The sequence below is a fragment of the Cellulomonas aerilata genome (genome assembly GCF_007991755.1).
GTDB lineage: Bacteria > Actinomycetota > Actinomycetes > Actinomycetales > Cellulomonadaceae > Pengzhenrongella > Pengzhenrongella aerilata.
Genome location: NZ_BJYY01000001.1, coordinates 57,672 through 114,363, shown reverse-complemented (window position 1 = coordinate 114,363; position 56,692 = coordinate 57,672). Strand labels below are relative to the sequence as shown.

At 72.1% G+C, this 56,692-nt stretch carries 51 protein-coding genes and 3 tRNA genes (2 of these 54 only partly in view); 26 read left to right on the top strand and 28 right to left on the bottom strand.

The genetic code is table 11. From position 1 onward, the window contains the following. Together CAE01nite_RS00495 and CAE01nite_RS00490 are read right to left on the bottom strand one after the other, a co-directional pair. Positions 1-399, bottom strand: partial view of an NAD(P)/FAD-dependent oxidoreductase gene (locus CAE01nite_RS00495; RefSeq protein WP_146898470.1) — the 5' portion only. It extends 561 nt beyond the left edge of the window; only the first 399 of its 960 coding nucleotides appear in the window; the start codon lies at positions 397-399; its stop codon lies beyond the left edge, outside the window. Positions 400-528: 129 nt separating this feature from the next. Next, positions 529-1,485: an FKBP-type peptidyl-prolyl cis-trans isomerase gene (locus CAE01nite_RS00490; protein ID WP_146898468.1), complete on the bottom strand. Its 957-nt coding sequence runs from the start codon at positions 1,483-1,485 to the stop codon at positions 529-531. A 192-nt stretch (positions 1,486-1,677) separates the two neighbouring features. Here CAE01nite_RS00490 and CAE01nite_RS00485 point away from each other — a divergent pair, with 192 nt between their 5' ends. The 4 genes from CAE01nite_RS00485 (at position 1,678) to CAE01nite_RS00470 (ending at position 5,376) form a co-directional block, all read left to right on the top strand. Further along, on the top strand, positions 1,678-2,571 hold the full coding sequence (locus CAE01nite_RS00485) for an SDR family oxidoreductase (protein WP_146898467.1): 894 nt from the start codon (positions 1,678-1,680) through the stop codon (positions 2,569-2,571). Positions 2,572-2,860: 289 nt separating this feature from the next. Further along, on the top strand, positions 2,861-3,142 hold the full coding sequence (locus tag CAE01nite_RS18890; RefSeq protein WP_371862877.1) for a hypothetical protein: 282 nt from the start codon (positions 2,861-2,863) through the stop codon (positions 3,140-3,142). A 70-nt stretch (positions 3,143-3,212) separates the two neighbouring features. Then, complete coding sequence (locus tag CAE01nite_RS00475) at positions 3,213-4,298, top strand: Gfo/Idh/MocA family protein (protein WP_146898465.1); 1,086 nt, start codon at positions 3,213-3,215, stop codon at positions 4,296-4,298. Between the two features lie 85 nt (positions 4,299-4,383). After that, positions 4,384-5,376, top strand: coding sequence for a TIGR03557 family F420-dependent LLM class oxidoreductase (locus CAE01nite_RS00470; RefSeq protein WP_146898463.1), 993 nt, complete (start codon positions 4,384-4,386; stop codon positions 5,374-5,376). A 7-nt stretch (positions 5,377-5,383) separates the two neighbouring features. On the opposite strand, the gene CAE01nite_RS00465 is transcribed toward CAE01nite_RS00470, so the two are convergent. Together CAE01nite_RS00465 and CAE01nite_RS00460 are read right to left on the bottom strand one after the other, a co-directional pair. Beyond that, positions 5,384-5,563 carry a hypothetical protein gene (locus tag CAE01nite_RS00465; protein ID WP_146898461.1) on the bottom strand — a complete coding sequence of 60 codons (180 nt, stop codon included), beginning with the start codon at positions 5,561-5,563 and terminating at the stop codon, positions 5,384-5,386. Next, complete coding sequence (locus CAE01nite_RS00460) at positions 5,560-5,967, bottom strand: ATP-binding protein (RefSeq protein WP_146898459.1); 408 nt, start codon at positions 5,965-5,967, stop codon at positions 5,560-5,562. Before CAE01nite_RS00460 ends, CAE01nite_RS00465 begins: the two co-directional genes overlap by 4 nt. 192 nt (positions 5,968-6,159) lie before the next feature. Between CAE01nite_RS00460 and CAE01nite_RS00455 the strand changes: the two genes are divergently transcribed. Continuing rightward, positions 6,160-7,347: a VIT1/CCC1 transporter family protein gene (locus tag CAE01nite_RS00455; protein WP_146898457.1), complete on the top strand. Its 1,188-nt coding sequence runs from the start codon at positions 6,160-6,162 to the stop codon at positions 7,345-7,347. A 47-nt stretch (positions 7,348-7,394) separates the two neighbouring features. After that, complete coding sequence (locus tag CAE01nite_RS00450) at positions 7,395-8,147, top strand: HAD family hydrolase (RefSeq protein ID WP_146898455.1); 753 nt, start codon at positions 7,395-7,397, stop codon at positions 8,145-8,147. On the opposite strand, the gene CAE01nite_RS00445 is transcribed toward CAE01nite_RS00450, so the two are convergent. Continuing rightward, positions 8,122-9,507 (bottom strand): APC family permease, encoded by a 1,386-nt coding sequence (locus CAE01nite_RS00445; RefSeq protein ID WP_146898453.1) that lies wholly within the window; start codon positions 9,505-9,507, stop codon positions 8,122-8,124. The genes CAE01nite_RS00450 and CAE01nite_RS00445 overlap by 26 nt on opposite strands. A 137-nt stretch (positions 9,508-9,644) precedes the next feature. Here CAE01nite_RS00445 and CAE01nite_RS00440 point away from each other — a divergent pair, with 137 nt between their 5' ends. Both CAE01nite_RS00440 and CAE01nite_RS00435 read left to right on the top strand, forming a co-directional pair. Beyond that, entirely contained in the window at positions 9,645-10,607 is a 963-nt protein-coding gene (locus CAE01nite_RS00440) for a siderophore-interacting protein (RefSeq protein ID WP_246130910.1), read from the top strand. A gap of 130 nt (positions 10,608-10,737) precedes the next feature. Continuing rightward, positions 10,738-11,088: a YtxH domain-containing protein gene (locus CAE01nite_RS00435; protein WP_146898449.1), complete on the top strand. Its 351-nt coding sequence runs from the start codon at positions 10,738-10,740 to the stop codon at positions 11,086-11,088. Positions 11,089-11,146: 58 nt separating this feature from the next. On the opposite strand, the gene CAE01nite_RS00430 is transcribed toward CAE01nite_RS00435, so the two are convergent. Both CAE01nite_RS00430 and CAE01nite_RS00425 read right to left on the bottom strand, forming a co-directional pair. After that, on the bottom strand, positions 11,147-12,763 hold the full coding sequence (locus CAE01nite_RS00430) for a gluconokinase (protein ID WP_146898447.1): 1,617 nt from the start codon (positions 12,761-12,763) through the stop codon (positions 11,147-11,149). Between the two features lie 94 nt (positions 12,764-12,857). Next, complete coding sequence (locus CAE01nite_RS00425; RefSeq protein ID WP_146898445.1) at positions 12,858-14,216, bottom strand: MFS transporter; 1,359 nt, start codon at positions 14,214-14,216, stop codon at positions 12,858-12,860. Positions 14,217-14,291: 75 nt separating this feature from the next. Here CAE01nite_RS00425 and CAE01nite_RS00420 point away from each other — a divergent pair, with 75 nt between their 5' ends. Next, positions 14,292-14,627, top strand: a complete 336-nt coding sequence (locus tag CAE01nite_RS00420) for a GNAT family N-acetyltransferase (RefSeq protein ID WP_146898443.1) — start codon at positions 14,292-14,294, stop codon at positions 14,625-14,627. Positions 14,628-14,753: 126 nt separating this feature from the next. On the opposite strand, the gene pgm is transcribed toward CAE01nite_RS00420, so the two are convergent. Then, positions 14,754-16,436 (bottom strand): phosphoglucomutase (alpha-D-glucose-1,6-bisphosphate-dependent), encoded by a 1,683-nt coding sequence (gene pgm / locus CAE01nite_RS00415; RefSeq protein ID WP_146898441.1) that lies wholly within the window; start codon positions 16,434-16,436, stop codon positions 14,754-14,756. A gap of 82 nt (positions 16,437-16,518) precedes the next feature. Here pgm and CAE01nite_RS00410 point away from each other — a divergent pair, with 82 nt between their 5' ends. From CAE01nite_RS00410 to CAE01nite_RS00400, 3 genes are all read left to right on the top strand, one after another. Next, positions 16,519-16,839, top strand: coding sequence for a rhodanese-like domain-containing protein (locus CAE01nite_RS00410; RefSeq protein ID WP_146898440.1), 321 nt, complete (start codon positions 16,519-16,521; stop codon positions 16,837-16,839). Between the two features lie 77 nt (positions 16,840-16,916). Continuing rightward, entirely contained in the window at positions 16,917-17,744 is an 828-nt protein-coding gene (locus CAE01nite_RS00405; RefSeq protein WP_146898438.1) for a DUF5926 family protein, read from the top strand. Positions 17,745-17,801: 57 nt separating this feature from the next. After that, the gene (locus tag CAE01nite_RS00400; RefSeq protein WP_146898436.1) at positions 17,802-18,716 is read left to right on the top strand and encodes a glycosyltransferase family 2 protein; all 915 of its coding nucleotides are present in this window, start codon (positions 17,802-17,804) and stop codon (positions 18,714-18,716) included. A 96-nt stretch (positions 18,717-18,812) separates the two neighbouring features. Here CAE01nite_RS00400 and CAE01nite_RS00395 read toward each other — a convergent pair whose 3' ends face one another. Next, complete coding sequence (locus tag CAE01nite_RS00395) at positions 18,813-21,380, bottom strand: hypothetical protein (protein WP_146898434.1); 2,568 nt, start codon at positions 21,378-21,380, stop codon at positions 18,813-18,815. Positions 21,381-21,506: 126 nt separating this feature from the next. On the opposite strand from CAE01nite_RS00395, the gene pheA reads away from it, so the two are divergent. Next, complete coding sequence (pheA, locus tag CAE01nite_RS00390; RefSeq protein WP_146898432.1) at positions 21,507-22,469, top strand: prephenate dehydratase; 963 nt, start codon at positions 21,507-21,509, stop codon at positions 22,467-22,469. A 96-nt stretch (positions 22,470-22,565) separates the two neighbouring features. Here pheA and CAE01nite_RS00385 read toward each other — a convergent pair whose 3' ends face one another. Continuing rightward, positions 22,566-23,783 carry a diacylglycerol/lipid kinase family protein gene (locus CAE01nite_RS00385; RefSeq protein ID WP_146898430.1) on the bottom strand — a complete coding sequence of 406 codons (1,218 nt, stop codon included), beginning with the start codon at positions 23,781-23,783 and terminating at the stop codon, positions 22,566-22,568. Between the two features lie 249 nt (positions 23,784-24,032). Here CAE01nite_RS00385 and serS point away from each other — a divergent pair, with 249 nt between their 5' ends. The 6 genes from serS to CAE01nite_RS00355 all read left to right on the top strand — a co-directional run bounded on the left by serS (position 24,033) and on the right by CAE01nite_RS00355 (position 31,035). Further along, positions 24,033-25,310 carry a serine--tRNA ligase gene (gene serS / locus CAE01nite_RS00380; protein WP_146898429.1) on the top strand — a complete coding sequence of 426 codons (1,278 nt, stop codon included), beginning with the start codon at positions 24,033-24,035 and terminating at the stop codon, positions 25,308-25,310. Beyond that, a complete protein-coding gene (locus CAE01nite_RS00375; protein WP_146898427.1) occupies positions 25,307-26,248 on the top strand; it encodes an HAD family hydrolase in 942 nt (313 codons plus the stop codon). Before serS ends, CAE01nite_RS00375 begins: the two co-directional genes overlap by 4 nt. Positions 26,249-26,337: 89 nt before the next feature. After that, the gene (locus tag CAE01nite_RS00370) at positions 26,338-27,357 is read left to right on the top strand and encodes a LacI family DNA-binding transcriptional regulator (RefSeq protein ID WP_146898425.1); all 1,020 of its coding nucleotides are present in this window, start codon (positions 26,338-26,340) and stop codon (positions 27,355-27,357) included. Positions 27,358-27,485: 128 nt separating this feature from the next. Further along, the gene (locus CAE01nite_RS00365) at positions 27,486-28,883 is read left to right on the top strand and encodes an ABC transporter substrate-binding protein (RefSeq protein ID WP_146898423.1); all 1,398 of its coding nucleotides are present in this window, start codon (positions 27,486-27,488) and stop codon (positions 28,881-28,883) included. A gap of 266 nt (positions 28,884-29,149) precedes the next feature. After that, complete coding sequence (locus tag CAE01nite_RS00360) at positions 29,150-30,085, top strand: carbohydrate ABC transporter permease (protein WP_146899748.1); 936 nt, start codon at positions 29,150-29,152, stop codon at positions 30,083-30,085. Then, positions 30,082-31,035, top strand: a complete 954-nt coding sequence (locus CAE01nite_RS00355) for a carbohydrate ABC transporter permease (RefSeq protein WP_146898421.1) — start codon at positions 30,082-30,084, stop codon at positions 31,033-31,035. The genes CAE01nite_RS00360 and CAE01nite_RS00355 overlap by 4 nt, the downstream gene beginning before the upstream one ends. A gap of 166 nt (positions 31,036-31,201) precedes the next feature. Here CAE01nite_RS00355 and CAE01nite_RS00350 read toward each other — a convergent pair whose 3' ends face one another. Next, positions 31,202-31,684, bottom strand: a complete 483-nt coding sequence (locus tag CAE01nite_RS00350) for a hypothetical protein (RefSeq protein ID WP_186816350.1) — start codon at positions 31,682-31,684, stop codon at positions 31,202-31,204. Positions 31,685-31,940: 256 nt separating this feature from the next. On the opposite strand from CAE01nite_RS00350, the gene CAE01nite_RS00345 reads away from it, so the two are divergent. After that, positions 31,941-32,801, top strand: coding sequence for an EamA family transporter (locus tag CAE01nite_RS00345; RefSeq protein ID WP_146899745.1), 861 nt, complete (start codon positions 31,941-31,943; stop codon positions 32,799-32,801). A gap of 56 nt (positions 32,802-32,857) precedes the next feature. Here the strand turns inward: CAE01nite_RS00345 and CAE01nite_RS00340 are convergent, their stop codons facing one another. Beyond that, positions 32,858-33,487, bottom strand: coding sequence for a bacterial proteasome activator family protein (locus CAE01nite_RS00340; RefSeq protein WP_146898419.1), 630 nt, complete (start codon positions 33,485-33,487; stop codon positions 32,858-32,860). Positions 33,488-33,537: 50 nt separating this feature from the next. After that, positions 33,538-34,515 carry an NAD(P)H-quinone oxidoreductase gene (locus tag CAE01nite_RS00335; RefSeq protein WP_146898417.1) on the bottom strand — a complete coding sequence of 326 codons (978 nt, stop codon included), beginning with the start codon at positions 34,513-34,515 and terminating at the stop codon, positions 33,538-33,540. Positions 34,516-34,604: 89 nt separating this feature from the next. Here CAE01nite_RS00335 and CAE01nite_RS00330 point away from each other — a divergent pair. The 4 genes from CAE01nite_RS00330 to CAE01nite_RS00315 all read left to right on the top strand — a co-directional run bounded on the left by CAE01nite_RS00330 (position 34,605) and on the right by CAE01nite_RS00315 (position 37,889). Then, positions 34,605-34,696: transfer RNA gene (locus CAE01nite_RS00330), tRNA-Ser, on the top strand. Between the two features lie 76 nt (positions 34,697-34,772). Further along, complete coding sequence (locus CAE01nite_RS00325) at positions 34,773-36,386, top strand: methyl-accepting chemotaxis protein (RefSeq protein WP_146898416.1); 1,614 nt, start codon at positions 34,773-34,775, stop codon at positions 36,384-36,386. Positions 36,387-36,621: 235 nt separating this feature from the next. Next, complete coding sequence (locus CAE01nite_RS00320) at positions 36,622-37,131, top strand: sigma-70 family RNA polymerase sigma factor (RefSeq protein WP_146898414.1); 510 nt, start codon at positions 36,622-36,624, stop codon at positions 37,129-37,131. Beyond that, positions 37,128-37,889 carry an anti-sigma factor family protein gene (locus tag CAE01nite_RS00315; RefSeq protein ID WP_146898412.1) on the top strand — a complete coding sequence of 254 codons (762 nt, stop codon included), beginning with the start codon at positions 37,128-37,130 and terminating at the stop codon, positions 37,887-37,889. Before CAE01nite_RS00320 ends, CAE01nite_RS00315 begins: the two co-directional genes overlap by 4 nt. A 216-nt stretch (positions 37,890-38,105) precedes the next feature. Here the strand turns inward: CAE01nite_RS00315 and CAE01nite_RS00310 are convergent, their stop codons facing one another. Beyond that, on the bottom strand, positions 38,106-38,603 hold the full coding sequence (locus CAE01nite_RS00310; RefSeq protein WP_246130909.1) for a GNAT family N-acetyltransferase: 498 nt from the start codon (positions 38,601-38,603) through the stop codon (positions 38,106-38,108). Positions 38,604-38,719: 116 nt separating this feature from the next. Here CAE01nite_RS00310 and CAE01nite_RS00305 point away from each other — a divergent pair. Then, a tRNA-Ser gene (locus CAE01nite_RS00305) sits at positions 38,720-38,808 on the top strand. 181 nt (positions 38,809-38,989) lie between these two features. Further along, positions 38,990-39,062, top strand: a tRNA-Arg gene (locus CAE01nite_RS00300). A gap of 161 nt (positions 39,063-39,223) precedes the next feature. On the opposite strand, the gene CAE01nite_RS00295 is transcribed toward CAE01nite_RS00300, so the two are convergent. The 14 genes from CAE01nite_RS00295 to CAE01nite_RS00230 form a co-directional block, all read right to left on the bottom strand. After that, positions 39,224-40,360: a site-specific integrase gene (locus tag CAE01nite_RS00295; RefSeq protein ID WP_146898410.1), complete on the bottom strand. Its 1,137-nt coding sequence runs from the start codon at positions 40,358-40,360 to the stop codon at positions 39,224-39,226. Next, positions 40,357-40,548 (bottom strand): helix-turn-helix domain-containing protein, encoded by a 192-nt coding sequence (locus tag CAE01nite_RS00290; protein WP_146898408.1) that lies wholly within the window; start codon positions 40,546-40,548, stop codon positions 40,357-40,359. Before CAE01nite_RS00290 ends, CAE01nite_RS00295 begins: the two co-directional genes overlap by 4 nt. Positions 40,549-40,565: 17 nt before the next feature. Beyond that, the gene (locus CAE01nite_RS00285) at positions 40,566-41,990 is read right to left on the bottom strand and encodes a replication initiator (RefSeq protein ID WP_222595776.1); all 1,425 of its coding nucleotides are present in this window, start codon (positions 41,988-41,990) and stop codon (positions 40,566-40,568) included. 119 nt (positions 41,991-42,109) lie between these two features. Further along, a complete protein-coding gene (locus tag CAE01nite_RS18885; RefSeq protein ID WP_371862881.1) occupies positions 42,110-42,358 on the bottom strand; it encodes a WhiB family transcriptional regulator in 249 nt (82 codons plus the stop codon). Positions 42,359-42,414: 56 nt separating this feature from the next. Continuing rightward, a complete protein-coding gene (locus CAE01nite_RS00275) occupies positions 42,415-43,566 on the bottom strand; it encodes an FtsK/SpoIIIE domain-containing protein (protein ID WP_146898404.1) in 1,152 nt (383 codons plus the stop codon). Positions 43,567-43,757: 191 nt separating this feature from the next. Beyond that, positions 43,758-44,177: a hypothetical protein gene (locus CAE01nite_RS00270; RefSeq protein ID WP_222595775.1), complete on the bottom strand. Its 420-nt coding sequence runs from the start codon at positions 44,175-44,177 to the stop codon at positions 43,758-43,760. A gap of 86 nt (positions 44,178-44,263) precedes the next feature. Then, positions 44,264-44,764 carry a hypothetical protein gene (locus CAE01nite_RS17945; RefSeq protein WP_186816349.1) on the bottom strand — a complete coding sequence of 167 codons (501 nt, stop codon included), beginning with the start codon at positions 44,762-44,764 and terminating at the stop codon, positions 44,264-44,266. A 681-nt stretch (positions 44,765-45,445) separates the two neighbouring features. Next, positions 45,446-46,375, bottom strand: a complete 930-nt coding sequence (locus CAE01nite_RS00260) for a hypothetical protein (RefSeq protein ID WP_146898401.1) — start codon at positions 46,373-46,375, stop codon at positions 45,446-45,448. A gap of 1,020 nt (positions 46,376-47,395) precedes the next feature. After that, entirely contained in the window at positions 47,396-50,566 is a 3,171-nt protein-coding gene (locus CAE01nite_RS00255) for a type I restriction endonuclease subunit R (RefSeq protein WP_146898399.1), read from the bottom strand. Positions 50,567-50,574: 8 nt separating this feature from the next. Beyond that, on the bottom strand, positions 50,575-51,660 hold the full coding sequence (locus tag CAE01nite_RS00250) for a restriction endonuclease subunit S (RefSeq protein WP_146898397.1): 1,086 nt from the start codon (positions 51,658-51,660) through the stop codon (positions 50,575-50,577). After that, positions 51,657-53,243 (bottom strand): class I SAM-dependent DNA methyltransferase, encoded by a 1,587-nt coding sequence (locus tag CAE01nite_RS00245; protein ID WP_307724962.1) that lies wholly within the window; start codon positions 53,241-53,243, stop codon positions 51,657-51,659. The genes CAE01nite_RS00250 and CAE01nite_RS00245 overlap by 4 nt, the downstream gene beginning before the upstream one ends. Before the next feature lie 643 nt (positions 53,244-53,886). After that, a complete protein-coding gene (locus CAE01nite_RS00240; protein WP_146898395.1) occupies positions 53,887-54,855 on the bottom strand; it encodes a 2-hydroxyacid dehydrogenase in 969 nt (322 codons plus the stop codon). Positions 54,856-54,880: 25 nt separating this feature from the next. Continuing rightward, on the bottom strand, positions 54,881-56,368 hold the full coding sequence (locus tag CAE01nite_RS00235; RefSeq protein WP_146898393.1) for a xylulokinase: 1,488 nt from the start codon (positions 56,366-56,368) through the stop codon (positions 54,881-54,883). Between the two features lie 42 nt (positions 56,369-56,410). After that, positions 56,411-56,692: the 3' portion of a class I fructose-bisphosphate aldolase gene (locus CAE01nite_RS00230; protein ID WP_146898391.1), read on the bottom strand. Its footprint extends 555 nt past the window's final position; the window shows 282 of its 837 coding nt (coding positions 556-837); its start codon lies off the right edge, out of view; it ends in the stop codon at positions 56,411-56,413.

The following is a 56,692-nucleotide window of genomic DNA, read 5'->3' as shown; positions in this document are numbered from 1 at the left end:
CGGGCAGTGCAGGACGTCGCGGCCCCACCGCTCGGCGACCCCGTCGAGCGTGGGAGGCGCGTCGTGCAGCCCGGTCGCCAGCAGCACCCGCCGTGCCCGCAGGTCCCCGACGTCGGGGACCTCCGCGACGAGGTCCTCGCCGTCGCGCCGGACGCGCGCCACCTCCCCGGGTACCAGGCGCACGCCGTAGCGGGCTACCTCCTCGCGGCCGATCGCCAGCAGGTCCTCCGGCGGGAGCCCGTCCCGCGACAGGTAGCCGTACATGGTGGTGGCTGCGGCGTTGCGCGGCCGTCCCGAGTCGACGACGACGACGTCGCGTCGCGCCCGCCCGAGCACCAGGGCGGCGCTGAGCCCGGCCGGGCCGGCGCCGATGATGAGCACGTCCGCCGTCGTCGTCATGCCCTCCACAGTGCGGTCGGGCGACCCGGGCGACAACTCGGGGGACGACGGAGGCCGCCCGCACCTGGGGTCGGTGCGGGCGGCCTCGTGTCGGACCGGCGGTCGGGCCGGCGCTCGGCCGGCCCCGGCTCAGGAGGCGGCGAGGATGTCCACGACGAAGACGAGGGTCGAGTTGGCGGGGATGGAGCCCTGCTCCGCCTCGCCGTAGCCGAGCGCCGGCGGGATGACCAGCAGCACCTGGCTGCCGACCGGCTGCCCGACCAGGCCCTGGTCCCAGCCCGCGATGACGGCGCCGGTGCCGAGCGCCGTGGTGAACGCCGAGCCCTTGTCCCACGAGGAGTCGAACGGCGTGCCGTCCCACAGCCATCCGCTGTAGTGGAAGGTGACGTTCTGGCCCGACTGGACCGCCGGTCCGGTGCCGGTGATGAGCGGCTGCACGACGAGCTCGGTCGGCGCGTCACCGGCGACCGGCTCGATGCTCGGCGCCCCGTTCTCGGCGAGCGTCACCTTCGGCAGGCCCTCGGGCGGCGTGACCGCGGTGCCCTCGGCGCGGGTCGGCACGGACTTCGCGTCGACGATGTCGATCGCCATGAGCGTCGAGGCCTCCGCGCCGGGTGCCGCGAACAGCAGGCGCGCGCCGACGGACTGCCCGGTGAGGGCGTCGGTGAGGGCACCGAAGACCTGCGGGTCGCCGAGGGTCAGCGACGTCGGGGTCGCGCCGTACGTCGTGCCCAGCGTGCTCCCGTCGGCACCGTTGACCTGCAGGACGTTCATGGACAGCATCTGGCCGTCCTCGAGCGTGGCACCGGTCCCGGGCGTCACGACGCGCGCGACCGCGGCGGACACGCTGAACGGCTGGTCGAAGGTCAGCGTGGGCTCGGCCCCCTGCTCGCCCTCGACGGTGACGGCCTCGAGCGCGGCGACGTCCTCAGCGGTGGGTTCCGCCTCGGCGGAGGCGGCCGCGTCGCTCGCGCTCGGGGAGGGCGTGGACGCGGCACCGGAGTCACCGTCGGACCCGGCGCACCCGGCGAGGAGCAGCAGGGACGCCACGGCGGCGGAGGCGGTGACGGTGGCAAGTCGTCGCAAGATCGGGCCCTTCACGAGGTGGATCGGTCGGCGCGCGATGGCACGCGGAGGCGCAGAGAGCGCCCGGCTGTCGTCGACACGGTACGCCCCGAACCTGAGGGTCCGCCCGGAGCCCTGCGCCCGGAGCCCTGCGGCCTCACGGCCGGGACCGCTCCGGTGGTGGGTCCGGCGACCGCGCGGTCCACTGGAGGCATGAGCGATCAGACGACCCCCCAGGACCCGACCGAGCAGTTCAACCCGGGCGAGCACCCCGAGCAGAAGATCGCCCACCCCGGGCTGACCTCCGACATGCCCGAGCAGCCCGACCACGGCGAGGACAGCTACCGCGGGAACGGGCGTCTCGAGGGCAAGCGCGCCCTCATCACCGGTGGTGACTCCGGCATCGGCCGTGCCGTCGCCATCGCCTTCGCGCGCGAGGGTGCGGACGTCGCGATCTCCTACCTCCCGGACGAGGAGGAGGACGCGCAGACCACCGCGGCGCTGATCCGCGACGCCGGCCGCAAGGCCCTCACGCTCCCCGGGGACATCCGCGAGGAGTCGGTGTGCACCGGCCTGGTCGCGTCCACCGTCAGCGAGCTCGGCGGCCTGGACGTCCTGGTCAACAACGCGGCGTACCAGATGGGCCAGCCGGGCGGCCTGCTCGACATCTCCACCGAGCAGATGGACCGCGTCTTCAAGACGAACCTGTACGCGATTTTCTGGATCACCAAGGCGGCTCTGCCCCACTTGCAGCCCGGGTCCGCGATCATCAACACGACGTCCATCCAGGCGTACGACCCCAGCGTCGCGCTGCTCGACTACGCCAGCACCAAGGCCGCCATCCTCAACTTCACCCGCGGCCTGTCCCAGCAGGTGGCCGAGCAGGGCATCCGGGTCAACGCCGTCGCCCCGGGCCCGATCTGGACGCCGCTCATCCCGGCGACCATGCCCGAGGAGAAGGTCAAGTCCTTCGGCACGGACACGCCCATGGGCCGCGCCGGCCAGCCGGCCGAGCTCGCCCCGCTCTACGTGTTCTTCGCGTCGCAGGAGTCCAGCTACGTGACCGGTGACGTGCTCGGCGCCACCGGCGGTGAGCTCCTCTCCTGACCACCGCAGCCGTCCCGCCCGCCGCCGTCCCGCCCGACGCCGGCCCGGCAGCGCCCGGGCCGGCGTCCGGGTCGGCGACTGCGGACGCCGCCGGGCGGGCGACGACGGGGGCGACGTCCGCGACGACTCGCACGACGGTCGACGGCGACCACCTCGGGCACGGCCTTCAGGTCCGGCACCTGACGACGATGGGGCTCGGCTCGGCGATCGGGGCGCGCCTGTTCCTCGGCACCGGCGCCGGCATCGCGACCGCGGCCCGGCGATCCTCGTCTCCTACGCGGTCGCCGGGGTGCTCGTCGTCCTGGTCATGCGGATGCTCGCCGAGACGGCCGCCGCGATCCCGTCGAGCGGGTCGTCCTCCACCTACGCGGAGGACGGCATCGGCCGCTGGGCCGGGTTCACGGTCGGCCGGGTCCTCGGCCTGGTCGTCCTGATGGCGACCGACGACGCCGCGCGGGCGCAGCTCGCCGCGACGGCCGGTCTGGTGGCCGTCGTGGCGGGGATCCACCTGGTCCAGTCGCGGGCCGTGCGGCGTGCCCGCCCGCCCGTACGCTCACCGGGCCGTCCATGAGCGGCGCACGAGCACGCACCGCCGCCGCGCCGCCGCCCGCACCGCCGTCCTCCCCCTCGAAGGGAATCCCATGACCCCGTCCCGTCCGGCCCGCTTCGGCATGGTGGGCAGCGGCTTCCGTGCGCACTTCTTCCAGCGCCTGGCGCGGGACCTGCCGGACCGCTTCGCGCTGACCGGCGTGGTCAGCCGGACCGCGGAGCGCCGAGCCGAGGTGGAGCAGGACTGGGAGGTGCCGGCGGTCGGCTCCGTGGCCGAGCTGCTCGCCGGAGACCGGCCCGACTTCGTGCTGCTGTCCGTCCCGTGGGACGTGGCGCCGGTCGTGCTGGGCGAGCTCGTGGCCGCGGGCATGCCGTCGATCACCGAGACGCCGCCGGCCCCGGACGTCCCCGGCCTGCGGGCCCTGTGGGCGGACGTCGGCGCGTCCGGGCTCGTGCAGGTGGCCGAGCACAGCCCGTTCATGCCCGCCCACGCCGCGCGGATCGAGATGGTCCGGCGAGGTCACCTGGGACGGCCCACGTCCGTGCAGGTCTCCTCCACGCACCAGTACCACGCGGTCGGCCTCGTCCGGGCCCTGCTGGGGGTCGGGTTCGACGAGGTCGAGGTGTCCGCGAAGGAGTTCGTCGCGCCCCTGGTGAACCCGCTCTCGCGCGCCGGCTGGACCGACGACGACGAGCCGCACGACGCGACGACGACGCTCGCGACCCTGGACTTCGGCGACGGTCGCAGCGCGCTGTACGACCTCACCGACAACCAGTCCCGCAACCGGCTGCGCGGCAACCGGCTCGTGGTGCGCGGCAGCCACGGCGAGCTGATCGACGACCGCCTCATGCGGCTGACCGGCCCGCGCACCATCGTCGAGTCGCACCTGATCCGTCGCCAGACCGGCGTCGAGCAGGATCTGCCCGGCTTCGACCTCGAGCACCTGAGCCTGGACGGCCAGGTGCTGTACCGGAACCCGTTCGAGGGAGCACGGCTGGGGGACGACGACATCGCGGGCGCGTCGCTGCTGGCCGGGATGGCCGCGTGGGTCGGTGGCGGCGCGCCGCCGTACCCGCTCGCCGAGGGGTGCCAGGACCACCTGGTCGGGCGGGCGATCGTGGAGTCGGCGGCGACCGGCCGGACGGTCCGCACCGCCGTCGAGCCCTGGGGTCGCTGAGGAGGGCACCCGGCGCGGCCGGTGCCGCCACCCCCGAGAGGCGGGCCGAGATGCCGCGCCGCCGCACGGGTGCCACTGTGACGCCATGACGCGCTTCGGGTACACCCTGATGACCGAGCAGAGCAGCCCGCGGCGGCTGGTGGACTACGCGATCGACGCGGAGCGGCTGGGCTTCGACTTCGAGGTCTGCAGCGACCACTACTTCCCCTGGCTCGACAGCCAGGGGCACGCGGGCTACGCCTGGGCCACGCTCGGCGCCGTCGCCTACGCGACCTCGCGCGTCGAGCTCATGACGTACGTGACCTGCCCCACGCTCCGCTACCACCCGGCCGTCGTCGCGCAGAAGGCCGCGACGCTGGGCGTCCTGTCCGAGGGCCGCTTCCTGCTCGGCCTCGGCGCCGGCGAGAACCTCAACGAGCACGTCGTGGGCGAGCGGTGGCCCGCGGTCGGTGAGCGCCACGACATGCTCGAGGAGGCCGTGGAGATCATCCGCGAGCTGCTGTCCGGCGAGCGGCTGACCTACGACGGCGTCCACTTCCGGGTGGACTCCGCCCGGATCTGGGACCTGCCGCCGGAGAGGGTGCAGGTCGCGATGGCCGTCTCCGGCCCGCAGTCCATCTCCCGGTTCTCCCCGTGGGCCGACCACCTCGTCGCCGTGGAGCCCGACGCCGAGGCGATCGCGCACTGGGACAGCGAGCGGCGCCGGGCCGACCTGCCGGCCGGGCGGAAGATCGGCCAGGTGCCGATCTCCTGGGACACCGACGAGGCCGCCGCCGTCGCCCGGGCGCACGACCAGTTCCGCTGGTTCGCGGGCGGCTGGAAGGTCAACGCGGACCTGCCGACCACCGAGGCGTTCGCGTCCGCCAGCCAGTTCGTGCGTCCCGAGGACGTCGCCGAGCAGATCGCCTGCGGCCCGGACCTCGACGCGATCGTGGAGTCGGTCAAGCCCTACTGGGAGGCCGGGTTCACCGACATCGCGCTCGTCCAGGTCGGCGACGACAAGCAGCAGGAGTTCCTCGACACCGCTGCCGGTCCGCTGCTGGAGCGGCTGCGCGCCGCGGCTCCGTCGGGAGACTGACGGCGGCTCACCCGGGACGGTCGTCGACAGGCCCGTCGGGGGTGACGTGGGCCCCGCCGGACGGCTGCGTCGAACCGGCGGACGTCCACCACGCGCCGACGCCGGCGTCGCACAGCAGGCGCGCGATGGTCGGGGCGTCGGCCGTCCAGTGCCGGGACGTCAGGAGCGGCGGACCGCTGCCGGTCACCCCTCGGGGGTGCCGTCGCCGTCCGTCTGGTGCGACACCTCGAACCACACGGTCTTGAGGCCGTCGACCCCGCGGGCGGGCTCGGTGCCCCACCGCGTCGACAGGTCGTTGACGAACCGGATCCCGCGCCCGCCGGTCTCGGTGGGATCGGGGTCCTTGAGGATCGGCATCTTGCGCGCGCGGTCCTTGACCTCCACCCGGGTCACCTCCGGGGTGACGTCGATGCGGAGCAGCAGCGGCGGGGCGGCGTGCGCGACGGCGTTCGTGACCACCTCGCTGACCAGCAGGACGAGGAGGTCGCGCGTGTCCGGCTCGAGGCCGGCGGCCTCGAACTTCTCACGCGCCCAGCGGCGGGCGGGTGCCACGGAGGACAGCTCGGCCTCGATGGGCCTCTGGTCCTGCATGTGAGCCAGCCTCCGGGGGTCGCGGGTCGGGCACGGTTTGGTCGCGAATCGGTGGTGGTCGGTCCGCGGTGCTCGTCCACCGTCCGGCATGGGGCCGGGCTCGGCAACTCGGCGCCCGGGCCGGGCGGGGGTGCACGGCTGCGTGCCGGACGCCACCGGGCCGACGGCGGCAGGTCTGGGATGATCGGGATCATGCCCAGCTCGTCCACCCACTCCTCGACGTCCGCCCCGTCCCGCGGCACGCGCACGCCGAAGGACCTGCGCCGCTGGCGCCAGTACCTCGCCGACGAGCGGGCGGAGGCGGCCGTCTACCGGGACCTGGCGAGCCGGCGGACCGGGGAGGAGCGCGCGATCCTGCTCGCCCTGGCCGAGGCGGAGGGCCGGCACGCGACGCACTGGCTCGAGCTGCTCGGGCCGGACGTCGGACGACCGCGCCGCGGGGACTGGCGGACCCGGACGCTGGCGCTGCTCGCCCGGCGCTTCGGGTCGGTGTTCGTCCTGGCGCTGGCGCAGCGGGCGGAGGCGCGCTCGCAGTACGCGACCGAGGCCGACGCCACGCCCACGATGGCCGCGGACGAGCAGATCCACGAGGAGGTCGTGCGCGGGCTGGCCATCCGCGGGCGCAACCGCATCTCCGGCACCTTCCGGGCGGCGGTGTTCGGTGCCAACGACGGCCTGGTGAGCAATCTCGCGCTGGTGCTCGGGGTCGGTGCGAGCGGGGTCGCGGAGCGGACGGTGCTGGTCACCGGCATCGCCGGCCTGCTCGCCGGGGCGCTGTCGATGGCGGCCGGGGAGTTCGTCTCGGTGCGCTCCCAGCGCGAGCTGCTCGCCGCCTCGACGCCGGACCCCCGCGCCCGTGAGGCGCTGCCGCACCTCGACGTGGACGCCAACGAGCTCGCGCTGGTCTACCGGGCCCGTGGCATGACCGCCGAGGAGGCAGACCTGCATGCGCGGGAGGTGCTGGACGGCCTCGACGCCGGTCACGCCGCGGCGCACCTCGACCGGCTCCCCGGGTCTGCCGGTGCCGCCGGTGGCGTGCCCGTCGGCGCCGCGCCGGGTGCGGCCGGTGACCGCGGGGACGAGGTCGACGAGCACGAGGCGATCGGCTCCGCCGTCGGTGCCGCGGCGTCGAGCTTCTGCTTCTTCGCGTCCGGGGCGCTGGTCCCGGTGCTGCCGTACCTGCTCGGTCTGCACGGCCTGGCGGCCGTCGCGGTGGCGGCCGTGCTGGTGGGGCTGGCACTGCTGGCCACGGGCGCCACCGTCGGCATCCTGTCCGGCGGTCCGCCGCTGCGCCGGGCGCTGCGCCAGCTCGCCATCGGCTTCGGCGCGGCGGCCGTCACCTACGTCCTCGGCCTGCTGTTCGGCACCACGGTCGCCTGACCGGTCCTCGGCGCGCGTGGCGCCGGGGCGCGGGGTACACCTGTCGCATGACCAGCCCCGGCGCGACCCCGTCCACGCCCGCCTCGGGCGAGCCCTCGGACGACGGGTCCGGCGTGCACGCGGGCGCCGGTGCCGTCCTGTTCGACATCGACGGGACGCTGGTCGACTCCAACTTCCTGCACGTGCACGCGTGGACGCAGGCGTTCGCGGACGCCGGGCACCCGGTGGACGCCTGGCGCACGCAGCGGGCGATCGGGATGGGCTCGGCCCAGCTCCTCTCCGAGCTGCTCGGCGACGACGCCGACCGGCTGGAGGACGAGGTGAAGCAGGGGCACACCGATCGCTACGCGCAGATGACGCCGCTGCTGCGGGCGTTCGGCGGCGCGCGGGACCTGGTCCAGGCGGTCTCCGACCGGGGCGCCGTCGTCGTGCTGGCCACCTCCGCCCCGCCGGACGAGCTCGAGCGGCTGCGTGCGGTGCTGGACCTGGACGACACGCTCGACGCGATCACGGGCGCCGAGGACGTCGAGGCGGCCAAGCCCGAGCCGGACCTCGTGCAGGTCGCGCTGGAGAAGGCGGGGTGCCCGGCGGCGTCCTCGGTGTTCGTCGGGGACTCGCGCTGGGACGTCGTCGCCGCGGCGCGTGCCGGCGTGCCCTGCGTGGGGCTGCTCTCCGGCGGCACCAGCGCCGCGGACCTCACCGAGGCCGGCGCGGTCGCCGTCTACGACGACGTCGCGGCTCTCCTGGCGGACCTGGACGCGAGCCCGCTCGCCGTCACGTGGCGGGGGTCGACCGCGTGACCTCGCGGGGGCCCGCCCCGGAGCGCCGCACCAGCAGGCGGTTGACGACGTAGAGGCCGACCCCGATCGCCAGCAGCACCCCGGCGCGCAGGTACTCCGCGCCGTCGCGCCCGGTCAGCGGGCTGGCCAGGACGAGGGACGCCACGGCGCCGAGCACCGGGGCCCACGTCGGCGCCCGGAAGGAGGGCCGGTCCTCGCGCCGGGCGTCCGCGGGCTCGCGCCGCAGGACCAGGACGGACACGTTGACGCACGCGAAGACCAGCAGGAGCAGGAGCACCGTGGTGTCGGCGAGCCCGCTGAGGTCCCCGGTCGAGACCAGGGTGAACGCGAGGGCGACCGTGAACGCGATCGCCACGAACGGCGTCTGCCGCCCCCGGTGCACCCGTCCCAGCACGCGCGGGACGATGCCCTCCCGCGCCATCCCGTACACCAGGCGCGACGCCATGATCATGTTGATGAGCGCCGTGTTCGACACCGCCAGCAGCGCGATGAGCGCGAACAGCGACGGCGGGAACGCCAGCCCGGCGACCTTGACCACCTCGAGCAGCGGACCGGTCGACTCCTGCAGCACCTCGGTCTCGACGAGCATCGTGGACGTGAAGGCGACCGCCAGGTAGATCGCCGCGGCGATCGCCAGCCCGCCGAACAGCGCCCGCGGGAAGTCGCGCGCCGGCTCGTGGCACTCCTCGGCGAGGTTGACCGAGTCCTCGAACCCCAGCAGCGCGTAGAACGCGAGCGAGGTCCCGCCGAGCACCCCGACCCACCCTGTCGCCGGGTCGATCTCCAGCGCCCGGCCCGGCTCGCCGTCGCCGGTGATCACCGACCACACGCCGATGACGATGATGACGAGCAGCCCGGTCGCCTCGATCGCGGTCAGCACGACGTTGACCTTGACGGACTCGCTGATGCCGATGAGGTTCACCACCGTGACCAGGGCGAGGAAGACGTACGCCGCCAGCAGGGTCGGCACGCTGACGAACTCCGCCAGGTAGTCCCCGCCGAACGCGCGCGCGGCCGCGCTGGCGGACGTGATGCCGGACATCATCACGGTGAAGGCGACCATGAACGTGACGAAGGGCCGCTTGAACGCGCGGTTGGCGTAGAGCGCGGCGCCGGCCGCGAGCGGGTACCGCCCCACGAGCTCGGCGTAGGCGGTCGCGGTGAGGCCGGCCAGCACGAACGCGAGCAGGAACGGCAGCCACAGCGCACCGCCGACCTCGCCGGCCACCTTGCCGGTGAGGGAGTAGATGCCCGCCCCGAGGATGTCCCCGACGACGAAGAGCAGGAGCACCTTGCGCCCGATCGACCGCCGGAGGGTGCCGCCCTCCGCCGCGGGGCCGTGCTGCACGTCGGAGGTCATGGCACGCCCTTCGCCGGTGGGACCGTCGCTCGCAGTCTGGCGCTGCGGGACCACGGTCGCGCGGTGAGCGCGGGCCGACCTGTGAGATGCCGCACACCAAGTTAGGACAGCCTTCGCTTCCATGTCAGTATGGAGGGGTGACCCAGACCGTCGAGCGCACCGCCGGGACCCGGCCGTTCCGCGGCTTCGACGTGCGCGTCCGGCGGGTGACCCGCCTGAGCCCCAGCTTCGTCCGGGTGACGTTCACCGGTGACACGCTGGACCGGTTCGCCGACAACGGCTTCGACCAGCGCATCAAGCTCTTCTTCCCGCTCGCCGACGGCGGGCTGGTCCGCCTGCCGCACTCCGACGACTGGTACGAGCAGTGGCGCTCGCTGCCGGACGAGGAGCGCAACCCGATCCGCACCTACACCGTCCGGGCCGTCCGTCAGGCGGAGCGCGAGATCGACGTCGACATGGTCCTGCACGGCGACGGCGGTCCGGCGTCGCGGTGGGTCGCCGCGGCGGAGCCCGGTTCCCCGCTGACCGTCCTGGGCCCGGACGCCCACTTCGACGGGCCGCACGGCGGCGTGGACTTCGTCCCGCCCCGGCGCACCGGCTGCCTGCTGGTGGCCGGCGACGAGACCGCCGTCCCCGCCATCGCCTGCATCCTCGAGCGCCTGCCCGCCGGCGCGCGCGGCGAGGTCGTCCTGGAGGTCCCGACCGCCGACGACGTCCTGCCGCTCGCGGCGCCCGAAGGCGTCGTCGTGCGCTGGCTGGCCCGGGAGGGCGCCGAGCACGGCGCGCTGCTCGTCCCTGCCGTGCAGGAGGCCGCCGACCGTCTCCTCGCCGGCAGCGCGGGTCGCCTGTGCTCCGGGCTGTGCGTGGCGTCCCACCGGCTGGAGGACGCCGACGTCGACGTCGACACCCGGATGCTGTGGGAGGTCCCGGTCGACGACGCCGGTGCCCCGCTCGCCGCGTGCCAGGACCTGTACGCATGGCTCGCCGGGGAGGCCGGCGTCATCAAGACGCTGCGCCGGCACCTGGTCGCCGACCGCGGCGTCAGCCGCCGGGCCGTGGCCTTCATGGGCTACTGGCGGCGCGGGCGCGCCGAGGCCTGACGCACCGCCCCCCGGTCGCACCGCCGGTGACGGCCGGTCGCCGCCGGGGGACCCGGTGCCGGGAGGGCCGGGCCGGCCGCTAGCCTCGGGCCACGCGCGGACGTCCGCGCGTGGGACGAGAGGTGGGCGCATGCGCTCCAAGGCGGCATTCATCGTGGGCACCGGGGTCGGCTACGTCCTGGGCACGCGCGCGGGACGGCAGCGGTTCGAGAAGATTGCGGCGCTGAGCCGGCGCGCCTGGCAGGACCCGCGGGTCCAGTCCCGCGTCAGCGACCTGGAGGCCAAGGCGGCCGACCTGGCCAAGGCCGAGGCCTCGGCGCTGGTGGGCCGGGTCACCGGGTCCGTGCGGTCCGCGGTCGGGTCCGCGCGCGGCGGGTCGTCGGGCGACGCGCCGGAGTCCACGGACGCGTACACGACGGGCACCACCTACACGACCGGCACGACGGACGGCACGACGGACGGCTCGGCCGTCGGACGCTGACGCCGCCTCGCCGGGACACGCGGGCCCCGCCATCACCGGCGCGGGCCCGCGTGCGTGCTCACCGGACGTCGTCCGCCAGGTCGAGCGGCAGCGACGGGGCCAGTCGCCGCAGCGCCAGGAACGCCGGCACGAGCGACTCGTAGAGCTGGGTGAACGTCGGCTGCAGCGAGGCGTAGACGGCGGCCGCGGCGGGGTGCGGGCGGACGGTGCGCTCGATCTGCACCATGTCGGCGACGACGTCGATGGACTCGATCAGGCCGAGCGCCTCCATGCCGAGCAGCGCGGCCCCGAAGCCGGACCCCTCCTCGCCCAGGGCGAAGTCGACCGGCATGGCGAACACGTCCGCGAGCATCTGGCGCCACAGCGCGCTGCGCATCGCGCCGCCGGTCGCGCGGACCTGGGTGACCTCCAGCCCGGCGGACCGCAGCGAGTGCAGCACGATGGACAGCTGCAGGCAGACCCCCTCGAGCGCCGCACGCACGAGGTGCTCGCGCCGGTGCGCCCGGGTCAGCCCCACGTAGGCGCCGCGGGGGAGCGAGCTCCAGTGCGGGGCCCGCTCGCTCATCAGGTACGGGAGCATGAGAAGGCCGCCGGACCCGGCCGGCGCGCGGGCCGCCAGCTCGAGCAGCTCCTCCTGCGGGTGCTCGCCGAGGTCTGGCGCGAGCGCGTCCCCGGCCCAGCCGAGCACGAGCCCGCCGTTGTTGATGGCGCCGCCGACGACCCACCGTCCCGCAGTGAGCGCGTAGCAGAACACCCCGCCCAGCGGGTCGACGGCCGGGCGGTCCACGACGACCCGCAGGGCACCGCTCGTGCCGATCGAGCACGCCGCGACCCCGTGCCGGACGGCGCCGACCCCCAGGTTGGCCAGCGGGCCGTCGGCGGCACCCACCACGACGGGGGTGCTGGGCGGCAGCCCGGTGGCGGTGGCGCCCTCCTCGGTCAGCCCGGGCAGGACCGTCGTCGTGGGCACGAGCTCGGGCAGCTGCTCGGGCACGATCCCGGCGAGGGCCAGCGCCTCGTCGTCCCAGGTGAGCGTGCTCATCGCCAGCAGCCCCGTGGCGGACGCGACCGAGTGGTCCACGACCAGGGCGCCGCACAGGTGCAGCAGGACGAACTCCTTGATCCCGACCCAGAACGCGACCTGCTCGCACAGCTTGGGCTCCTGCTCGCGGAACCACACCAGCTTGGGCAGCGGGGACATCGGGTGCAGCGGGGTGCCGGTCCGCCGGTGCAGCGCGAGGCCGCCGGGTGCGGCGCGCAGCCGCTCGGCCTGCACCGCGGCTCGAGTGTCCGCCCAGGTCACGACGTCGGTCAGCGGCTCCAGGGTGGCGGAGAGCCCCAGGACGCTGTGCATGGCCGAGCTGAACGACAGCCCGGCGACCCGCTCGGCCCCGACCTCGCCGACGACGACACGGACCGCCTCCAGGGCCGCGGCGAGGATCTGCCGGGGGTCCTGGACGGCGTGCCCGGGGTGCGGCTCGTGCAGGGGGTAGCCCTCGGTGTGCGCGGCGAGCAGCCCGCCGCGGACGTCGAACGCCGTCGCCTTGGTGCTCGTCGTGCCCATGTCGACGCCGATGACGACCCGGTCGTCCGTGCCGGCGACCTCGGGGCCAGGCGCCTCGGGTGCGCTGGGCGTCGAGGCGGCGGTCTCCGGGGCGGTGCTGTCCTGCGTCATCGCGGCCTTGTCCTCTCGTGGGCCGGGAGCGGGGCGTGCCGGCCGCTGGGAGCGTAGCGGGGGCCGCTCACCGGCAGGTGGAGGCAGGCGCCCGTCAGCGTCGCAGGGCGTCGTCCGCGCGCCGGTCGGACTCGGTGTCGGCGATCTGCGCGCCGGCGACGGCTGCCCCGCACGTCGCGCTGCACGCCTCCGACTCCGCCGGGATGCTCCTGCGGGCCACGTCGGCGGTGGCGTCCGCCTCCGGGACGACGGCGCTGTCCGCCCGGAGCGCGCCGATCGACACGACGGTCACGACGACGGAGGAGGCTGCGGCGACGACCACGACGAGGTACCCGCCGTGCGCGCCCTGCCGGTCGATGAGCACGCCGGCGACGGAGGACCCGAGCGAGACGCCGACGCCGAGCGCCGTCACCACCCAGGTCAGGCCCTCGGTCAGCTGCTCCGGGCGGACGAAGTGCTGGACGAGCCCGTTGCCGCTGATCAGCGTCGGCGCGATCGCGAAGCCGGTGACGAACATGACCAGGGCGAGCGCCGGGATGGTGGTGACGAGCAGGAAGAAGCTGACGCCGACCGCCAGCGCCACGATCCCGACGACGAACCGCACCCACAGCGCCCCCGCCCACTGCCGCGCCCCGTAGCCCAGCCCCGAGACGAGCGACCCCAGGGCGAAGGCGGCGAGGACCGGTCCGGCGGCGGCGGTCGACCCGGCCTCCTCGGCGAAGGCGACGGTCGACACGTCCGTCGCCCCGAAGAGCGCGCCCATCCCGACGAAGACGAGCGCGAGGACCACCATCCCGCGCGACCGCATGACGGCACGGCCCCGCGGGCGCCCGCCGTCGGGCAGGAGGACGAGCGGACGGGCCGGCGGCTCGGTGTCGCGCAGGGCGAGGAACGCCAGACCGCCCACGAGCATGGCCGCGATGGGCACGAGCAGCCCGGCGGCCGGCGCGACCGACGTCGCCAGCACGGTGGCGAGCACCGGTCCGACGACGAACACGACCTCGTCGAGCGCGGACTCCAGGGAGTACGCGGTGTGGACCTGCCGCGGGTCGTCCAGCACGTACGACCAGCGGGCGCGGACCAGTGCGCCGAAGGACCCCGCCGGCGCCCCGGCGACGACGGCCGTGACGTACAGCAGCCACGTCGGCGCGTCCAGCACCGCGGCGAGGATGAGCGCGGCGAGGCCGACCGCGGCCACGGCCACGGCCGGGCGCATGACCCGGGCCTGGCCGTGCCGGTCCACCAGGCGCGCCAGCCGGGGCCCGAACGCGGCGTTCGCGATGACGTACACCGCCGACACGCGGCCCGCGAGCCCGTAGGACCCGCTCAGCGTGGAGATCATCAGGACGATGCCGATGCCGACCATCGAGATCGGCAGGCGGGCGAGCAGGCCGGTGAGGGAGAAGGCCAGGGCCCCGGGCTTCGTCAGGACGTCTCGGTAGGGGCGCAGCACCGCGACAGTCTCCCATCGCCGGACGACGGCGGACCACCGGGCGCGGCCGTGCCGCCGCCGGTGCAGGATCGGGGCATGGACGACTTCACGGTGGTCGACAACGCCGACCTGTCACGCTTCGAGGCACGCACCGACGACGGCACGGTCCTCGGGTTCATCGACTACCGCCCGGCCCGGCACACGGGGGAGGACTCCTCGCCGGCCGACGTCGTCATGACGCACGCCGAGGTGGACGACGAGGTCGAGGGCCAGGGCATCGGCACCCGTCTCGCCCGCGAGGCGCTGGACCAGGTGCGCGCGTCCGGCCGCGGCGTCATGCCGCTGTGCGCCTTCGTCCAGGCGTTCATCGCCGAGCACCCCGACTACCAGGACCTCGTGCGCACCGAGCAGGACCGCGGCCAGGGCGGCTGAGCCGCGCCGACGCCCCGGGCCGGACGTGGGCGGCCGGGTCACGTGAAGCGGGAGGCCGGGTCACGTGAAGCGGGAGGCCGCGGCAGCCGGACCCGGGCGTCCCGGGCCCGGCCGCCGTCGTGCGGGTCAGCCCAGCGCGCCGGAGACGACGTCCCGCGCCTCGGACTGCACGCGCGCGAGGTGCTCGGCGGAGACGAACGACTCCCCGTAGATCTTGTAGACGTTCTCGGTGCCGGACGGCCGCGCGGCGAACCAGGCGTTCTCCGTGGTGACCTTGAGCCCGCCGATCGACGCGCCGTTCCCCGGCGCCGCCGTGAGCCGCGCCGTGATCGGCTCGCCGGCGAGCTCGGTGGCGGTGACCTGCTCGGGGGCGAGCTTGCCCAGCGTCGCCTTCTCCTCGAGCGTCGCCGGGGCGTCGACCCGGGCGTACCAGGACTCGCCGAACTGCCCGACGAGGTCGGCGTGCAGCTGGGACGGCGACCTCCCGGTCCGGGCGGTGATCTCCGAGGCGAGCAGCGCGAGCAGGATGCCGTCCTTGTCCGTCGTCCAGACGGTGCCGTCGTGGCGCAGGAACGAGGCCCCCGCCGACTCCTCGCCGCCGAAGCCGACCGACCCGTCCAGCAGGCCGGGGACGAACCACTTGAACCCGACCGGCACCTCCAGCAGCGTCCGGCCCAGGGACCCGGCCACCCGGTCGATCAGCGCGGACGACACGAGCGTCTTGCCGATCGCCGCCCCGGCCGGCCAGCCCGGGCGGGCGCCGCCGTAGAGGTAGCTGATGGCGACGGCCAGGTAGTGGTTGGGGTTCATCAGGCCGGCGTCCGGCGTCACGATGCCGTGCCGGTCGGAGTCCGCGTCGTTGCCCGTGGCGATGTCGTAGGGGGAGGCACCGCCGTCCGCCGCCGCCATCGCGTGGACCAGCGAGGCCATCGCGTACGGGGACGAGCAGTCCATCCGGATCTTGCCGTCCCAGTCCAGCGTCATGAACGACCAGCGCGGGTCGACGGTCGGGTTGACCACCGTGAGGTCCAGGCCGTGCCGCTCGGCGATCGCGGCCCAGTACTCGACCGCGGCACCGCCCAGGGGGTCCGCGCCGATCCGCACGCCCGCGTCCCGGATCGCCCCGAGGTCGATCACCGAGGACAGGTCGTCGACGTACGCGGTCAGGAAGTCGTGCCTGCGGGTGGTGTCGGCGGCCAGGGCGCGCTCCGCGCTCACCCGCGGGACCGAGCCCACGCCGGACCGCATCAGCTCGTTCGCGCGTGCGGCGATCCAGCCGGTCGCCTCGGAGCCGGCCGGCCCACCGTGCGGCGGGTTGTACTTAAAGCCGCCGTCCCGCGGCGGGTTGTGGGACGGCGTGACGACGATGCCGTCGGCCAGCCCCGGTCCGGTCGTGCGCACGCCCTGCGACGTCCCGGCACCGTTGTGCAGCAGGATCGCGTGCGAGACGGCCGGGGTCGGGGTCCACGAGTCGCGGGCGTCCACCCGGACGTCGACGTCCGCCGCGGCCAGCACCTCCAGCGCGGTGCGCCACGCCGGCTCGGACAGCGCGTGGGTGTCACGGCCGATGAACAGGGGCCCGTCGGTGCCCTCCGCCCGTCGGTACTCGATGATCGCGGCCGTGATGGCGACGATGTGGGCTTCGTTGAAGGCGCCGTCGAGACTCGAGCCACGGTGGCCCGACGTGCCGAACACGACCTGCTGGGCGACGTCGTCCAGGTCAGGGGTGCGGTCGTAGTAGGCACCGACGACGGCGTCGGTGTCGATGAGGTCCTGGGGCTGTGCGGGTGTTCCGGCGCGCGGGTCCATGGGCGCGATCCTTGCACCGGGGGCCCCCGGCGGCACGCGAACCGGTCGGCCGGTGCCCACCCGCGCGACGTACCCTGACGTGATGTTCCCTCCCCAGGTGCCGTCCGTGCAGGTGACCGACCTCGACCCCGCCGCTCCCGTGCCGGCGGGGACCGTGCTCCTGGACGTGCGCGAGCACGACGAGTGGGACGCGGGCCACGCGCCCGACGCCGTGCACATCCCCCTCGGCGACCTGCCCGACCGGGTTGGGGAGCTCGACCCCGAGGCGCGGCTCCTCGTCGTGTGCCACTCCGGCGGTCGCTCGGCGCGGGCGACCGCATGGCTGGTCCAGGGCGGCCTCGACGCCGTGAACGTCGACGGCGGCATGGTCGACTGGGCGCGCGCGGGTCTGCCCGTCGTCTGACCTGCAACGACGGCGGTCCACCGCGCCCGGTGGAGGGCGTGCCGGGCCGCCGGACCCCGGCCGGTAGGCTCGGACGCATGGCCAAGAAACCCTCCGTCGCCTTCGTGCTGCGCCCGTTCGACGGTCTCCCCGGCGAGCCCGACTGGGTCGCGATGCGCGAGGTGGTCCCCGCCGCCACGGCGACCGTGCGCACGACCGCCGAGCACGGGTCGCGCGACGTCGTCGTGACGACCGTGCTGCCCGAGGGATGGCCGGCGCTGCACCGCGCCGACGGGCAGGTCATGGTCGCGCTGCAGACCAGCACCGGCTCGGGCGACGCCAGCCGGGACGTCGCGACCGCGCTGCTCGCGGCCCTCGAGCTGGAGCCCGGGACCCCGGTGACCTCCACCGGCCTGCCCACGCCGGGCCCGCGTCTGCAGGACGTGCTGGACCTGTCGGTGCCGTTCACCGTGACCGTGCACGAGAGCTACGACTACTGGCTCACCCCGGACACCGAGCGCACGACCGATGTCCAGGCGTCCCTCGACGAGGCGCGCGAGACGATCATCCCGACCCGCAAGCTGGCGTCGGTCGAGTCCGCGTACTGGTGCCGCATGGGTGAGCGCGAGTACCTGCGCTGGGCCATGCCGCACGACGAGCAGGCGATGGTCGACGCCCTCGCCCGGCTGCACGCCGCCCGGCAGTCGGCCATCGGCGACGCCCGGTTCATCGGGTACTTCCGGTCCAGCGGCGTCGTCGTCCCCGTGTGGGAGCTCGTGCCCGGGACCGGCGCCGACGCCCTGGAGCAGCCGGCCGAGGAGTTCGAGGCGCGGTTCGCCGAGGCGCTGGCGGACCCGTCCCCGCTGGACGCGAACGCACGCCGGGCCCGCGCCGGGCTGGTGTCCCGCCAGGTCACGCTGCGCTGACGCCGCCGGCCGGCGGCCCTGCGGCGGCCGACCGGCGTGGTTAGGGTGGTCGCCGTGATGTCGGAGCGGACGGGGCAGCCTGCCGGGCAGGAGGTGGCGCCCGAGGCCGCACCGGTCCCGACCTCGCCGGACCCGACCGCGCCGACCCCGCGCACCACGGACGGCGCCCGGCCCCCGGTCCCCTCGACCCGGTCCCCCCGGTCCTCCCCGGGCCGCACCCGCCAGCGGGTCGCGGTGATCGTCCCGGCCAAGGACGAGTCGCGACGGATCGCCGCCACCGTCCGGGCCGCCCGCGCCATCCCGTACGTCGACCTCGTGCTGGTCGTGGACGACGGCAGCGCCGACAACACCCAGCACGTCGCGCGGGAGGCCGGGGCCGTCGTCGTGCGGCACTCGCACAACCGCGGCAAGGCCGCCGCGATGGAGACCGGGGCCGCGATCGTCGCCATGCGGGACGTCGCCGACCGCCCTCCCCGGCTGCTGCTGTTCATCGACGGGGACCTGGGGGAGACCGCGGTGAACACCGCGCCGCTGGTGCCGCCGGTGTTCGAGAAGCATGCGGACGTGTCGATCGCCCTGCTGCCGCCGCAGCCGGGCGCGGGCGGCCGCGGGTTCGTGGTCGGCGCCGCACGGCGCGCCATCCAGCAGGCGACCGGGTGGACCCCGACGCAGCCGCTGTCCGGGATGCGCTGCCTGACCCGCGAGGCGTTCGAGGCGGCGACCCCGCTGGCACGCGGCTGGGGCGTGGAGACGGGGATGACCATCGACCTGCTGCGCAAGGGGTTCGTCGCGGTCGAGGTGCCCTGCGACCTGCGGCACCGCCCGTCCGGGACGGACCTGCGCGGGCAGCTGCACCGGGCCGCCCAGTACCGCGACGTCATGCTCGCCGTCAGCAGCCGCCGGGTGCGGTCCGCGGTCGGCGGCGCGAGGGACAAGGTGCTGCCGGCGCCGGGACCGCGCTCGCACCGGTAGTCCGGGGTCGCCCGCACGGCGGTTCCCGGCAGCGCGGGGGACCAGGCGCCGCTGCCCGCCGGTCAAGCCCGCGGTCGGCCCGCGGTCAGCCCGCGGTCAGCGCGCCGGCGGCGCCGGGGAGCGCTCCGGCGTCACGGGCGCCGGCGTGCGGGCCGGGTCGGGGCGGACCGACAGCATCCATCCCGCGCACGCGGCGGCCAGCAGCGGGACGGCCACCGAGATCCCGACGGCCGGGATGACGACGCCGGAGTCGTTCAGGGCGAACCCGATCCCGAGCGTGACGGCGAGGGCGATCAGACCGGGCCGCAGCATGGGCGCGTCCGTCCCCAGCCGCGTCAGCGGGGCGCCCGCCGACAGCCAGCCGAACGGGCCGCCGTCGGGTGCGCTCGCGGCCGTCCGCAGCGGCCGGCCCAGCACCAGCACCACGAGCGCGATGCCGGCGATGGCGAGAAGGGTCAGCCCGTTCCCGAACAGGATCTCCAGGTTCTGCGCCGCCTTGCGCGTCAGCACCGGCCACAGCCCGCCGTCCAGCACGGTCTGCACGAACCGGCCCAGGTGGGTGCGGGAGTCCGGGGGACGGGTCCAGTCGACGACGGCGAACCCGGTCACCACCACGGCCCCCGCCACGAGGACCGCCAGCGCCTTGGCCCAGCCGATCCGCACCCCGGCGGCCAGCAGCGCCAGGACCGCGAAGCCGGGGACGAGTGCGGGCGGGCCACCGAAGTCGCTGCCCAGGCCCGGCATGCCGTCCAGCACGGTGGCGACCACGCCCACGACCGCGACCAGTGCCGCCGCCTGGCGCCGTCGGCCCCGCTGCACGAGCGGGTTGGCCAGTGCGGCCGCGAGCAGCACGGTGGTGGCTGCGAACAGGGCGAACGCCTGGTTGTTGAACCCGTAGAAGCGCGCGCCGACCAGCGGCTGGACGCCCATGAGCGAGGAGATCTGCAGGCGCCCGCCGGTGACGACGTCGGCCGCGACGACCACCGCGGTGACCGCGGCGACGACGCCGAGCGGCCCGAGCAGCCAGCGCTTCCACCGCGGCAGCAGGGCCAGGCCGGTGACCGCGGCCACCCACGCCACCACCAGCGCGGCGAGCACGGTCGACGGCGGCTGCGCGCGCCACCAGGGCACCAGGTTGGCCAGGAACGTGGACACCGGCACGGAGGCGACCGCCACACCGGCCACCCGCAGGCCGGACAGCATGGGCCCCGGCCGGCTGCGCAGGGCGCCGGCGACCCCGCGGCCCGGCCGTCCCGGGAGCACGCGGTTCAGCCCGCTGCCCAGGCTCTCCAGCACCGCACCGTTGAGGCCGAGGGTCACCAGGGCGTACAGCACGAGGTTGGCCAGGATGAGCACGCCGAAGAAGGGCCCGACGAGGGGGCGCACCGCCCACGCGTGCCGGTCCTCGTCCACCATCGCCGCGACCCGCCCGTCCGCGGTCGCCGGCCCGGGGACGAGCGAGACCGGTGAGCCGACGAGCGCACCCTCGGGCGCGCGGTCCCGGGCACCCAGCGCCGTGAGGACCGTCGGGGCCAGGTCGGTGGTCATGACGAACCCGGGCTGCCGGGTCGAGCGCGAGGAGAGCAGGCCGCCGGCGAACGGCGCGGCGTCCTGCGTCGCGCCGGGGCCGAGCGCCGCGGCGAGCTGCAGGTGCGGGGACGGGCCGGAGTCGGCCAGGGAGGCGACCACGACGGTCGTGTCGTGGTCGGCGGCCGCCACGGCGGCCAGGACCGCCCCGAGGTGGGCGTCGACCGCGCGGACCTGGTCCAGGCGGCTCGGCTCGGTGACCGCGTCCGGTGCGGTGAGGTCCGCCTCCTCGCCGGCGGGCGGTTCGGGGACCGGCTCGGCGTCCGGGTCCGGCAGACCGTCGCCGTCCTCGTCGATCCCGGACGCCGCACGGTCGACCAGGGCGTGCCCGGGGTCGCGGACCGCACCGGCGTCGAGCACGACAAGCTCGGACGTCGTCAGGGCCTCGCCGACCCGGTCCCCGAGCGTCCCGGCGCCCGGCAGGGGGGCGAGGTCCCCCACGGGCAGCCCGTCCGGTCCGGCCAGGGCGATCGCCGCCCCGCCGCCGAACCCGGTCGCGGTCACGCCGGCGTCCCGCACCGCCTGCCCGAGCACACCCGGCCGGGCGTCGAAGTCCTCCTCGTCGGCGGACTGCAGGTAGTCGGCCCAGCCGGGCACCGGCTCGCCGACCGGGGGCAGCCGCAGCCGACGGCACTCGCCGGGCGCCTCGCCCGGCAGGTCCGCCGACCGGGCGCCCGCGGACAGCGCGAGCCAGCCGTCGGCCGGGCACGCCGACGAGCGGATGCTGCGGGCCGCGACCGTGCCGACCGTCCCGTCCTGCGCCAGCCCCCACAGCGCCGGGGTCGTCAGCGCGCCGACGTCGTCCCAGCGCAGCCCGGTGACCCCGACGACGACGACGCGGCGCTCGTCCGGCTCGGCCACGGTCACCGCACGGCCGGGGCCTGCCGCCTCCACCGAGGCGGCGTCACCCGGTGCCGGTCCGGCGGCCCCGGCGGCCGTCGCCGACCCCGCTGCCGGCACCACGGCGAGGGCAGCGGCGAGCGCCGCCGTGCGCACCAGGTCCCGCACCCTGGCCCGCACGCCGACCCGCGCCGGTCCGGCGCGCAGCGCACGGGTGAGCAGCGACCGACCAGGCATCCCACCAGCGTACGGGCGCCCCACGGGGCCCCGGCGGTGGCGCACTAGGCTCGGGGCCGCCTCGCGCCGTCCCCGGCCGCGGCCCCTCAGTGCGTCCCGCGCACCCCCGGCGAAGGAGCACCCGCAGTGTCCGCGACCCCACCGCCCCGCTACGCCTACCTGGGCCCCGCCGGGACGTTCACGGAGGCGGCGCTGCGCCAGGTCGCCGCACCCGGCGACGCGCAGTACCTGCCGCAGATCGACGTCGTGTCCGCCCTGGAGTCGGTGCGCGCCGAGCGGGCCGACTTCGCCGTCGTCCCGATCGAGAACTCGGTAGAGGGCGGGGTGACCGCCACCCTGGACACGCTCGCCACCGGGCTGTCGCTGGTGCTGCTGCGCGAGGTCCTGGTCCCGATCACGTTCGTGCTCGCCGGACGTCCCGGCACCCGCCTGACGGACGTCACCCGGATCTCCACGCACCCGCACGCGTGGGCGCAGTGCCGGCGCTGGATCAACGCGAACCTGCCCCGCGCGGTGCACGTGCCGGCCACGTCGACCGCGGCGGCCGGTGCGCTGCTGGCCGGCGGCGGCTCGGGGTCGCACCTGGAGCCCGGCTTCGACGCCGCGCTCGTCGCCCCGCTGACCGCCGAGCTCTACGGCCTGGAGGTGCTCGCCGAGCACGTCGCCGACAACGAGCGCGCGGTGACCCGGTTCGTCGTCGTCGGGCGCCCGGGCCAGGTGCCGGCGCCGACCGGGTCGGACAAGACGTCGCTGGTCGTGCACCTGCCGAGCAACGACGCCGGGGCGCTGCTGGAGATGCTCGAGCAGTTCGCCGCGCGCGGCGTGAACCTGTCCCGGATCGAGTCCCGGCCCATCGGGGACCTGCTGGGCCGGTACTCGTTCTCCATCGACGCCGAGGGGCACATCGCCGAGGAGCGGGTCGCGGAGGCGCTGATGGGTCTGCACCGGGTCTGCCCGCACGTGCGGTTCCTGGGGTCGTACCCGCGGGCCGACGGCACGGCGGCGGACGTGCGTCCGGGCACCGCCGACGCCGACTTCGCCGGTGCCCGCGACTGGGTCAGCGCCCTGCGGGAGGGGCGCGCGCACTGACGCGACGCCGGCCGGTGACCCCGCGCCCGGGCGGGCGGAGGTGCCCGGGGGCGGGGCAGGTCGGGCGAGCGGGGCGCGGCCCCGCCCGACGTCGGGTCAGGCTGCCGCGGTCGCCGGGACGGTCGCCGAGCGCACCTGGAGCGCGCCGGGATCCACGCGCGCGCTGACCTCGAACGCCTGGCCGATGTTGTCGCCGTCGACCTGGATCTGCTCCACGCCGTCGGCGACGACCCGGACCGTCCGGCAGCGGGAGTGGTCGATCCGGCCGATCTTGCCCGGCAGGTCGTTGCGCAGGCCGATGCCCTGCAGCGCGACCTCGCCGACGAGCTGCGTCCAGCCGGCGATCCCGCCGCGCGTGTCGATCGCCGCGAGGTCCAGGACGCCGTCGTCGATCACGGCGTCGGGCAGCAGTGTGATGCCGCCGGGGAGCTTGCCGCAGTTGCCGACCAGCAGGCTCCGCAGCCGCACCGGCTGCGCCGGGCCGCCGTCGACCGCGACCCGCAGCCTCATGCGGCGCCCGTTGAGGTGCCGGAACCCGGCGAACCAGTACGCGATCCAGCCCACCTTCGCCTTGAGGTCCTCGTCGGTGTCGCCCATGACCGCGGCGTCGAACCCGAGGCCGGCGATGACCAGGAAGATGTGGTCGCGCGTCGGCGCACCCGCCCCGCGCGAGGGTGCGGCCCCGACCCGGCCGCCGGACGCGCCCGGCACGTCGTCGGCGGCCTCCGCGATGTCGTCCGAGACCGTGTCCTCGTAACGCTCCACCCGCAGCCAGCCGACGTCGATCGCGCGGGCCGGTCCGGTGATCGCGATCCGCAGCAGGGCGTCGATGTCGGTCAGCGGCAGGTCGAGGTTGCGGGCCAGCAGGTTCCCCGTCCCCAGCGGGACGAGGCCCATGGAGACGTCGCTGCCGGCCAGCGCCTCGGCGACGGCGCGCACGGTCCCGTCGCCGCCGACCGCCACGACCGTCGTCGCCCCGCGTCGCACGGCCTCGCGGGCCTGCCCGACGCCCGGGTCGTCGACCGTGGTCTCGAACCACATCGGCTCGGGCATGTAGCGCGACGCGCAGGCCTGGATCGCCGCGTCGCGCAGCTCGGCGGCGCCCGGCTTGCTGGGGTTGCACACGAACGCGATCTGGGTCGCGTGCGTCGAGGGCAGCGGCTCGGTGGCGGTGGCGGGCGGCTCGACGGCGACGACCGGGACGGCGGGGATCCGGCGCGCAGGGCGGGTCCGGCGCAGTGCGACGACCGAGAGGGCCACGGCGGTGGTCGCCAGGAGCACGGCGACGACGCTGAGCCACTCCGACCACACCATGGCGGACACCGTACGGAACAACCCGGCGAGGTGTCGGGCGGCGGTCCCCGGCGAGAGCGGCGTCACAGCAGCCCCACGGGCCCCGCCCGTGCCCGCCACCTGCCTGCCGCCCGCTCGCCCGCCGCCTGCCTGCCGCCTGCCTGCCGCCTGTCTGCCGCCTGCCTGCCGCCTGCCTGCCACCAGAGCCGGGCACCGGTCCGACGAGGTCCGGGGCGCGTGCCCCCCGGCCGGGATCGTTACCCTCGGGGGGTGATCGACCTGCGCGAGCTCCGCGAGAACCCCGACCTCGTCCGTGCCAGCCAGCGTGCGCGCGGTGACGACCCGTCCCTGGTCGACGCCGTCCTGGACGCCGACACGCGCCGCCGGTCCGCGCTGACGGACTTCGAGCAGCTGCGCGCGGAGCAGAAGGCGCTGGGCAAGCGGGTGGCGTCCGCCCAGGGCACCGAGAAGGCGGAGCTGCTCGCGCGCACCAAGCAGCTCGCGCAGGACGTCAAGGCGCGCCAGGCCGACGCCGCCACCGCCGAGGCCGCGCTCACCGACACGGCGCGGCGGATCGCGAACGTCGTGGCCGACGGCGTCCCCGCGGGTGGCGAGGACGACTACGTCGTCCTGCGTGAGGAGGGCACCCGCCGCGACTTCGCCGCGGAGGGCTTCACCCCGCGCGACCACCTGGAGCTCGGCGAGCTGCTCGGGGCGATCGACACCGAGCGCGGCGCGAAGGTGTCCGGCTCGCGCTTCTACTTCCTCACCGGGATCGGCGCCCGGCTCGAGCTCGCGCTGCTGAACGCGGCGGTCGACCAGGCGCTCGCGGCCGGCTTCACGCCGATGATCACGCCGACCCTGGTCAAGCCCGAGGTCATGGCGGGGACCGGCTTCCTCGGGGCGCACGCCGACGAGGTCTACCGGCTCGAGGCGGACGACCTGTACCTCACCGGGACCAGCGAGGTGGCCCTGGCCGGGTACCACGCCGACGAGATCCTCGACCTGTCCGGCGGGCCGCGCCGGTACGCCGGGTGGTCGGCCTGCTACCGGCGCGAGGCCGGCTCGTACGGCAAGGACACCCGCGGGATCATCCGCGTGCACCAGTTCCACAAGGTGGAGATGTTCAGCTTCTGCCCGGCTGAGGAAGCAGCCTCCGAGCACGAGCGCCTGCTCGGCTGGGAGGAGGCCATGCTGCAGCGGGCCGAGCTGCCCTACCGGGTGATCGACACCGCGGCGGGCGACCTGGGCAGCAGCGCGGCCCGCAAGTTCGACTGCGAGGCCTGGCTGCCCACCCAGCAGCGGTTCCTGGAGCTCACCTCCACCTCCAACTGCACGACGTTCCAGGCCCGCCGGCTCGGCATCCGCGAGCGGACCGCCACCGGGGAGACCCGCCCGGTGGCGACCCTCAACGGCACGCTCGCCACGACCCGCTGGATCGTCGCGATCCTGGAGAACCACCAGCTGCCGGACGGCTCCGTGCGGGTCCCCGAGGGCCTGCGCGGCTACCTCGGCGGCCTCGAGGTCCTGGAGCCGGTGACGCGATGAGCACGGCGGCGGGTGGCACGACGGGTGGCACGACGGGCGGCTCCACGGGCGGCGACCAGGCGGCCGGGGCCGGCGCGGGCGCCCCCGCCCGCCGGCCGGCCGCCGTCGGCGAGGACGCCCTGAGCCGCGCGGGCCTCGTCGGCCACGGGCCCCTGCTGGTCGCCCTGGACATCGACGGCACGCTGATGACCTACGACGAGCGGATCAGCGACGCGACCCGTGCCGCGGTGGCCGCCGTCCGGGAGGCCGGGGCGCACGTGGTGCTGTCCACCGGCCGGTCCCTGCACGCGACGGTCCCCGTCGCCCACGAGCTCGGCATCACCGAGGGGTGGGTGGTCTGCTCCAACGGCTCCGTCACCGCGCGCCTGGACCCGCGGCAGCCCGGCGGCTGCACGACCACCGAGGTCATCACGTTCGACCCCGGGCCCGCGCTGCGGCTCATGCACGCCGCCATGCCGGACGCGCTGTTCGCGGTGGAGGAGGTCGGCGTCGGGTTCCGCATGAACGCGGCGTTCCCCGCGGGCGAGCTGGCCGGCGTGCACAGCGTGGTGAGCGTGGACGACCTCGCGTCGCGGCACGTCACCCGGCTCATCGTCCGCAGCCCCGGGCACACCAGCGAGGAGTTCCACCGGCTCGTGCACCGCATGGGCCTGGAGGACGTCACCTACGCGATCGGCTGGACCGCCTGGATGGACGTCGCGCCGCACGGGGTCACCAAGGCCAGCGCCCTGGAGGACCTGCGCCGCGCGATGGACGTCCAGCCGTCGCGCACGGTCGCCGTCGGCGACGGTCGCAACGACCTGGCCATGCTCGAGTGGGCGGCGCTCGGGGTCGCCATGGGCCACGCACCCGAGTCGGTCCGTGCGGTGGCGGACGAGGTGACCGGCACCATCGAGGACGACGGCGTCGTGGCCGTCCTGCGCAGCCTCCTGGACTGACGGCCGGGTCGGGCCGGCCGGACGAACCGGCAGGTCCCAGCCGGCCCGGCGGTGGACCCCCGCCGTCGGCCGGTGGCACGATCCGCACCGTGGCGCATGGCATCGACGAGGTTGCCCGGGCCGCGGGGGTGTCCACGGCGACGGTCTCGCGAGCCCTGCGAGGCCTGCCCAACGTCTCGGAGACCACGCGCCGCCGCGTGCAGGAGGCCGCCCTCCTGCTCGGGTACGTCGCCTCGCCGTCGGCCGCGTCGCTGGCCTCGGGGCGCACCCGCACGATCGGGCTGCTCACGCCGTGGGTCACCCGCTGGTTCTTCTCCAACGTGATCGAGGGCGCCGAGCGCGCGCTGCGCACGCAGGGCTTCGACGCCCTGCTCTACACGTTCGAGGTGTCCCGGTACGCGCCGCGGCGCCGGGTGGACCCGGACGTGCTCCGCCGGCGGGTGGACGGCATCCTCGTGGTCGGGCTGCCGCTGCACGCCGTCGAGGTCGACGCCCTGCACGCGCTGGGCCACCCGATGATCTTCATCGGCACGGGCGTCGACGGGCGGGTGACCGTCCGGCTGGACGACCTGGGCACGGGTCGCGAGGCGACCGAGCACCTGCTCGGGCTCGGGCACCGCCGCATCGGTCACGTCACCGGCTCGCCCGACGACGTGAGCCCGCTCTCCCCTCCGGTCGCCCGCCGCGAGGGCTGGGCCGCGGCGATGGCCGCCGCCGGGGTCGACCCCGACCCGGCGCTGGAGGTCCACGGTCACTTCGACGTCCAGGGTGGGCGCGAGTCCGCGCACGCGCTGCTGACGCGCTGCCCCGACGTCACGGCGGTGTTCGCCGCGTCCGACGAGATGGCGATGGGCGTCATGCTGGCCGCCCGGGACCTCGGGCTGCGGGTGCCGCAGGACGTGTCGGTCATCGGCGTCGACGGGCACGAGCTGGGCGAGCTGGTCGGGCTCACCACCATGCGGCAGCCCGCTCTGGAGCAGGGCGCCGCGGCGGCGAGCCTGCTGCTGGGCATGATCGCCGGCGGTCCGCCGCCCGCGTCCGTCGTCTACCCGACGACCCTGGTCGAGCGCGGCTCCACCGGGCGGCCCCGCACCGTGGCGACGGCGTGACGGAATCGTTACCGGGTCGCGCCGTGTCATGGCTTGCGGCCCCCGGATGTAAGCGCTTGCATGTGCCGGACGGTAAAGCGGCCCGTGGACGACCCATGCCCGGACCACAACGAGGTGGAGGACACCTGATGTCGATGTACAGGAAGCGCCGCTCCGCGGCGATCGCGAGCGGGCTCGGCCTGGCCCTCGCCCTGGCCGCGTGCTCGGGCCCTCCCGGCTCGGAGGAGGGCGCGGGCGCGGCCGGCGGCGGCGAGGCCGCCGAGGGCTGCGAGGACTACCAGCAGTTCATCGAGATGGGCGACCTCGACGGCACCGAGGTGGAGGTCTACACGACCATCACCGGTGACGAGGCCGAGGCCCAGGAGGCCTCCTACGAGGAGTACGAGCGCTGCACCGGCTCGGAGATCAGCTACGAGGCGTCCGACGAGTTCGAGGCGCAGATCGCCGTCCGCATCCAGTCCGGCAGCGCTCCGGACATCGCCTACATCCCCCAGCCGGGTCTGCTCCAGCGCCTGGTCAACGACTTCCCGGACGCCATCCAGCCGGCGTCGGAGGAGGTCTCGGAGAAGGTCGACGAGTTCTTCACCGAGGAGTGGCGCGAGTACGGCACGGTCAACGGCGAGCTGTACGGCTCCCCGCTCGGCGCCAACGCGAAGTCCTTCGTCTGGTACTCCCCGGCCATGTTCGAGGAGGCCGGCTACGAGATCCCGCAGACCTGGGACGACCTGATCGCGCTGTCCGACCAGATCGTGGCCGACCACCCGGACACCAAGCCGTGGTGCGCGGGCATCGCCTCGGGTGACGCCACCGGCTGGCCGGCGACCGACTGGCTCGAGGACGTCGTCCTGCGGACCGCGGGCACCGAGGTCTACGACCAGTGGTTCGCCCACGAGATCCCGTTCAACGACCCACAGATCGTCAGCGCGCTCGAGGCCACCGGCGAGATCCTGCGCAACCCGGACTACGTCAACGGCGGCCTGGGTGACGTGTCCAGCATCGCGAACACGGCCTGGGACGCGGGCGGCTTCCCGATCCTCGAGGGTCAGTGCTGGATGCACCGCGCCGCGAACTTCTACGGCGTGAACTGGCAGCAGGTCCGTGAGGACGTCGAGATCGGCGAGGACGGCGACGTCTTCGCGTTCTACCTGCCCAGCGCGTCGGAGGAGAAGCCGCTGCTCGGTGGTGGCGAGTTCGTCGTGTCCTTCGAGGACCGTCCCGAGGTCAACGCCTTCCACACCTACCTCGCGAGCGACGTGTGGGCGAACGACAAGGCCGAGGTCTCCAACGCCGGCTGGGTGTCCGCCAACAGCGGGCTCGACCCCGAGCTGCTGCAGTCGCCGATCGACCGGCTCTCCAACGAGCTGCTCGCGAGCGACGAGTACACCTTCCGGTTCGACGCCTCCGACCTCATGCCCGGTCCGGTGGGCGCCGGCTCCTTCTGGGAGGGCATGACGAACTGGCTGAGCAACCCGTCCGCCACGGAGGACGAGGTGCTGACGTTCATCGAGGGCTCCTGGCCCGAGTGACCGGCTGAACCGCACGTCGGCAGCGGGGGTCCCCCTGGACGGGGACTCCCGCTGCCTGGGTCCTGACGGTGCTTGTCCCGCCGCCCCGCAGGGTGCACGGTGAGGTCCGGTGCCGACCTGATGACCGGTGAGCTCGCAACGGCGCGAGGGAACCCGACTGGGAGGTTGAGATCGTGGAGAACATCCGGCTGTGGGTCGAGTACTTCTGGGAGCAGATATCGGGCTTCCTGCTCGACGCCGAGACCCCCGTCCACAAGCTGTTGCTCATGCTCGTGGCGATCGTGCTCTTCGTCGTGGTGATGGGAGCGATCCTGCTGGCGGTCGACCGCCCCAAGCGGGTGCCGAACTGGCTGGTCACGGCCGCGTTCGCGGGGCCGGCCCTGCTGGCACTGGCGTTCGGGCTCGTGTACCCGGCGCTGCGCACGGCGTACCAGTCGTTCTTCAACCGCAACGGCCAGGAGTTCGTCGGGCTGGACAACTACGTCACCGCGTTCGTCCAGCCGGAGTTCCAGGTGGTGCTGCGCAACACCGCGCTGTGGGTGCTGCTGGTCCCGACGCTCGCGACGTTCTTCGGGCTGGTCTACGCGGTCCTGGTGGACCGCACCCGATTCGAGAAGGCGGCCAAGGCGCTGATCTTCCTGCCGATGGCGATCTCGCTGGTGGGCGCGTCGATCATCTGGCGGTTCGTCTACGAGTTCCGTGACGCCGCCCGCGCGCAGACCGGTCTCGCGAACCAGATCCTCGTGGGCCTGGGGCTCGAGCCGTACCAGTTCCTGGTCAACGCGCCCTGGAACAACGTCTTCCTCATCGCGGTCCTCATCTGGATCCAGGCTGGGTTCGCGATGACGATCCTGTCGGCCGCCATCAAGGCGATCCCGGACGACATCGTGGAGGCGGCGCGGCTGGACGGCCTCAAGGGCGTCCAGATGTTCCGCTACATCACGGTGCCGAGCATCCGCCCGGCGCTCGTCGTGGTGCTCACCACCATCGCGATGACGACGCTGAAGGTCTTCGACATCGTCCGCACCATGACCGGCGGGAACTTCGGCACGTCGGTCGTCGCCAACGAGTTCTACTCGCAGAGCTTCGTGCAGGGGAACGGCGGGATGGGTGCGGCCCTGGCCGTGATCCTGTTCCTCATCGTCATCCCGGTGGTCATCTACAACGTCCGTCAGCTGCGCCTGTCCGAGGAGATCCGATGACCACGAACCCGGCACCCCCGCAGGCGTTCGCGACGCCGACCGACCCCGGCGAGGTCACCGGCGGGCGGCCGCCCGGACGCGGACGGGCCGTCGAGGCGCGCGCCGAGCGGGCGAGGAACAAGCTCAGCTCGCCGTGGGCCTCCGGGCTGGCGATCCTCATCGCGATCGCCTGGACGGTCCCGACGCTCGGTCTCTTCGTCACCTCGTTCCGGCCCGTCCAGGACATCCGGGCCAACGGCTGGTGGAACTTCTTCGCCGCCCCCCGGGTGACGCTCGAGAACTACCGGGAGGTGCTGTTCGGGAGCGAGACGAGCCTGGCGCAGTACGTGCTGAACTCCGTCGTCGTGACGATCCCCGCGGTCATCATCCCGATCAGCATCGCGCTGCTCGCGGCCTACGCGTTCGCGTGGATCGACTTCAAGGGCCGCAACATCCTCTTCGTCGCGGTGTTCGCGCTCCAGATCGTGCCGATCCAGATCACGATGATCCCGCTGCTCACCCAGTACGTGCGGTGGGACCTGGCCGGGTCGTTCTGGGCGGTGTGGCTCTCGCACTCGATCTTCGCCCTGCCGCTGGCGATCTTCCTGCTGCACAACTTCATGAAGGACATCCCGCCGTCCCTGGTGGAGGCGGCCCGCGTCGACGGCGCAGGTCACGTGCAGATCTTCTTCCGGGTCCTCATGCCGCTGCTGGTGCCCGCGGTCGCGGCGTTCGCGATCTTCCAGTTCCTCTGGGTCTGGAACGACCTGCTCGTCTCGCTCGTGTTCGGCTCCCAGCAGCAGGTCGCACCGCTGACCGTCCGCCTCGCCGGCCTCGCCGGTGACCGTGGCGAGACGTGGCACCTGCTGTCCTCGGGCGCCTTCGTCGCGATGATCGTGCCGGTCATCGTGTTCCTGTCCCTGCAGCGCTACTTCGTCCGCGGTCTGCTGGCCGGGTCCGTCAAGGGCTGAGCGCACCGCGTCCCACCCGCAGGTCCGCACGTCCGGGCGTCGAGGTCCACCGACCTCGGCGCCCGGACGTGCGTCCGGGTGCGGACGGGGCGCGAGGTCGCCGGCGCCGCCCCCGTCCGGCGTCGCCCCCGTCCGGCGTCGCCCCCGTCCGGCGCCGCCGGTCGGCTCAGCTGCGCCGGGCGTCGTCGTGCACCGGCGCCGCGGCGGCCGCACGGTGCACGGGAGAGGTGTTCAGGACGCCGTGCGCCTCCCGCCGCGACGGCGTGCGCGGCAGCGGGTGACGGTGCTCGACGACGAGCGCTGCGGCCGCGAAGACCACCGCGGCGACCTCCGAGGCGGCCGCCAGCAGCTGGGGGACGCCGGCCGCCTGCTCGAGGAACCCGAAGAGGCCCACAGTGACCGACAGCCCGAACGCCGCGAGCGTCGACAGCCCGAAGCCGATCGCCCCGAGCAGCGGCAACGGGTTGCGCCACGTGAGCACGAGCAGGGCCAGCACCAGCCCACCGACCGCGTTGAGGATGAACGCCTCCCCGATCACCGGGACGACCCGGACCCCCTGCGCCCACAGCTGCAGGTGCACCGAGGCCGACAGCAGCACGCCCGCGGCCGTCAGGCCGCGCAGCAGCGACGAGACGGTGGTGGAGTCCATGGCTCTCACGTCCTCTTCACGCGATCGGATCGACGTCGCCCGGTGCTCTCTCCTCTCCACGCGCCGACCCGGCTCGCGGTTCACCGGGTCGCCGGCGGCGGGCACGGGTGGGCGCGGGTGAGCGCGGCGGGCACGGTCGGGCACGGGTGGGCTAGCGTCCGCGTCGGGGCCCGACCGGCCCCCGCGGCCGGGGCGACGCCCGGCCGCAGCGCAGTGCGGGACAGGGGCAGCGGTGGAGGACGGACGGCTCTCGCGGGTGCCCGCACCCGCGCTGTTCGTGGCGTCCGGGCTCACGCAGTACGTGGGCGCCGCCATCGCCGTCGGCCTGTTCAGCGTGCTGGCGGCCCCCACGGTCGCGTGGCTGCGCCTGGTGGTCGCCGCGCTCGTGCTGGTCGCCTGGCGCCGGCCGTGGCGGTTGCGCTGGACCCGCCGGGACCTCGCGGTCGTGGCGGCCTTCGGCTCCGTCCTGGCGGCGATGAACGTCGCCTTCTACGTCGCCATCGACCACCTGCCGCTGGGCACCGCGGTCGCGATCGAGTTCCTCGGGCCCATCGGCGTGGCGGCGGTCGCCGGCCGGGGGTGGCGCGAGCGGGTCGGCATCGTGCTGGCGGCGGCCGGTGTCGCGCTGCTCGCCGGGGTCACCGTCAGCGGTGGCGGGGGGGCCGACGTCGTCGTCGGGCTGGTCGCGATCCTGCTGTCGGCGGTGTGCTGGGCCGGCTACATCCTGCTCGGCCGGCGCGTCGCCATCGGCGGCTCGGGGGTCACGTCGCTGTCCCTGGCGATGGCCGCGGGCGCGGTCGTCTTCGCGCCGTTCCTCGCCGCGGACGCGGGGCCCGTGCTGTCCGACGGCGGTCTCGCGCTGGCGGTGCTCGGCGTCGGGGTGCTGTCGTCCGCGGTGCCGTACGCCATCGACCAGGTCGTCCTGCGCCGGGTCGGTCCGGCGGCGTTCGCGGTGCTCCTCGCCCTGCTGCCGGCGACGGCGGCGCTGGTGGGCGCGCTCGTGCTGCGCCAGTGGCCCCACCCGCTGGACGTCGTCGGGCTGCTGGCGGTGTCGGGTGCGATCGCGCTGACGTCCGGGCGGCCCGCGCCGGCGGTGGCCGCGGCGCCCGTGCCGTAGGCAGCACCGCTGCGCAGGTCCGCCCGTGGCGGGACCGGGTCCGGCGTGCGCCCGACTCAGAGGTACTGGCCGGGCGCCTGCCGGCCGTCCGGCTCGGCTACGCCCGAGGCCCCCGGTCCGGCCGGGGCCCCGCCGCCGGGACCGGGCGGCAGCGCATGACGCAGCTGGGCGAGCTGCGCCTGGGACGCCATCCGCTGGGCGACCATGGCCGTCTGGATCCCGTGGAACAGGCCCTCCAGCCACCCGACCAGCTGGGCGTGCGCGACCCGCAGCTCCGCGTCCGACGGTGGCGCGCTGTCATCGAGCGGGAGGGTGATGCGGCGCAGCTCCTCGACGAGCTCGGGGGACAGGCCGTCCTCGAGCTCGCGGACGGATCGGGCGTGGATCTCCGCCAGGCGCGTCCGCGCCGCCTCGTCGAGCGGGGCGCTGCGGACCTCCTCGAGCAGCTGCTTGACCATCGTCCCGATCCGCATCACCTTGGTCGGCTGGTCCACGAGCAGTCCCGGCTCGAGCCCGGCGGCGGCGGGCTCCGCGGACGGCGCGTCCGCGGGGCGGCCGTCCGCACCCACGACGACGATCCGGGGTGCCGCGCCGCCGCCGGCGGGCGCGTCGGACGGCACGTGCGGAGGCAGGTCCGAGGGCCCGGCGGCGAGCGACGGGTGGGGGGCCTGCGGGTCGTGGGTCATGGCCCCATGGTCACCCGGATGCCGCCGGGCCGCAGCGGCGCGGGGCGGCGTCAGGGGACGAGCAGGAGCTTGCCGAACACCTCACCGGCGTCGAGCATGCGGTGCGCGCGGGCGGCGTCGTCCAGCGGGACCCGCGCGTGCACGACGGGCTGGACGCGCCCGTCGGCCACCATCGGCCAGACGTGCTCGCGGACGGCGGCCACCAGGGCCGCCTTCTGCTCGCCCGGACGCGCCCGCAGCGTGGTGCCGAGCACCGCTGCGCGGCGGCTCATCAGGAGCCCCAGGTCGATCTCGGCGCGGCGTCCACGCTGGGTGCCGATCACCACGAGCCGGCCCCCGGTCGCGAGCGACGCGAGGTTCGCCGCCAGGCCCCCGGCGCCCAGCACGTCCAGGACGACGTCGACGCCCCGTCCGTCGGTGGCCCGGGTCACGGCCTCGGCGAGGTCCTCGGTGCGGTGGTCGATCGCCACGGCGGCACCGAGCGTCCGGCACCGCTCCGCGCGTTCCGGACCGCCGGCCGTGGTCAGCACGCGCGCCCCGAGGGCCGCGCCGATCTGGATCGCGACGGACCCCACGCCGCCCGACCCGCCGTGGACGAGCACCTGCTCACCGGCGCGCAGCCGGCCGACGTCGACCAGGTTGGACCAGGCGGTGCACACCGCCTCCGGCAGCGCCGCGGCGTCGACGAGCCCGACGCCGTCCGGGACCGGGAGCACGTGCGCGGCGTCGACGACCACACGCTCCGCGTAGCCACCCCCGCCCAGCAGCGCGCACACCTCGTCGCCGACGTCCCAGACGTCCACGTCCGGGCTCACGGCGGCGACCGTGCCGGACACCTCCAGCCCCGGCCAGTCCGGCGCCCCGGGCGGTGAGGGGTAGTGCCCCGCCCGCTGCAGCAGGTCGGCCCGGTTGACGCCCGCCGCGGCGACGGACACCAGGACCTGCCCGGGGCCGGGCACCGGGTCCGGCACGGTCGTGGGGACGAGGGCCTCGGGGCCCCCCGGGGTCGGGACGGTGACGGCTCGCACGGCCACGACCCTAGGCCCGGCCCGCGAGGTCCGTGCATCGGCGGTGGGCCCGGGACCGGCGGTCGGTGCTGGCATGATGTCCCCGCACGGGAGGGCTGTCTGAGCGGCCGAAAGAGACGGTCTTGAAAACCGTTGGGGCGGGACAACCCCGTCCTCGTGGGTTCGAATCCCACGCCCTCCGCTCCTTCACTCCGGCGCGTCCCGGCCGATCAGGGGGTCGACACCGACCCCCTGATCCACCTCCGGAGACCCCACACATGACCACCACCACGCCGCCGCGGCGCTCCCGGCTGGCCGACCTGAGCGTGCGGACCAAGATCGTCGCGGCCGTCCTGGTCGCCGCCGTCGTCGCCGCCACCGTGGGGCTCGTCGGCCTCTCGTCTCTGAGCGCGTCGAACGCCAGCACCAACCTGATGTACGACGACAAGGTGCTCGGGCTGGAGAAGGCCGCCGGCCTGCGCCGCGACACGCTGTCGCTGCGGCTGAGCGCCGCCAACCAGGCGATCTCGACGCAGGACGCCGAGATGACGAAGTTCGAGACCCAGATCGCCGAGCTCGAGGAGAGCCTGCCGGCGGCCGTCGACTCGTACCTGCCCATGCTCACCGGCGCCGAGGACCGCGCCGCGCTGGCCGACTTCCAGAGGGGCTTGGACGCCTACCTCGTCGTCCTGCACGACGAGCTGCTGCCCGCGGGCCGCGCCAACGACATCGCCACGTGGGAGGCCGCCCGGGACGGCGCGGCCGCCGACGCGATCACCACCATGTCGGACGCCCTGACGGCGCTCGTGGAGAACGAGAAGGAGACGGCGCGCGAGCTCATCGAGGAGTCCGAGGCGCAGTACGCGCAGAGCCGCACGACGTCGATCGTCCTGCTCGTGGTGGGCCTGTCCGTCGCCCTCGCGATCGGCCTCGTCGTGGCCCGGACCATCGTCCGCGGCCTCGACCGGGTGCGGGCCAGCGTGACGGCTCTCGAGAACGGCGACCTCACGGTCGCGGCCGGGCTCACCAGCCGTGACGAGGTCGGCACGATGGGGGTCGCCCTGGACAACGCCCTCAGCACGCTGCGCAGCATGGTGTCCACCATCGACGCGTCCTCCGACTCGCTCGCGGGTGCCGCGACCGAGCTGGCCGCCACGTCGGTGCAGATCGCGTCGGGTGCCGAGGAGACGGCAGCGCAGGCCGGGGTCGTCTCCGCGGCCGCCGAGCAGGTGTCCCGCAACACCCAGACGGTCGCCGCCGGCACCGAGGAGATGGGCGCGTCGATCCGCGAGATCGCGCACAACGCCAGCGAGGCGTCCCGCATCGCCGCCCAGGCCGTGTCCGCGGCCGAGGAGACCACCACGACGGTCAGCCGCCTGGGCGAGTCCAGCCGCGAGATCGGCACGGTCGTCAAGGCGATCACGTCCATCGCGGAGCAGACGAACCTGCTGGCGCTGAACGCGACCATCGAGGCCGCCCGCGCGGGGGAGGCCGGCAAGGGCTTCGCCGTCGTCGCGGGGGAGGTCAAGGAGCTCGCGCAGGAGACCGCCCGGGCCACCGAGGACATCGCCCGCCGGGTGCAGGCCATCCAGGCCGACACCACCGGCGCGGTCGAGGCGATCGGCAACATCTCCAGCATCGTCGCGTCGATCAACGACTTCCAGGCGACCATCGCCGCGGCCGTCGAGGAGCAGACCGCGACCACCAACGAGATGACCCGCAACGTCAGCGAGGCCGCGTCCGGCTCCGGCGAGATCGCGGTCAACATCTCCGGCGTCGCCGACGCCGCGGCCCTCACGACGCAGGGTGCGGGCGAGTCGCAGCGCGCGGTCGACGAGCTGGCGCGCATGTCGTCCGACCTGAAGGTGCTGGTCGGGTCCTTCCGGTACTGACCCGCGGCACGACCTGCCGCGACGGGCCCCGGGCCGGGCGCGCACCCCACGGTGCCGCCCGGACCGGGGCCTTCGTCGTCCGCTGCGGCGCGCCGGCGGACCCCGACGCGCGCCCGAACGCGCCATGGCGGTGGGTGGCCTGCCCTACGGTGACCTGCGTCACGCCGGACGTGCGCGGGGTCCGTCCGGTGAACGAACCGCGCCCCGCCGTCGTAGTGAGATCAGGAGGTGCACCATGGCGGCCAGCCGTGCGGACCTGATGCGCGACCTGCACACCCAGTGCGGGCCCGCGCTCTGGCGGTTCGTCCTGCGGCTGACTGCCGGTGACCGGGCCCGGGCGGAGGATGTCGTGCAGGAGACGCTGCTGCGTGCGTGGAGGTCGCCGCGGATACTCGAGGCGGAGACCGACGAGCGGCAGGCGTGGCTGTTCACGGTCGCCCGGCACCTGGTCATCGACGAGTGGCGGTCCAGCCGGTCGCGGCTCGAGGTGGTGACCGCCGACCTGCCGGAGCCCGCCACCCGCGACGAGACCGACGGCGCGCTCCAGACCTGGCTGGTGGCCGAGGCGCTGCAGCGGCTGTCCGCCGACCACCGGCAGGTCCTGGTCGAGTGCTACTTCCACGGCCGGTCGGTGGCTGACGCCGCCGAGCGGATCGGGGTCCCGGCTGGCACCGTGAAGTCACGCACGCACTACGCGCTGCGAGCCCTGCGGCTCGTCCTGCAGGAGATGGGGGTGATCGAATGAACCACACGCCCGCGTCGTCCGACCCGTTCGAGATGGACGACGCCGCCTACCTGCTCGGGGCGCTGTCACCGCTCGAGCGCTCCCAGTACGAGCAGCACCTGCAGGGGTGCGCCGCGTGCGCCCGCTCCGTCGCCGAGCTGGCCGGCCTGCCGGGGATGCTGCGCCGCCTGCCGGTGGAGGTGGTGGAGTCGCTCGACGCGCCCGACGGCGCGCTGGTGGACCTCGAGGCGCCCGCCCCGCCGTCCCTGCTGGCCGGTGCACTGCACCGCGTCGAGCTGGAGGAGCGCCGGGAGCGGCGCCTGCGCACGGCCCGCTGGTTCACGACGGTCGCCGTGGGTGCCGCAGCGGTGACCGTCGGGTTCATCGCCGTCCTCGACGACGACGACCCCGTGCCGCCCGCTGCGCAGACCCCGCCGACCGCTGCCCAGACCCCGCAGCCGACCGAGGAGCTCGAGTTCGTGCGGGCCGTGGAGACCGCCCTGTCCGCCAACGCGAGCCTGCGCGAGGTGGCGTGGGGGACGAAGATCCAGCTCGAGTGCGCCTACCCCCCGGACAGCGGCGACGGCTCCGCGGGCGACGCCGAGTACTCCCTCGTCGTCCGCGACACCGACGGCCAGGAGCAGCAGGTGGCGACCTGGAACGCCGTCGCCGGCAAGGAGCTGACGATCGACGCCGCCACCGCCGTCCGCGGGGACGACATCGCGAGCCTGGAGGTCCTGGCCGAGGACGGGACCATCCTCCTGCGCACCGCGCGGTGAACCGCCGGGCACCGGCCCGGGTCGTCCCGGGTGGCGGCTGACGCTCACCCGGCGTGGGCGACACCGCGCCCGGTGGCGTGCCAGCAAGGCGGTCGGCCGGCGTGTGGGCAGTCGGCGGCGCGGACGGGAGCCGATCCGCACCGTGCCCGTGACTCCCGCGTCCCAGGGGGACGGGCGCCGCCGTCGTGAGGGACGGGCCTGACGGTGCCGGTAGGTCTACAGGTCGCGCTGCATGACCCGCAGGTCGCCGCCGGGCTCGAGCTCGTACGGCTGCGTCTCGCCGGTGGCGTGGAAGCCGACACGCTCGAAGTACGCGGCCGCACGCGCGTTCTGCTCGTGCACCGTCAGGCGCAGCGCGGTGGCGTGAGCCGTGTCGCGGGCCCAGGCGACGAGGGCGTCCATGAGCTGGTCGGTGACGCCGGCGCCACGGTGCTCGGGCGCGACCCAGACCGCGGCCACCGTGGCGACGCCCGGCCCGGAGAGGTAGGCGCTCATCGTGCCGACCCAGCGTCCGGTCTCGTCCACAGCGGCGACGGCCGTCCGGTCGGGCTGGGTGGCCCGGGCGATCCGCGCGAGCCAGCCGGCCTCGTTGGTCCCCTCGGCGTGCGCCAGGGTCTCGCCGAAGGCGATGGGGGTGTCGGCCAGCATCTGCAGCCGGATGTCACGGAACTCCACCCAGTTCTCGGGGCGGACGGTGGTGACGGTGATGGGCACGATGGACCTCCTCGGGGCCGCACGACCCTATCCCGACTGCCCCTCCCGCGGAACGGATCGGGGCGTCCGGGGCGCTTTGCGAGCCGGTCCGACGTGCAGGTAGCCTGTGCGGGCCTGGAGACGTCGCATAGCCAGGTCTAGTGCGCGACCCTGCTAAGGTCGTGAAGGGGCAACCCTTCCGTGGGTTCAAATCCCACCGTCTCCGCATCGCAGGGCCCCGGTTCCCATGGAACCGGGGCCTTCTGCGTGTCGCCGCGTTGAGCTCTCGTCCCGGCGGACCCCCGTCCCGGTGACGCCGGCGTGACCGACCCCACGCCGCCCGACCACCCGCCCGGTTTGGGCCCGCGCCCGCGGGGCGCTATCGTTCTACCCGGCCGTGAGGCCATGCGCCCGTAGCTCAACGGATAGAGCATCTGACTACGGATCAGAAGGTTGGGGGTTCGAATCCCTTCGGGCGCACTCGTTGAGACAGCGACCAGAACTGGCCCCGGACCTGCGGAAACGCGGATCCGGGGCCGTTCTGGTTTCGGCTTGGACGGCGATTCCGTCGGCCGCTGCGGCGACACCGACAGCAGCCCTGACAGCAGCCCATCACCCGGGTAGGCCTCTGACCTGCGCTTTTATCCGCCGAGCACCTCGTCCATGGCAGCCGCTGCGGCGCGGGTCGCAGGCGGCATCACGTGCCCGTAGAGGTCCGTCGTGATGGCCATCTGCGAGTGGCCAAGGACCTCCATCACGACGCGCACCGGGACCCCCTGCGAGAGCAACAGCGATGCGCACGTGTGCCGCATGTCGTGGAAGCGGATTCGCCGGAGTCCGGCTGCCGCGATGCGCTCGTCGAGGAGCCGATTGACGTTGCGAGGCTCGAGCACGGTCCCGGTGCGCGTGGTGAAGACGAGGCCGTGCTCGGTCCAGCTGGCGCCGGCGGCCTCTCGCTCCTTGTCCTGGAGTTCCCAGTGCTCGAGGAGTGCGTGCCGGCAGACCTCCGGCAGCGGGACCGTTCGGCGTGACCGTGCCGTCTTGGGGGTGCCCGTGACCAGGCCGACCCCCTTGCCTAGGCGCTGCACCGTCTCCACCACGCGCAGGGTCCCGCCGTCGAGGTCGACGTTGTCCCACCGCAGCGCCAGCAGCTCGCCCTTGCGCAGGCCGAGAGAGATGCCGACCGCGACCAGGGCGTAGAGCCGGTGCTCGCGCATGGAGGCCAGGAACTTCGCTGCCTCCTGCGCGGACCATGGGACGACCTCGACCCGCTCGACGCGCGGCCCGCGCACCAGTGTGGCGACGTTGCGGTGCACGACCTGCTCCCGCTCGGCGTCAGCCAGCATCGACCGGAGCACGGCGCGGGTGAGCTGCGCGGTCCTCGCCGAGGCGCCTCGACGAGTCACCGCGGTCATCACCTGGCGCACGTGCTGAGGCGTCAACGCCGTCAGGCGGACCGAGCCGACCTCCGGGTACACATACCGCTCGAGCGTCCACCGGTAGTTGCTCACGGTCGCCGGCTTCAGTCCTGACCCGGGCAGTTGTGCCAGCCACAGATCGCCGAACGTCCGAACCGTCGACCGGTTGGCGGCCGACGGGAGACTTTGGGCCGTCCGGACCCGGAGTTCGGCGATCTTCTCCGCGACTTCGGCGGGCGTGGCGCCGTAGACCTGGCGCCGCTGACGTCCCCCGTCGGCGTTGAGCACGTAGGTCGCGCCGGTCCAGCGACCGTCGGATCGCTTGTAGACCGACCCCTCACCGTTCCGACGCCTCGTCACGGGAGCACCTCGTGATCCTCGGCTGCGATGCGCTCCACGTACGCGCGCAGGCAGTCCACCGGCACCCTTCGTGAGCGTCCGATCTTTACGCTGCGCAGCTGTCGGAGCCGCATGAGGTCGTACACGCGGGACTTGCCGACGCCCAGGACGACCGCCCCTTCACCGACGGTCAGCAGGAGCTTCTCCATGGCCTTCCCTCCCTTCGTCAGACAGCAGCGGATAGCGACATCGGCCGGCCGGTTGCCGAACCGTTGTCCACAGGCGGATCGGCGCCGCCCGTGAGGGCCTTTGCGCGGTCGTACTGAGCGCGCCAACGTCGTGCCTCGATCACGGTGGCCATGACGATCCGCGCGTAGTCGAGGGAGGCCACCGGCACATCACTCCAGATGAAGCGAGGTCGCCCGTCCTCATCGAGCGTCTCCGCCGCCATCCGGTCCGCGGCAGGGGGAGCGATACCGGCGGCCTCCAACGCAGCTCGAACCACGGCGGCCCGGTCGGCCTTGTGCTCCGTGAGCGTCTTGCCGGACCAGCTGCGAGAGACGAGCACCCGGCGGCCACCGACGCCGAGGTGCTCACGGTCGTGCGCCTTGGACGGGCACCACCCGGGCATGAGACCGGGCCCGGCGTTCTTGGGCTTGACCCCGAACCGCAGCCAGTTCGCGCACTCCTCCGAGCACGGCAGCCAACGGACTTGCTCGTGCAGGCGGTCGATGTGGGCCTCGTAGGCCGCGTCGGCGCCGTCCCCATCGCCGTAGGTTTCGGCCACGGCCTTGGTGAGGTACTTGGTCAAGTACCGCACGGCGCGGTCGGAGTCCGGGGTGCCCGCGATGAGGCCTTTGATGTCGACCTGCTGCCCCAGCCGCATCACGTGCGCCGGCTTGGCAACGGGGTCGTCCTCGAGGGCTGCGATGGCCTGCTGCCAGGTCGGCAGGGCGAAGCCGCTGTCGGGATCGCGGTAGCTCTGGCCGTCCCACACCGGCTGGCGGTGGACGTACACCGGACGGTCGATCGGGGGCCACCACAGCTGGAAGTAGGTCGCCTCGGTGACGGCCCGGACTGTGGCCCGCGGGATGGCACCACGGACGGCGACGTGGAAGTGCGGGGCGAGGCGGCGCTGGGCCTCGACGGCGCCGAAGTACTGGACCTTGTAGCCCGCGCAGCGGCGCAGGTTCTGCACCCACCGGTCGACGAGCTGGGAGAAGTGCAGGGCGTCCAGCGCTGCCCGCCGGTAGTGGTACGCGCGTGGATCGGCCGGGACGCCACGGCCGGGGAGGACCTTGCCGTACGAGGGCAGGGTTAGCGTGATGAACATCGAGGGCCGGTAGGTCTTGCCGTCCGGGGCGGCGAAGACCTGCCCCACCGTGCGGTTCTCGACGGGACGCGTCGGCAGGTCGGGAACGTCAGATCGACGGCGGGTGGATCGGGTCTGGCGTCCAGACGCGTCGTCGACGTCGACCTCGTCATCGTCGTCCGTGCTTGCCGAGGCCTCGGTCGGCGAAGGCTTGTCCAGCGGCACCGGCTCGACGTCGGCGTGCCAGCCCTCGGCGCACTGGGTCATCCGCAGCCGGCGGGCCTTCGCGGCACAGCTCGGGCACTTCGAGTCTCGGGTCGAGCCGCAGGGGATGGCCACCGTGGTGGTAGCTCCGTTGGCACGGTCGGTGACTCACCGCATGACGGGCCGGACACACACCGCCTCCGCCAACGCGAGTGCGCGGACGACGTCGTCCGTGATGCTGAGCGGCGCGCGGGTCATGCGGCACCGCCGACGTCGCCTGAAGCCAGCGGTCCTTGTACCCGAGCCACCAGCAGCTCATCGCGCGCCGTGCCAGCCCAGAAGCCGCCTGTCATCCGGGCGCGCGAAGCGAACTCCGCGCATCGCGTCAGGACTGGGCAGTCGGCGCAGACAGCCGCCATCGCACGCCGTTTCGGCGAACTGGTCTGGTGAGCGTCGGCCGTCCACGGCAGGTCGGTCCGCGCCAGGCATGCACCGTGTCGCATCCACTCGCTGTCGAGGCCCAAGCGGTCCCAGCGAGCCGGCAGTCCGTGGGTGGGCATCAGACCACCGCCGGGATCGCGCCCGGGAGCATGGGCGCCGCCCGTGGCGCGTACTGCTGGACCAGGGCGGTGATGTCGTCGTCGGTGACGTGAGTGAAGCGGACGCGGGCGGCTTCGGGGACGCCGTCCTGGCCGATGTAGGCAACGCCGGGGGTGGCGTCGTCGATGAGGTCGGCGGTGGCGCCACGGTCGCGTGCCCCTTGGCCGAGGGTGAGGGCGACGTGCTCGGGTTCGGTGACCCGCAGCAGGATGCGGGTGGGGAACAGGTCGCGCATCGAGATGATGTCCTTGCGCGGGTCCTGCACCGCCCCCACCACTGACACCCCGACCGCGCGGCCTTGCGAGAGCAGCAGGGACAGGGCGGCGATGATGCGCCGCTTGGCGTCCCGGTCATTGATGTAGGCGGTCAGGGACGCGAGCTCGTCGATGATCACCACGATCAGCGGCTCCGCCGTGGTGGGGGTGTGCAGGCGGGCCCGGCCGCGCAGGGCGGACTGCCGGCGGCGCATGACGGTGACGGCGTCCTCGAGGACCTGGGCGAACTGCACCTCGTACCCGGTGTCGTCTCCGCCGTCGGGGGTGTCGCCGTAGACGAACCGGGCGAATAACGGAGCACCGGCGGCCCGTTCCATGCCGCCCTTGGGGTCGATTGCCCAGACCTGCACCAGTTGGTCGCGGATCCCAGCGGCCAGGGCGCTGATCAGGGACCACAGCACCGACCCCTTCCCGGCCCCGGTCGCTCCAACGATCAGCAGGTGCGCTCCAAGGATTCGCACGCGGTGGACCTGCCCGTCCTCTCCCCGCGCCAAGGGCAGCGACTTCAACACCGGTGGGTCGGCCGGCTCGAACGGCGCCACCGACGCCGTGAGTCCAGAGTGGTACGCCACAAGCGACGTCACGGGGTCTCCTGAGCCGATGCGCCGCAGGAAGCGGGCCCCGTCCAGTGGATGGAACCCAGTAGCAACGATGTCGTCGCCGTAGCCCACGTCGTGCAGCCATGCCGCGGCCGCGAGATAGTCGGGCAGCTCGTGGTCACGACACAGGACTTCCGCGCGCTCGCCCACTGCCCGGACGTGTGTCCACCGCGGCTCCACGCCGGCCAGCTGTTCGCTTGCAATTTCGACTGCACGTCGCAACTCGGCCGAAGCCATGAGGCAACCCTAGCCAGAAGAGCACGCGTCGCGCCGACAGCCCCGTGTCCAAGACGAGGACCTGCCTCCGGGGCAGGACCACGGACGCCCCACGGCTGGTCCCCGCGACCCGTGCCACCACGTCGCTGTCGTCTGGTCCTGACCAGCCAGAGAGGTGATGAGCCCATGGTGCTGAAGGTTTCGCTCTCGACTCAGTCGACGATCCGGCCACGCTCGTAGTGGTCATGGATGCGACCCACCTGGCCCAGCCAAAAGGTCAATCTTTGATCTTTCGATGCTCCGGACGGCAGCAGCCCGAGCGTCGCAGCGAAGCGATAAAAGCCCGGGCCCGCGTCATTCTCGTTGAGATAAATAACGATCGCCGAAAGCATCGCTCCCGAAGCTTCGTACCGTTTCCGCGTCACGTCACCCAGCAACTCGCCCATTGCGCCGCGCTCACCGTCATGATCAAAATCAAACGCGCGATGACCTCCGCGACGAGCGATCGCACTATTGACCTCTGTGTAAGATACCGTCCGGCGCAGGCGAGCTTGCTCCTCCAGGAACCTGACCGCTGTGTCGACCATCGCGTCCCACTCGACCGCATCGCGGCCGCCCGTGTTCGTTGCCATGCGACAACTATGCACCGCACGGGGAGCTGCACCTACTCGTCGGCGCCCGACGCTGTCCACCAACGTGTCGCCCGCCGACGGACGGCTTACAAGGCAGCCAGGATCGCGCGTCGCGCGGCTACGCCCTCAGATGCCGGCAGCCCTCTATGGTCGGCAATCCACCCGTCGGCTTCCTCCAACACCCATTTAGGCCCGAGAAGCATGCTGAGCCTCATCTCGTGGACCAGGAGCGTCGCGCTTACCAGATCCTGCATCCCCCAAGCGAAAGCCGTCGCGGCATGATCGCTGTCGGGACCTTGGCTAAAGACATCAACGTCGATGTAGTTCGCCTTAATCCGCAGCCGGAAGAGGTAGTCCAGTAGAGTGAAAGGCCGAACGCGGCGTCGGACGTCCAACTTCTCCGCGGGTGTCAACTGCGGCAGACCGGCGGGGGGTCCGCCTTTTCGCGGTTTCCGGCCAGCGTCGAGGCGCGCCTCCTCTTCAGTGGTCCAGGCACGTCGACGCGCCTTCCGTTTCTGCTCGCGCTCGCGCTTCCAGGCCTCCTCGACCGCATCCTCTCTTGTCGACCGAAGCGCCTTCCCGGCCAAGTCCCACTCCTGACCCGGAACTGGAACCGCCCAAGGGTGCAGAGACAGGTCCAACGCCCGGCCAGGCCCGTTCAGGAAGCCGCTAGTGCAAGTCAACCTCGCCCCGGGTTCTGCAGCGGCGAGCGACCATGGCGCAAGGGTCATCTGGCGACGATTGACCCACAAGTCGACGTTCTCCCGCTGAGTTAGGTGGTGCTCCTCTGTGCGAGTTTTGCCACTCGCGACTTGTAAGGCTTGCACGGCGTTATAACTCGCGTAGTAGGTCTGCACTGAACCCCAGGCGAGAGTCAATCGCGTCATATCGGCGCCACTGCTCAATCCCACAGTCGTGCACAGGATGGCCTCCGTGCCCCAGGCCCGATGAAGACACGCTCGGATCGTCTTGAGATCTACGAGCTTGTCGGGCGTCAGCGGCTTCACCCGACCACTGAACGCGCTTACCGCCCGCTCGGCCAACTCGGGTAGGTAGTGCTCCCTACCCCTCGAGCGCCCGCCGAAGGCGAGCGCGCGGAAAGCGGACTGGTACGCGGCATGCGTTCGGAAGCTGCGCGTGTGCTCGGTCTCCGGAGGGACCGTACGGATGAGAGGAGGCACCAGTCCAGTATCACTCACCGGGGCGCCACGTCGGGCCGGGCCGCGGTCGGGCAGGGCAACCGGAGGCGGCACAACGAAACGACGCGATCAAGCGAGCACAACCTGCTTTGGCTTGCCGGTCGCTGGCCCTCGCTCACCACGCAAGAAGTAGTCGTGTACGTACGCGTAGATCCGCACATGGTCGTCGTAGGTGACGTGAAGGTGGTTCACGTAGCGGGCCGACCGTGGAAAGCATCGCCAGTTGACAGGTTCGGGTAGTCGCTTTGAGGTGCCATCGCTTGCAAGGACTTCCAGGTCGTTGTCATGTTCGACCACGATGCCGAAAACAGATCCGCCGGCGTCGAGTACCCCTTGGGTGAATCCCTTCCGGGAGAACGTACGACGCCCGACTACCGATCTCTCAACGTCCGCACCATACCCTTCCCTGCGTCGGAACGGGTTCCACGATTCGAGATCCACACCAGACTCGTGAACAAGGATCAATTGATCACCGGCTGCGAACATATAGCCCCTCGGACGATCGAACAGCGCCCGGGCATTCACCACGCCGATCAGATCTCGGCCCTCGTCTGGGGCGGTTCGGTCGCGCTCCGGCTTGGTGAAAGCAACAAGATATCCCAGATCCCCACGGTGAGAACTTGCAACGACGTCGAAACGCGCCCAACTGCAACTCTGAGCATATCGCTCGCTAAGGAGCCGCGAATCGTCCCCTTCGTAGTCCCGTCGACGAGTCGCTAGAGGCTTCTCGAGAAGCCCCTCCGAGCCTGCAGCTACGGCCAGCCTGCGGTAACTTGCCGCTACGCGGAGCGCGGGCGCGTCGAGTACTCTCGCGAAGTCGTAATCTACCTTCGTGCCGAGTGCGCCCTGGTAGACGCCCTCCGGTCCGGACATGAACACGTTGTTCGCGTACGTCTCGACGTCAGAATGCGGGTATAGCGGCGAAGCCGCAGACTTTGAGAGCGATTTTCGCAGGGCGTCATGTGTGACGCTCCTTCGCGTTTTAGTCAGCTCGCTCACGAGTCGCTCAAAATGGGCTGCTGTCGTGGGACTTCGTAGAACCGCTTGCAGTTCGGCCGAGTACCACGCCTTCCCTCGCGTTAGAAACTGCATCGCTAGCGGCCTTGTATCGTCACTCCACGCGACGGACGCAACCAGCTGGTCCCAGTTGTGAGCCCTAATCTCGCCAGATCGCGTGAATAGGTAAAGGACGCCGTCATACAGAAGGGAGTCCCAGTAGTTCCCAGGTATGCGTAGCTCTAGGGCTTGCATCGAAGGCCTCTGCCGATCTTCCGCACAGTGGCTGGCCTCAAAAGGTTGCGGTCCAGCCAGTCTCTCTGGACATGTGCCGGAGGGATCTCGCGGCTGCTGCGAAGCGGGTCCGAAGGGTACCCGTGGCAGATGTCGCCCAGCTGAAAGAAAGCAACGTAGAGATCGGCCGCGCTGCCATACGCCCGCGCGCTCTCGCCGAGTTTGGCAACGGAATCCTGATCGAGGTGCAAGCCCCAACCGCTTCCAGCGCGATGCCACGAATTCACGACCGAGGTCCGGAACGCCTCGTGCTCGTCGGGGACCGGGACGGTCCACTGCGACTTCAGCGCTGTGCCGTCTCGGTGATCGCTCTTTACGACGTAGGAGTGGCCCTCGATCGTGACATGCTCGGTCATCGATGCCCCAGTCGGTAGGTGTGTCTGCTACGCGATGATGGCTGACGACGGCCTCCTATGTCTCGCGAACACCTCACCCGCGTCATGCTTGGCGCCAATCGGCCGATCCCACGCACCTCGACTGCCTGCCGGGCGCAAGGTCATGCCGCCGGACACGTGTCCCCGTGACTCGCCCGACCACGCCCCGCTGTGAGCTCGCTGTGATCCGCTGTGATCCGCCGGTTGCCGAGTCGACCTCTTTCACATCAAGGCGCCGGCTCCGCCGGCGCACGGCCTGCGGGCGGCGCTGGCGCGCCGTCCTCGGCCGTGACCTCTCGCGCGGAGGCTGTGCACGCAGCCGAGCCAGTCGGTTGGCGAGATTTCGGGCGAAGGGTCACTGCTTGGAGGCGACCAGAGCGGCCTGACGCAAGATAAGGTCGGTCGCCGCCGGCTCCTTGTCGGGCGGGTACCCGTGCCGAAGCAGCAGACGCTTGATAGTCGATCGCAGTTTGGCGCGAACCTGTTCCTTCACGCTCCAGTCCGTCTTCGCGTCGCGACGCACGATCTCCGTCAGTTCATGAGCGATCTGACGCATCACGGTGTCCTCGAGAAGGCTCACTGCCGACGCGTTGGTTCGAATAGCGTCATAAAAGGCCAACTCGTCCTCGTCGAGTCCCGTCGCTTCGCCGCGGTCTTGTTCGCTCTTAAGTGCCTGAGCTAGCGCGAACAGTTCCGCCACCACCTGCGCGGTGTCCAGACTTCGATTTTGGTAGCGGTTCATGGAGTCCGAGAGCATTTCGGAAAACTTGCGCTCTGCGACCACGTTCCGTCTACCCACAGCCCTCAACTCCTTCGAGATCAGGCGTCGCAGCAACTCCAACTGGAGGTTCTTCTGGTCCGACTCTTGGAAGCGCGCCATGAACTTGTCGTCGATGACAGACAGGTCAGGCTGCTCCATACCAGCTTCGCCATACAGGTCGATGACACCCGTGCCCGCTACATGTTCACTAACAAGTTGCTTGATCGCCGTCTCTACCTGAGCATCGGTATCGGGCCCTTCACGGTCCACGCCTTCGATCTTAGCGATGGATGAACGAACGGCTTCGAAGAATGCGACATCATCGCGGATCGTTGTCGCCTCCTCGGATGTCGAGACGATGCGAAACAGTCGGGTCAGCCGTCCAACATGCGCCATGAACCGCTTCTTGAGACTGGGCACTTCGCCTTCCGAGTCGAACTCGCCAGCTCCACCCTCGTCGTCCTCACCACGGTCGGATTCCAAAAGGTAGTTGACGGTTGCGGCGATCGCGCGTAGATAGGCCTTCGAGGTATGGGCCGCAAGCATCGTGGCCCAATCGAAGCCCGCGAGGATTCCAACTATCACATCATGCTCTACCAGTAGCGCGGGTATTGCCTCGACCCGTACGTCATCGCCTGCAGCACGGTTCTCATGGTCTCGCCGAGTGTAAGTCTTGAGTGCGTTCTTGAGATCCTCGGCGATGCCAATATAGTCGACCACCAGACCTGCCGGCTTGTCGCGAAAGGTTCGATTGACGCGTGTGATGGCCTGCATCAGCGACGCGCCCTTCATCGGCTTGTCGGTGTACATCGTGTGCATGGGCGGTGAATCGAACCCGGTCAGCCACAAGTCGCGGACGATGACTAACTCCAGCGAATCGTTCGGATCGCACGCTCGGTCCTTTATCGCGTTACGATCACGCTTGCTGCGGATATGCGGTTGGAACTCGGCGGGGTCCGTGGCGTCTCCCGTCATAACGACCTTTATGACGCCCGTCTTGTCGTCATCTGTATGCCACTCGGGCCTGAGTGTGACGATGTGGTCGTGTAGCTCCACCGCGATGCGGCGGGACATCGTCACGATCATCGCCTTCCCGGCCAGGACTCCGCGGCGACCTTCCCAGTGGTCCACGATGTCGCTGGCCAACTGTCGAAGGCGCTTGTCCGACCCAACAATGGCCTCGACCTGTGCCCAGCGGCCCTTGAGTCTTTCGCTGAGGTCCTCTTCTGCCCCCGAGACTGCCTTCACGAACTCGTCGTCCAGGCTGTCTCGCACCTCATCCGGGAGTTCGACTTTCGCGAGGCGCGGCTCGTAATACACCTTAACCGTGGCACCGTCTTGCTGCGCTTGAGTCATGTCATAGGTGTCGATGTATTCACCGAAGATCGCCCGTGTTGACCGGTCGCTCTCCTCAATAGGGGTTCCCGTGAACCCGATAAACGATGCGTTGGGGAGCGCGTCCCGCAAGTGGCGCGCGAATCCGTCGATTAAGTCGTAGTTCGATCGGTGCGCTTCATCGACGAGCACAACGATATTCCTGCGCTCGGAGAGCGTGGGGAAGCCACGACCGGACTCCTTCTCCTCGCGCGACACTCCGAATTTCTGAATTGTCGAGAAGACGATACCACCCGACAATCGGCCCGCCAAGATTGCCTTCAACTCCGCGCGGGAGCCGGCCTGAACTGGCATCTCGGGAAGTGGCGATCCCAACTTGCTCGCCGCGAACGTTTCATCGAGGAGTTGGTCGTCAAGGTCGTTGCGGTCCGTTAGTACCAAGATCGTCGGATTTTGCATTTCGGGGTGGGTCATCACGCGGCCCGCGTAGAACGCCATCTCTAACGACTTTCCGGACCCCTGGGTGTGCCAGACCACGCCGATGCGTCCGTCGCCCGCGACCGCTTGGAGGGTGCAGTCGACGGCCTTGCGGACCGCCCAGTACTGATGGTACTTGGCGACTTTCTTGATGGTCTTTTCCCCGTCGCCATAGGTGGCGATGTAATTGCGAACCCAGTCGAAGAAGACGTCCTGGCGGAACAGGCCTTCTACAAGAACCTCAATTTGAGGTAGTGCTGCGCTCGCAAGGCCTGCACCGTCAATGGTCTTCCAGGGCGCGAAATGCTCCCAATCTGCAGAGAATGACCCCACGCGGGCCTGGATGCCATCGGAAATCACTGTGGCCTGGTTCCATGCGAAGATGTCGGGGACCTGAGACCTATAGGTTTGCACCTGTCGCCAAGCGCCTTGAATCTTTGCGTACGGTTTGCCGGGACGTTTTAACTCGAACAGCGCAACTGGGAGACCGTTGACGAAAAGAACAATGTCCGGGCGGCGCTGCCGCTTCGGCCCGTCGATCGTAAACTGATTGACTGCAATCGTGTCGTTATTCGATACATCTTCCCAGTCGACGAGGCGCGCCCGCGTAGAGGCGAGCTCGCCCGCTGCGTCACGGTACTCAACGGCGACTCCGTCGGTCAGGAGCCGATAAGCCCGCCAGTTCTCTGACTCGACCACGGGCGATTCGGCTCGCGTGACCGTTTGGATCACGTCTTCGACCGCCTCGGTTGGCAGGTCCGGGTTGAGGTCAGCTACCGCCTGGCGAAGGCGCCCGATCAGAACGGTCTCCCGGTAGTCGAGCCGCTCGGGATTGCGCCCCGGTCCAGCTACTTCATCCGCCAGGAGCGGTGCGATCGTTGGCCCGTAAACCGTGTCCCAGCCGAGGTCTGACAACGTCTCTAGCACCAGTTGCTCAAGGTCGTCTTCGATCATCCCTGTCCTCATGCGACTGTCTCGATTTCAATTGTGCCAGCAACTAGGTGAGGAAGCAGTTCATCTCGTGCGCGCACGGTGCTCTCGATCTCCTCACGTAGTTGTTGGATTCCTCGCACCAGTCTGACGACTTCCTCGCGGACATGTGCGGCCAGGGTCCGCACATCGGGAACAGCGATAGAGAGCGCGTCCTCGCGGTCGACACGCTGGTGACTTCCCGTTGTCCCAGTCACTCGAGACCTCATCTGATCCCAGAAGTCATCGCGGGCGGTGGCGGCCCATATTTCCTCAACCGAAGCTTCATCCCCGAGCAGTGGCACAAACTCCGTCGAGCAAACTGCCCCCGGGCCGGGATACACCATCCAACTTCGCGCAGTCTTCGGGTTGAGACGTGACACGAGTACCATCGGTTCACTTAGCGGCAACTTGCCACTTTTGATAGATTCGCCGTCTACTAGATCCGGTGTGGCCTCGTTGTCGAAGGCGAGAAGAGAGTAATGCTCCGTCGGACCGAGCGGCCTGATTTGCTTACCGGTGTAGGGGCGCGACAACGAGCCGAGGCTTGTGTCGCGAGTCGCAAGGCCCACGAGTTCCGTCGCCAGTGTGCGCATGTGATCGATAAGCGCGCGGTTCTGCGCGATAAGTCCGTCCATCGCGGACAACAGGTCCGCAATGTGTTGTTGCTCTTCCAGTGCCGGGGCGTTGAGCGGTATTTCTGCCAGGGAGCCGGCAGTTAGTTTTGGTTGAGTCGATCCGGTGAGATAGCCCGAGATATCGGTAACCTGCATCGCGTAATGGATGAACCGGATGTCGTGCCCGGTCGCTGCTCGCAGGACGTGTGCGTGGTTGTTGACCCAATACTTGCCGTTAGCCAAGAAGGCAATTGGGGTCTTTCGCGACCGCAGATTTTCGCCATCCTCCGACACGAGCAGGCTGAGTTCATCGAACAGGAAGCCATCAACGTGATCCACGATGCCCGAGGCGCCGTAGTACGGATATGGGCCAGCGACTCGTTCGGAGGCCTTTACTGGCACGCGCTTCCAGTCCAGTGAAATTGTTGCCTTGCCTAACGGGAGTACTTTCCAAGTGCTCACTCCGTCACGACCAACGAGTCAAGGCCCGAGACGATTTCATCTTGAAGCTCGGCCCGCGCCTTGAACCCTCCACGAATCTCCAAGGTGAGGCGGGCGATCTTGTCTGCGACCGGCTCGTCGTCCTGCTCCACCTCCTCAGACCCCACGTATCGCCCAGGTGTTAGGACATGTCCCCGGCTCTCAATTTCCGTGAGGCTTGCCATCGCGCAGAAACCCGGTACGTCGGCGTACTCCGAGTCACGAGTGCCTCGCCATGCATGGTATGTGTCCGCAATTAGCGCAACGTCCTCCTTACTGAACTCCTTTACGCGACGCGAAACCATCTGCCCGAGCCGGCGAGCGTCGATGAACAAGACCTCGCCCTTTCGTTTGCGACTTTTCCGTCCGGTCTTGTCTTTGGTGAGGAACCAAAGGCAAGACGGGATCGGTGTTCCGAAGAACAGTTGGGGTGGTAAAGCAACGATGCACTCCACTAGGTCCGCTTCAAGCAGAGTTTTACGGATCTCTCCTTCGCCGCCCTGCTTTGATGACAGCGAGATGTTGGACAGAACAGTCGCCATGGTGCCGACGGGTGAGAGGTGGTGCAGCATGTGCTGCATCCAAGCAAAGTTGGCGTTGCCGACCGGAGGGGTGCCGTATTGCCATCGCGCGTCCTTGCGCAGTCGTTCGCCGCGCCAATCGTCGTCATTGAACGGCGGGTTCGCGATGACAAAGTCGGCCCGTAGGTCGGGATGCTTGTCGTTGTGGAACGAGTCGCCCCACTCGTTGCCGAGATTGGCGTCGATACCCCGGAGTGCAAGATTCATCTTGGCGAGGCGCCAGGTGGTAGCTACGCTCTCCTGCCCGAATACGGATATGTCGTTGCGTGTTCCACCGTGGGCCCTTACGAACTTGTCCGCCTGGACGAACATGCCGCCCGAGCCGCAGGCGGGGTCGTAGACCCGGCCGTGGTACGGCTCGAGCATCTCGACCATCAGCGCCACAACGGATCGCGGCGTGTAGTACTGTCCACCGCGCTTTCCTTCTCCAGAGGCGAAGTTCCCGAGGAAGTACTCGTAAACGCGGCCCAGTACGTCGAGGTCGACATGTTCTGCGGCGGCAAGATCTTCCCGGGAGAAGATGTCGACCAGGCCGCCGAGCATCTCCGACGTGACCTCCTGCCTGGCATAATTCTTCGGAAGTACGCCCTTTAGCGATTCGTTCTCGCGCTCGATCGCTGCCATCGCTTCATTGATGCGTACGCCAATCGGCTTGTCCTTCGCCTTAGCTTGTCGCCGCAGCTCTTCCCACCGGTGACCTTCGGGAATCCAGAACACTCCTTGCGCTGTGTACTCGTCTCGATCCTCCACCACGGACTGCTTAGCTTCTGGGGACGGCATAAAGTAGTCGCTCTGTGAGTCGTTGACGAGTCGCTGCAGTTCTTCGTGCCGTACGGCGAAGACATCCGAAACGTACTTCAGGAAGATCAGGCCCAACACGATGTGCTTGTATTCGCCGGGCTCCATGGTGGACCGGAGCGTTGTCGCGGCGTCCCAAAGGGAAGCCTCCAAGCCTTTCGCGGCGGTCTTCTTCTTTTGCGGCACGACACTCCTCATCTTTCCGGACATATTGTTCCGGCTAGGCGGCTTGTCTCTACTGTAGTGAGCAGAGACCGGCGGCCCGGGTCAAGCCGCACGTTGGCGCCCGACCAGCCCACCTAGCCGTGCTCACGACCGCGGCCGACCACACCGAGCAACGACTGGCCCTGGCGCCTGCGTGACAACGGGCGTGGACGGCCTCGTCGCCGCACCAGGGATCTGGCCTGACGCGGAAGGAGTTGCGGGGTGCTTCGACTCCCGTGCCTCACCTACGCCGCCGCCCCTTCGCCGAGCATCCGCGCGACTCCGGCCCGCATCAAGGGCGCCTACGGCGTCGCTGCGCGATGACCTCCGGTCACCCTCGACCCGGACCTCCGTCGCGCTCTCGTGCTCCGCTACGGGTCGGTGGCTCAGCCTGTCCACCGGGACAGCAAGCCTGACAGCAACCCGGTCCATCCGCACCGCCCGGGCAAGGACCACCGCGTTGCGATACCTCGCCTGAGCAGCGGTGACGCGCCACGGGGCGGACTCAACAGGCGCCTACGGATCAGAAGGTTGGGGGTTCGAATCCCTTCGGGCGCACTCGGATAGTCACACCGGCCAAGGCCCCGCCCCGCGCTCGTCGCTGGCCGGGGCTTCGTCGTCGGGGTCACCGGGGGATGACCGCGGTACGGGCCTCCCGCCCGGTGAGCACGTCGCGGACGTTGTCGAGCGCCAGCAGGCACATGCGGTCCCGCGTGCGGCCACCGGCGCTGGCGATGTGCGGCTGGAGGACCACGTTCTCGAGGGTCGCGAGCTCCGGGTTCACCTTGGGCTCTCCCTCGAAGGTGTCCAGTGCCGCACCGCCGAGCCGGCCGTCACGCAGGGCCGGGATGAGCGCGGACTCGTCGACGATCCCGCCGCGTGCCGCGTTGATGAGGTAGGCGGTCGGCTTCATCCGGGCGAGCGCGGCCTCGTCGATGAGGTGCCGCGTCGCCTCCATGAGCGGGACGTGCAGGCTGACGACGTCCGACGTCGCGAGCAGGTCGTCCAGCGACGCGATGGTCACCCCGTCGACCTTGTCACCCGGCGCGTAGTGCGGGTCGTGCGCGAGGACGGTCATGGAGAACGCCTGGGCTCGCCGGGCCACCGCCCGGCCGATGCGGCCGAGGCCGACGATGCCGAGAGTGGCGCCGGCGCTGAGGTCCAGCCCCACGAGCATGCGGGGCCCCCAGATCCACGGCTCCCCGGACCGGACGAACCGGTCGGCCTCCACCACGCGCCGGGTGACCGCCAGGATCATCGCGAACGTGTGGTCGGCGGTGGCGTCGTCGAGCACGCCGGGGGTGTTGGTGACGACCACGCCGCGGCGGGCGGCCTCTGCGACGTCGATGTTGTCGTAGCCGACGGCGACGTTCGCGACCACGCGCAGCTGGGGGCCGGCGGCGTCGAAGAACTCGGCGTCGACCCGCTCGGTGAGCGTCACGACGGCGGCCGCTGCGCCGGCGACGTCGTGCAGCAGGCGGTCGCGCTCGGGCGGTGCCTCGTCGCCGGTCACGACGGGCAGGCCGACGTCGGCGAGGCTCGCCATCGCGACGTCGGTGAGGGTGCGGGCGATGTACAGGTGGGGAGTGGTCACGGGCGTGCTCCTTGCGGGCAGTGGGTCAGGCCGGGATGAGGCTCGGTCGGGTGCGCAGCGGTGCCAGCGGCGGGCGGCCGACCACGAGCTGCCACAGCTCCTGGTAGTGCTGCCACCGGTCCTCGACGGCGTCGTGCCAGGACGCACGAGGGTGCACGAGTCGGGACGAGGGCCCGGGGACCTCGTGGCCCTCGAGCGTCTCGACCGCCATGGACGCGGCCCCGATGGACGGCAGGTGACCCTCGTCGACCACGCGGATGTCCTTGTCGAGCATGTCGGCGAGCAGCTGCGGGACCGCGACGTCGGACCCGAAGGCGCCGGACAGCAGGACCGGTCCCTGATCCGGTGACACGCAGCTCTCGATGATCATGCGGTCGGCGAACAGCACGCCCTCGAGCGCCCCGCGGGCCGCCTGCCGCTGCCCGGTGCCGCTGACCATGCCGATCAGCGCGGTCCGCGGCTGGTCCAGCCACAGGGGGCCGCGCTCGGCGACCACGTGCGGGATGAACACGGGCGCGTCGGTGACGTCACGGCGGGTCGCGGCCCAGGCGTCCTCGATGAGGCTCTGGACCGACCCGCCGGAGGTGCCGTAGCCGAGCAGCTGGGCGCCGATCGCCAGGGCGTCGCCACCGTTCGTGACGCCGTTGATCAGCCACTGGCCCGGCCGGACGTCCGCCCGCTGGAGCGCCTGCGCCCGGGTGTCGGGGGCGCCGATGCAGTTGGAGACGACGTGGGTCGTCCCCATGATGAACAGCGGCGTCCCCCCGGGCCGGGCACCGAGGCAGAACGAGGCGGCCGGGGTGTCCGCGGAGCCGACGACCACCGGGATGTCCGCCGCGAGGCCGAGCGACTCCGCGACGAAGGGGCGCAGGGCGCCGAGGACGGACAGCGCCGGCCGGATCGGCGGCAGCAGCTCGCGGGGCACTCCCAGCCGGTCCAGCACGCCGTCCATCCAGTCACCGGTGGACGACGAGACGTCGAACGCGCCGGTGTAGGACGCCTGGGTGCAGTCGAGCCCGGACTGCCCGGTGAACCACTGCCCGAGCCACGTCCCCACCAGCCCGAGCCGGTGCGCCTCGGCCAGTGCGTCGGGCTCGTGCTCGGCGAAGAAGGAGTGGGCGCCGACCATCATGGTCGCCGGCGACAGGTGGTTGCCGGTCCGGCGGCGCTCGTCGTCGGTGAGGTGCTCGCGCACCCGGGCGGCGTGCCGGACGTTCTCCGGGTGGTCCCAGGTCAGGCCCGCCGCCAGGGGCACGCCGTCGGCGTCGAACAGCAGCGCGGTGGGACAGTGCACCGCCAGCCCGACGGCGACGGCCTGCCCGGCGGCCGGACCCAGCGCCCGGCAGGCACCGGTGACGCTGGCGATCCAGGCGACCGGGTCCGCCCGGCCCACCCCGACCTTGCGTGCGTCGGAGTGGGCCACGCGGGAGCGCGCCAGGACGGTGCCGTCGGAGTCGATCAGCGCCGCCTTGGTCGCCGTCGTCCCCAGGTCGATCCCTACATAGGTGCTCATCGTCGAGACCCCTCTCGGGCGGGCGGCGCGCGCCCGGCCCTGTCAGTTGGTGAGGAGCTTCTCGGCGTCGGCCGGGCTGGCACCGTCGTGGATGACGGCCTTGAGGGCGCGGACCATCTTCGCGGGGTCCTGCGCGCCCCAGACGTTGCGGCCGGCGGTCATGCCGTGACCCCCCGCCTCCACGACGGCGGCGGCCTGCTCGAGCACGTCCCGCGGGTTGGAGACGGGCGCGCCGCCGGCGGCGACGACGATGGCCGGGGTGCCCTGGACGACGGTCCGGAACTCGTCCGCGGACCCGGTGTACCAGGTCTTGACGATGTCGGT

Bases quoted from the DNA above. Each gene is read 5' to 3' on its own strand.
- CAE01nite_RS00320 (WP_146898414.1), top strand. From the start codon at position 36,622: ATGGCGGCCAGCCGTGCGGACCTGATGCGCGACCTGCACACCCAGTGC.
- CAE01nite_RS00270 (WP_222595775.1), bottom strand. From the start codon at position 44,177: ATGGCAACGAACACGGGCGGCCGCGATGCGGTCGAGTGGGACGCGATG.
- CAE01nite_RS00385 (WP_146898430.1), bottom strand. From the start codon at position 23,783: ATGGTGTGGTCGGAGTGGCTCAGCGTCGTCGCCGTGCTCCTGGCGACC.
- CAE01nite_RS00355 (WP_146898421.1), top strand. From the start codon at position 30,082: ATGACCACGAACCCGGCACCCCCGCAGGCGTTCGCGACGCCGACCGAC.
- CAE01nite_RS00315 (WP_146898412.1), top strand. From the start codon at position 37,128: ATGAACCACACGCCCGCGTCGTCCGACCCGTTCGAGATGGACGACGCC.
- CAE01nite_RS00350 (WP_186816350.1), bottom strand. From the start codon at position 31,684: ATGGACTCCACCACCGTCTCGTCGCTGCTGCGCGGCCTGACGGCCGCG.
- CAE01nite_RS00460 (WP_146898459.1), bottom strand. From the start codon at position 5,967: ATGCAGGACCAGAGGCCCATCGAGGCCGAGCTGTCCTCCGTGGCACCC.
- CAE01nite_RS00430 (WP_146898447.1), bottom strand. From the start codon at position 12,763: ATGACGCAGGACAGCACCGCCCCGGAGACCGCCGCCTCGACGCCCAGC.
- CAE01nite_RS00290 (WP_146898408.1), bottom strand. From the start codon at position 40,548: ATGGAGAAGCTCCTGCTGACCGTCGGTGAAGGGGCGGTCGTCCTGGGC.
- CAE01nite_RS00275 (WP_146898404.1), bottom strand. From the start codon at position 43,566: ATGGCTTCGGCCGAGTTGCGACGTGCAGTCGAAATTGCAAGCGAACAG.
- CAE01nite_RS00435 (WP_146898449.1), top strand. From the start codon at position 10,738: ATGCGCTCCAAGGCGGCATTCATCGTGGGCACCGGGGTCGGCTACGTC.
- CAE01nite_RS00235 (WP_146898393.1), bottom strand. From the start codon at position 56,368: ATGAGCACCTATGTAGGGATCGACCTGGGGACGACGGCGACCAAGGCG.
- CAE01nite_RS18885 (WP_371862881.1), bottom strand. From the start codon at position 42,358: ATGCGACACGGTGCATGCCTGGCGCGGACCGACCTGCCGTGGACGGCC.
- CAE01nite_RS00445 (WP_146898453.1), bottom strand. From the start codon at position 9,507: ATGACCTCCGACGTGCAGCACGGCCCCGCGGCGGAGGGCGGCACCCTC.
- CAE01nite_RS00375 (WP_146898427.1), top strand. From the start codon at position 25,307: ATGAGCACGGCGGCGGGTGGCACGACGGGTGGCACGACGGGCGGCTCC.
- CAE01nite_RS00360 (WP_146899748.1), top strand. From the start codon at position 29,150: ATGCTCGTGGCGATCGTGCTCTTCGTCGTGGTGATGGGAGCGATCCTG.
- CAE01nite_RS00455 (WP_146898457.1), top strand. From the start codon at position 6,160: ATGCCCAGCTCGTCCACCCACTCCTCGACGTCCGCCCCGTCCCGCGGC.
- CAE01nite_RS00410 (WP_146898440.1), top strand. From the start codon at position 16,519: ATGTTCCCTCCCCAGGTGCCGTCCGTGCAGGTGACCGACCTCGACCCC.
- CAE01nite_RS00340 (WP_146898419.1), bottom strand. From the start codon at position 33,487: ATGACCCACGACCCGCAGGCCCCCCACCCGTCGCTCGCCGCCGGGCCC.
- CAE01nite_RS00400 (WP_146898436.1), top strand. From the start codon at position 17,802: ATGTCGGAGCGGACGGGGCAGCCTGCCGGGCAGGAGGTGGCGCCCGAG.
- CAE01nite_RS00470 (WP_146898463.1), top strand. From the start codon at position 4,384: ATGACGCGCTTCGGGTACACCCTGATGACCGAGCAGAGCAGCCCGCGG.
- CAE01nite_RS00395 (WP_146898434.1), bottom strand. From the start codon at position 21,380: ATGCCTGGTCGGTCGCTGCTCACCCGTGCGCTGCGCGCCGGACCGGCG.
- CAE01nite_RS00365 (WP_146898423.1), top strand. From the start codon at position 27,486: ATGTCGATGTACAGGAAGCGCCGCTCCGCGGCGATCGCGAGCGGGCTC.
- pgm (WP_146898441.1), bottom strand. From the start codon at position 16,436: ATGGACCCGCGCGCCGGAACACCCGCACAGCCCCAGGACCTCATCGAC.
- CAE01nite_RS00325 (WP_146898416.1), top strand. From the start codon at position 34,773: ATGACCACCACCACGCCGCCGCGGCGCTCCCGGCTGGCCGACCTGAGC.
- CAE01nite_RS00485 (WP_146898467.1), top strand. From the start codon at position 1,678: ATGAGCGATCAGACGACCCCCCAGGACCCGACCGAGCAGTTCAACCCG.
- CAE01nite_RS00405 (WP_146898438.1), top strand. From the start codon at position 16,917: ATGGCCAAGAAACCCTCCGTCGCCTTCGTGCTGCGCCCGTTCGACGGT.
- CAE01nite_RS00450 (WP_146898455.1), top strand. From the start codon at position 7,395: ATGACCAGCCCCGGCGCGACCCCGTCCACGCCCGCCTCGGGCGAGCCC.
- CAE01nite_RS00420 (WP_146898443.1), top strand. From the start codon at position 14,292: ATGGACGACTTCACGGTGGTCGACAACGCCGACCTGTCACGCTTCGAG.
- CAE01nite_RS00475 (WP_146898465.1), top strand. From the start codon at position 3,213: ATGACCCCGTCCCGTCCGGCCCGCTTCGGCATGGTGGGCAGCGGCTTC.
- CAE01nite_RS00255 (WP_146898399.1), bottom strand. From the start codon at position 50,566: ATGATCGAAGACGACCTTGAGCAACTGGTGCTAGAGACGTTGTCAGAC.